This is a genomic window from Enterococcus caccae ATCC BAA-1240 (assembly GCF_000407145.1).
In the GTDB taxonomy this organism is placed as follows: Bacteria; Bacillota; Bacilli; order Lactobacillales; family Enterococcaceae; genus Enterococcus_L; species Enterococcus_L caccae.
On sequence record NZ_KE136474.1, the window covers coordinates 403,701 to 461,371 of the forward strand.

General features: G+C 36.1%; 45 protein-coding genes (1 of these 45 only partly in view). 17 read left to right on the top strand and 28 right to left on the bottom strand.

The features are described from left to right. Both I580_RS12345 and I580_RS12350 read right to left on the bottom strand, forming a co-directional pair. A protein-coding gene (locus tag I580_RS12345; protein ID WP_010770296.1) for a DegV family protein crosses the window boundary here: on the bottom strand, positions 1-195 show its start. It extends 672 nt beyond the left edge of the window; the window shows 195 of its 867 coding nt (coding positions 1-195); the start codon lies at positions 193-195; its stop codon lies off the left edge, out of view. Between the two features lie 157 nt (positions 196-352). Continuing rightward, positions 353-1,645 carry an adenylosuccinate synthase gene (locus I580_RS12350; RefSeq protein WP_010770295.1) on the bottom strand — a complete coding sequence of 431 codons (1,293 nt, stop codon included), beginning with the start codon at positions 1,643-1,645 and terminating at the stop codon, positions 353-355. Between the two features lie 308 nt (positions 1,646-1,953). Here I580_RS12350 and I580_RS12355 point away from each other — a divergent pair, with 308 nt between their 5' ends. Beyond that, the gene (locus I580_RS12355) at positions 1,954-2,436 is read left to right on the top strand and encodes an AmiS/UreI family transporter (protein WP_010770294.1); all 483 of its coding nucleotides are present in this window, start codon (positions 1,954-1,956) and stop codon (positions 2,434-2,436) included. A 61-nt stretch (positions 2,437-2,497) separates the two neighbouring features. Here I580_RS12355 and dnaB read toward each other — a convergent pair whose 3' ends face one another. The 6 genes from dnaB to rpsF form a co-directional block, all read right to left on the bottom strand. Then, complete coding sequence (gene dnaB / locus I580_RS12360; protein WP_010770293.1) at positions 2,498-3,871, bottom strand: replicative DNA helicase; 1,374 nt, start codon at positions 3,869-3,871, stop codon at positions 2,498-2,500. Positions 3,872-4,012: 141 nt separating this feature from the next. Next, the gene (gene rplI / locus I580_RS12365) at positions 4,013-4,465 is read right to left on the bottom strand and encodes a 50S ribosomal protein L9 (protein ID WP_010770292.1); all 453 of its coding nucleotides are present in this window, start codon (positions 4,463-4,465) and stop codon (positions 4,013-4,015) included. A 36-nt stretch (positions 4,466-4,501) separates the two neighbouring features. After that, positions 4,502-6,478, bottom strand: a complete 1,977-nt coding sequence (locus tag I580_RS12370) for a DHH family phosphoesterase (protein ID WP_010770291.1) — start codon at positions 6,476-6,478, stop codon at positions 4,502-4,504. 167 nt (positions 6,479-6,645) lie between these two features. Then, complete coding sequence (rpsR, locus tag I580_RS12375; protein WP_010762117.1) at positions 6,646-6,885, bottom strand: 30S ribosomal protein S18; 240 nt, start codon at positions 6,883-6,885, stop codon at positions 6,646-6,648. A gap of 25 nt (positions 6,886-6,910) precedes the next feature. After that, complete coding sequence (ssb, locus tag I580_RS12380) at positions 6,911-7,462, bottom strand: single-stranded DNA-binding protein (RefSeq protein WP_010770290.1); 552 nt, start codon at positions 7,460-7,462, stop codon at positions 6,911-6,913. 47 nt (positions 7,463-7,509) lie between these two features. Then, positions 7,510-7,812: a 30S ribosomal protein S6 gene (rpsF, locus tag I580_RS12385; RefSeq protein ID WP_010762119.1), complete on the bottom strand. Its 303-nt coding sequence runs from the start codon at positions 7,810-7,812 to the stop codon at positions 7,510-7,512. A gap of 307 nt (positions 7,813-8,119) precedes the next feature. Here rpsF and I580_RS12390 point away from each other — a divergent pair, with 307 nt between their 5' ends. Next, positions 8,120-9,649 carry an AMP-binding protein gene (locus I580_RS12390; protein WP_010770289.1) on the top strand — a complete coding sequence of 510 codons (1,530 nt, stop codon included), beginning with the start codon at positions 8,120-8,122 and terminating at the stop codon, positions 9,647-9,649. A 52-nt stretch (positions 9,650-9,701) separates the two neighbouring features. Here the strand turns inward: I580_RS12390 and menC are convergent, their stop codons facing one another. From menC to menB, 6 genes are read right to left on the bottom strand one after another with little or no spacing between them, the layout of a single operon-like run. Then, positions 9,702-10,811 carry an o-succinylbenzoate synthase gene (gene menC / locus I580_RS12395; protein WP_010770288.1) on the bottom strand — a complete coding sequence of 370 codons (1,110 nt, stop codon included), beginning with the start codon at positions 10,809-10,811 and terminating at the stop codon, positions 9,702-9,704. A gap of 21 nt (positions 10,812-10,832) precedes the next feature. Continuing rightward, entirely contained in the window at positions 10,833-11,663 is an 831-nt protein-coding gene (gene menH, locus I580_RS12400) for a 2-succinyl-6-hydroxy-2,4-cyclohexadiene-1-carboxylate synthase (RefSeq protein ID WP_010770287.1), read from the bottom strand. Next, positions 11,660-13,384 carry a 2-succinyl-5-enolpyruvyl-6-hydroxy-3-cyclohexene-1-carboxylic-acid synthase gene (gene menD, locus I580_RS12405; RefSeq protein ID WP_010770286.1) on the bottom strand — a complete coding sequence of 575 codons (1,725 nt, stop codon included), beginning with the start codon at positions 13,382-13,384 and terminating at the stop codon, positions 11,660-11,662. The genes menH and menD overlap by 4 nt, the downstream gene beginning before the upstream one ends. Next, positions 13,368-14,750, bottom strand: a complete 1,383-nt coding sequence (locus I580_RS12410) for an isochorismate synthase (RefSeq protein WP_010770285.1) — start codon at positions 14,748-14,750, stop codon at positions 13,368-13,370. Before I580_RS12410 ends, menD begins: the two co-directional genes overlap by 17 nt. After that, entirely contained in the window at positions 14,747-16,216 is a 1,470-nt protein-coding gene (locus I580_RS12415) for an o-succinylbenzoate--CoA ligase (RefSeq protein WP_010770284.1), read from the bottom strand. Before I580_RS12415 ends, I580_RS12410 begins: the two co-directional genes overlap by 4 nt. A gap of 18 nt (positions 16,217-16,234) precedes the next feature. After that, the gene (menB, locus tag I580_RS12420; RefSeq protein WP_010770283.1) at positions 16,235-17,050 is read right to left on the bottom strand and encodes a 1,4-dihydroxy-2-naphthoyl-CoA synthase; all 816 of its coding nucleotides are present in this window, start codon (positions 17,048-17,050) and stop codon (positions 16,235-16,237) included. Positions 17,051-17,985: 935 nt separating this feature from the next. On the opposite strand from menB, the gene I580_RS12425 reads away from it, so the two are divergent. After that, positions 17,986-18,240 (top strand): hypothetical protein, encoded by a 255-nt coding sequence (locus I580_RS12425; RefSeq protein WP_143141671.1) that lies wholly within the window; start codon positions 17,986-17,988, stop codon positions 18,238-18,240. A 158-nt stretch (positions 18,241-18,398) separates the two neighbouring features. Here the strand turns inward: I580_RS12425 and I580_RS12430 are convergent, their stop codons facing one another. Continuing rightward, a complete protein-coding gene (locus tag I580_RS12430; RefSeq protein ID WP_010770282.1) occupies positions 18,399-19,331 on the bottom strand; it encodes an alpha/beta hydrolase in 933 nt (310 codons plus the stop codon). Between the two features lie 145 nt (positions 19,332-19,476). Between I580_RS12430 and I580_RS12435 the strand changes: the two genes are divergently transcribed. After that, a complete protein-coding gene (locus tag I580_RS12435; RefSeq protein WP_010770281.1) occupies positions 19,477-20,022 on the top strand; it encodes a TetR/AcrR family transcriptional regulator in 546 nt (181 codons plus the stop codon). Between the two features lie 43 nt (positions 20,023-20,065). Here the strand turns inward: I580_RS12435 and I580_RS12440 are convergent, their stop codons facing one another. Then, positions 20,066-21,583 carry a zinc ABC transporter substrate-binding protein AdcA gene (locus I580_RS12440; RefSeq protein WP_010770280.1) on the bottom strand — a complete coding sequence of 506 codons (1,518 nt, stop codon included), beginning with the start codon at positions 21,581-21,583 and terminating at the stop codon, positions 20,066-20,068. 287 nt (positions 21,584-21,870) lie between these two features. Beyond that, entirely contained in the window at positions 21,871-22,254 is a 384-nt protein-coding gene (locus I580_RS12445; protein ID WP_010770279.1) for a YccF domain-containing protein, read from the bottom strand. 195 nt (positions 22,255-22,449) lie between these two features. Here I580_RS12445 and I580_RS17470 point away from each other — a divergent pair, with 195 nt between their 5' ends. The 3 genes from I580_RS17470 (at position 22,450) to I580_RS12455 (ending at position 23,681) form a co-directional block, all read left to right on the top strand. Then, entirely contained in the window at positions 22,450-22,683 is a 234-nt protein-coding gene (locus I580_RS17470; protein WP_071865825.1) for an SDR family oxidoreductase, read from the top strand. Between the two features lie 119 nt (positions 22,684-22,802). Then, positions 22,803-23,237, top strand: a complete 435-nt coding sequence (locus I580_RS16990; protein WP_010770278.1) for a hypothetical protein — start codon at positions 22,803-22,805, stop codon at positions 23,235-23,237. 36 nt (positions 23,238-23,273) lie between these two features. Continuing rightward, positions 23,274-23,681, top strand: a complete 408-nt coding sequence (locus tag I580_RS12455; protein ID WP_010770277.1) for a PaaI family thioesterase — start codon at positions 23,274-23,276, stop codon at positions 23,679-23,681. A 263-nt stretch (positions 23,682-23,944) separates the two neighbouring features. Here I580_RS12455 and I580_RS12460 read toward each other — a convergent pair whose 3' ends face one another. The 5 genes from I580_RS12460 to yaaA form a co-directional block, all read right to left on the bottom strand. Next, a complete protein-coding gene (locus I580_RS12460) occupies positions 23,945-24,376 on the bottom strand; it encodes a hypothetical protein (RefSeq protein WP_010770276.1) in 432 nt (143 codons plus the stop codon). 146 nt (positions 24,377-24,522) lie between these two features. Continuing rightward, positions 24,523-27,042, bottom strand: a complete 2,520-nt coding sequence (gyrA, locus tag I580_RS12465) for a DNA gyrase subunit A (RefSeq protein ID WP_010770275.1) — start codon at positions 27,040-27,042, stop codon at positions 24,523-24,525. A gap of 19 nt (positions 27,043-27,061) precedes the next feature. Next, on the bottom strand, positions 27,062-29,011 hold the full coding sequence (gene gyrB, locus I580_RS12470) for a DNA topoisomerase (ATP-hydrolyzing) subunit B (protein ID WP_010770274.1): 1,950 nt from the start codon (positions 29,009-29,011) through the stop codon (positions 27,062-27,064). Further along, positions 29,008-30,135: a DNA replication/repair protein RecF gene (recF, locus tag I580_RS12475; RefSeq protein ID WP_010770273.1), complete on the bottom strand. Its 1,128-nt coding sequence runs from the start codon at positions 30,133-30,135 to the stop codon at positions 29,008-29,010. Before recF ends, gyrB begins: the two co-directional genes overlap by 4 nt. Continuing rightward, a complete protein-coding gene (gene yaaA, locus I580_RS12480; protein ID WP_010770272.1) occupies positions 30,122-30,364 on the bottom strand; it encodes a S4 domain-containing protein YaaA in 243 nt (80 codons plus the stop codon). Before yaaA ends, recF begins: the two co-directional genes overlap by 14 nt. Positions 30,365-30,704: 340 nt before the next feature. Between yaaA and I580_RS12485 the strand changes: the two genes are divergently transcribed. Beyond that, positions 30,705-31,013: a PadR family transcriptional regulator gene (locus I580_RS12485; protein WP_010770271.1), complete on the top strand. Its 309-nt coding sequence runs from the start codon at positions 30,705-30,707 to the stop codon at positions 31,011-31,013. Positions 31,014-31,022: 9 nt separating this feature from the next. Continuing rightward, complete coding sequence (locus I580_RS12490) at positions 31,023-31,625, top strand: DUF2812 domain-containing protein (RefSeq protein ID WP_010770270.1); 603 nt, start codon at positions 31,023-31,025, stop codon at positions 31,623-31,625. A gap of 88 nt (positions 31,626-31,713) precedes the next feature. Here I580_RS12490 and dnaN read toward each other — a convergent pair whose 3' ends face one another. Further along, the gene (gene dnaN / locus I580_RS12495; protein WP_010770269.1) at positions 31,714-32,844 is read right to left on the bottom strand and encodes a DNA polymerase III subunit beta; all 1,131 of its coding nucleotides are present in this window, start codon (positions 32,842-32,844) and stop codon (positions 31,714-31,716) included. 199 nt (positions 32,845-33,043) lie between these two features. Beyond that, positions 33,044-34,387, bottom strand: coding sequence for a chromosomal replication initiator protein DnaA (gene dnaA / locus I580_RS12500; protein WP_010770268.1), 1,344 nt, complete (start codon positions 34,385-34,387; stop codon positions 33,044-33,046). A gap of 817 nt (positions 34,388-35,204) precedes the next feature. Here dnaA and rpmH point away from each other — a divergent pair. The 4 genes from rpmH to jag all read left to right on the top strand — a co-directional run bounded on the left by rpmH (position 35,205) and on the right by jag (position 38,362). Beyond that, a complete protein-coding gene (rpmH, locus tag I580_RS12505; protein WP_010762140.1) occupies positions 35,205-35,339 on the top strand; it encodes a 50S ribosomal protein L34 in 135 nt (44 codons plus the stop codon). Between the two features lie 1,058 nt (positions 35,340-36,397). Then, entirely contained in the window at positions 36,398-36,736 is a 339-nt protein-coding gene (rnpA, locus tag I580_RS12510) for a ribonuclease P protein component (protein ID WP_010770267.1), read from the top strand. Positions 36,737-36,751: 15 nt separating this feature from the next. After that, positions 36,752-37,579 carry a YidC/Oxa1 family membrane protein insertase gene (locus tag I580_RS12515; protein WP_010770266.1) on the top strand — a complete coding sequence of 276 codons (828 nt, stop codon included), beginning with the start codon at positions 36,752-36,754 and terminating at the stop codon, positions 37,577-37,579. A 15-nt stretch (positions 37,580-37,594) separates the two neighbouring features. Then, the gene (jag, locus tag I580_RS12520) at positions 37,595-38,362 is read left to right on the top strand and encodes an RNA-binding cell elongation regulator Jag/EloR (protein WP_010770265.1); all 768 of its coding nucleotides are present in this window, start codon (positions 37,595-37,597) and stop codon (positions 38,360-38,362) included. A 642-nt stretch (positions 38,363-39,004) separates the two neighbouring features. Here the strand turns inward: jag and I580_RS12525 are convergent. Beyond that, a complete protein-coding gene (locus tag I580_RS12525) occupies positions 39,005-39,346 on the bottom strand; it encodes a hypothetical protein (RefSeq protein WP_010770264.1) in 342 nt (113 codons plus the stop codon). Positions 39,347-39,673: 327 nt separating this feature from the next. On the opposite strand from I580_RS12525, the gene mnmE reads away from it, so the two are divergent. The 4 genes from mnmE to I580_RS12545 all read left to right on the top strand — a co-directional run bounded on the left by mnmE (position 39,674) and on the right by I580_RS12545 (position 44,466). After that, positions 39,674-41,071 (top strand): tRNA uridine-5-carboxymethylaminomethyl(34) synthesis GTPase MnmE, encoded by a 1,398-nt coding sequence (mnmE, locus tag I580_RS12530; RefSeq protein ID WP_010770263.1) that lies wholly within the window; start codon positions 39,674-39,676, stop codon positions 41,069-41,071. Positions 41,072-41,084: 13 nt separating this feature from the next. Continuing rightward, entirely contained in the window at positions 41,085-42,983 is a 1,899-nt protein-coding gene (mnmG, locus tag I580_RS12535; protein WP_010770262.1) for a tRNA uridine-5-carboxymethylaminomethyl(34) synthesis enzyme MnmG, read from the top strand. 315 nt (positions 42,984-43,298) lie between these two features. Then, positions 43,299-43,643: a hypothetical protein gene (locus I580_RS12540; RefSeq protein WP_010770261.1), complete on the top strand. Its 345-nt coding sequence runs from the start codon at positions 43,299-43,301 to the stop codon at positions 43,641-43,643. Between the two features lie 64 nt (positions 43,644-43,707). After that, the gene (locus tag I580_RS12545; protein WP_010770260.1) at positions 43,708-44,466 is read left to right on the top strand and encodes a peptidoglycan amidohydrolase family protein; all 759 of its coding nucleotides are present in this window, start codon (positions 43,708-43,710) and stop codon (positions 44,464-44,466) included. 1,018 nt (positions 44,467-45,484) lie between these two features. Here the strand turns inward: I580_RS12545 and I580_RS12550 are convergent. The 3 genes from I580_RS12550 to I580_RS12560 form a co-directional block, all read right to left on the bottom strand. Continuing rightward, positions 45,485-49,771, bottom strand: a complete 4,287-nt coding sequence (locus tag I580_RS12550; RefSeq protein ID WP_010770259.1) for an LPXTG cell wall anchor domain-containing protein — start codon at positions 49,769-49,771, stop codon at positions 45,485-45,487. A 532-nt stretch (positions 49,772-50,303) separates the two neighbouring features. Beyond that, positions 50,304-51,797: an immunoglobulin-like domain-containing protein gene (locus I580_RS12555; RefSeq protein WP_010770258.1), complete on the bottom strand. Its 1,494-nt coding sequence runs from the start codon at positions 51,795-51,797 to the stop codon at positions 50,304-50,306. A 514-nt stretch (positions 51,798-52,311) separates the two neighbouring features. After that, positions 52,312-56,493 carry a coiled-coil domain-containing protein gene (locus I580_RS12560; protein ID WP_245558621.1) on the bottom strand — a complete coding sequence of 1,394 codons (4,182 nt, stop codon included), beginning with the start codon at positions 56,491-56,493 and terminating at the stop codon, positions 52,312-52,314. Positions 56,494-57,671: the final 1,178 nt, after the last annotated feature.

Below are 57,671 nucleotides of genomic sequence, written 5' to 3' on the forward strand. Positions count from 1 at the left end.
TACTTGAGAAGTCGTTGGCATACCACCAGTTTTTATTTCTTTTAAAAACCAGTCATAATCAAAAGTTTTCCCTAAATCATCGACTAATTCTTCTCCATTTAATTGAATCGTCATACTAATAAAATCAACATCGTTTGCTTCTAAATATGTATATGGTAAATCACAACAAGAATCTGTCATTAATTTAAACGTCATTTTAAATCTCCCCTAACTATTGTTCCATTTTAACACATAATCAATGGATACTCATGCTTTATTAGACGAACGTGCTATCAAAAAAGAACGAATAATAGAAAAAAATGAATAAAAAAACGAGAGACAGTTTTTGGTTGTCTCTCGTTTTTTCTATACTTTAAATTTGTGCCCAAACGCTTTCTAATACATTTGTTTGATTACGGTCTGGACCGACTGAAAACGTTGAAATACGCACACCTACTAATTCTGAAATACGGTGTACATAATTTCTTGCATTCGCTGGTAAATCAGCTAATGTTTTGCATCCAGTAATGTCTTCTGACCAACCTGGTAATTCTTCATAAACTGGTTTACAACGGCTCAATTCCTTCAAGCTAGCTGGGTAATGGTAAATTAATTCACCATCTAACTCATAGGCTGTACAGATTTTTACTGTGTCTAAACCACTTAAAACATCAATTGAATTCAATGATAAATTCGTGATTCCAGAGACACGTTTAGAGTGACGCATCACAACCGTATCAAACCAACCCACCCGACGTGGACGACCTGTTGTTGTACCATATTCTTTCCCAACTCTACGAATTGTTTCTCCTGTTTCATCAAACAATTCTGTAGGGAATGGTCCGTCACCAACACGTGATGTGTACGCTTTACAAACACCCACGACTTTATTGATCTTAGAAGGACCAACACCGCTTCCGATCGTAACGCCTCCAGCAACTGGATTTGATGATGTTACAAATGGATAGGTTCCTTGGTCGATATCTAACATAACACCTTGTGCGCCTTCAAATAATACACGTTTACCAGCATCTAATGCATCATTTAAAATAACAGAAGTGTCTGTTACGTATTGTTTGATTTGTTGACCATATTCATAATATTCTTCGAAAATATCTTCAAATGCAATTGGTTCACTATCGAACATTTTGACAAATTGACGATTTTTTTCTTCTAAATTGATTTTTAAACGTTCTTCAAAGATTTCTTTATCTAATAAATCTGCTACACGAATCCCTACACGAGCTGCTTTATCCATGTATGCTGGACCGATCCCTTTGATTGTTGTACCGATTTTATTGTCGCCCTTAGCATCTTCTTGTAATTGATCCAATTGGATGTGATACGGTAAAATCACGTGAGCACGGTCAGAAATACGTAAGTTATCTGTCGTTACATTATTTTCTTTTAAATAAGCCAGTTCTTTTACTAGTGATTTCGGATTGACTACGACACCATTTCCGATCACACTGATTTTTTCTTTATAAAAGATACCTGAAGGAATCAAGTGTAGTTTATAAGTAACACCATCAAATTTAATGGTATGACCTGCATTATCTCCGCCTTGATAACGTGCGATGACCTCAGCATTCTCACTTAAAAAATCCGTGATCTTTCCTTTTCCTTCATCGCCCCACTGCGTTCCGACTACTACAACTGATGACATTCGAACACCTCGTTCTAAATTATTTTGTCCTGATTCATTGTACCAGTAAAGCAGAACGCTTTCAAGGAAAAATCGAATATTATCATTTAAAAAAAATAAAAGAAAGGCAAAACACGAACATTTATTTATATATGAAAAAACAATGAATAAAAAGGCGAAGGTTGATTATGCGTTCTATACATGGAAATCACTTGATCTTATTTTTTGGAACTCATTTTATTCCAAAATAACGAATTTTAGATTACTTTTTATAAGAAACTAGCGTAAAATATAATACGCAATTCATTTTAAATAGGAGGGTTTTTATTTTGTTAGGTGTTGTATTATTATTTGTTGGTATCACATTGATTAGTAACGGCTATTGCGGGCTGGCTGGAGTAGATGGTAAATCTGCTGCATTTATAAACTTTTTTACAGGAAGCGTAACATTTATAGTTAATACAACTTTTCTATTGCGGGGAGATTATTTTTCTGCTGGTACTGGTTTTTTATTTGCTTGTACGAATCTATTGATGGGGGTTATCTATCTTTTTGATTTAGATTGGCGAGCATATGGTATTTTTGGTTTATTCGTCGCTGTGAATGCGATCCCTTGCTCCTATCTAGCTTATGCTAGTGGTGATTGGCGTTTTGCCATTATTTGGATACTTTGGGGTATTCTATGGTTTTCTGGATTTTTACAAAATGTTTTAGCACTTCCAATTGGAAAATTCGTTTTTTATTTAGCAATTTTCGAAGGGATTGTGACTGCCTGGATTCCAGGATTTTTGATGATAGCAGAATTATGGTAGTGTAAAAAAACAGCTCTAGACCAGCATAAATATTGGTTTAGAGCTGTTTTTTATTTAATTTTTAAAAATCATCTGGCCTTTGGGATAAGGACGCGAACTTATTAAATTCTTTAATAAATAACAATTCAACAGTCCCTCGGGCCCCACTTCTATTTTTCTCAATAATTACTTCAATTACGTTGTCGATTTCTGGCTCTTCACGATCACCATCTTCTCCGTCTTCACCACGATCATAATAATCATCACGATATAAGAAGGCAACGATATCGGCATCTTGCTCGATCGATCCAGATTCACGAATATCACTTAATACAGGACGTTTATCCTGACGCTGTTCTACACCACGAGATAATTGAGAGAGTGCAATAACAGGAACTTTTAATTCCTTTGCTAATTTCTTCAATTGACGGGAAATTTCAGATACTTCTTGTTGACGACTTTCACGACCAGTTCCTTCAATCAGTTGCAAGTAATCAATTAAAATCAACCCAAGATTACCGCGTTCTTGCGCTAGTTTACGACACTTCGCTCGGATTTCGGTAATTTTGATCCCCGGCGTGTCATCAATATAGATTTGAGCTCTAGACAGGCTACCCATTGCAATGATTAGGTTTTGCCACTCTTCTTCTGATAGTTGACCAGTCCGTAAGTGCCCCGCTTCGATCGAACCTTCCGCACAAAGCATTCGGTTAACTAATGATTCCGCCCCCATTTCCAAACTGAAAATAGCAACAGAGCGATCTGTTTTGGTACCGATATTTTGAGCGATATTCAAAGCAAAGGCTGTTTTCCCAACGGCTGGACGGGCGGCTAGAATGATCAATTCTTCTGCTTGCAGTCCAGCGGTCATTTTATCTAAAGCTGGATAGCCAGTTGGTAATCCAGTGATTTCTTCATCATTTTGATACAGTTGATCAATGTTTGCAATCGACGTATTCAAGACATCTGCAATTGACAGGAATCCGCTTCGGTTTCTTTTTTCTGAAACTTCTAAGATGCTACGTTCTGCATCATCTAGTATTGTTTCAACATCTTCACCTTGTTCAAATCCTTTGGTAACGATCTCTGTAGCAGTTTGAATCAAATTGCGAAGCAATGATTTTTGTTCGACGATTTTTGCATAGTAAACAATATTGGCAGCCGTTGGCACAGCTAATGCTAAATCTGATAAATAGCTTAAACCGCCTACGTCTTCTAATAGGTTTTCCTGTTCCAAACGATCTTTGATCGTAATCACATCAATCGCTTCATTTCGATCGTTCAAGGTAAGCATAGTCTGAAAAATCAATTGATGATTACGGCGATAAAAATCCTTTGGTTCTATGTATTCTAAAGCATCGATAATAACCTCAGCATCTAAAAAAACTGACCCTAAAACGGCCTGCTCTGCTTCCATACTTTGGGGCGGTACTCGATCTTGCCATACTTCATTCATTTTTTTCTCTCCTACTAGCTAAAATTGCGCTTTTCAGTCTTTCTATTTTAACAAGAAACAAGCGAAATGTACAATGACATTATCGTATCATTTCAGATTGAAGATAAGCAAAAAACAGAGGATATCCTCTGTTTTCGCCCTTTATTCTTCTACAACATGTACTTTGATTGTTGCAGTTACTTCGTGATGTAATTTCACTGGAACTTTCGTAAAACCTAATGCACGGATTGGTTGGGATAGTTCTAGCTTACGTTTATCTAATTTGACCTTATATTGCTTGTTTAAGGCCTCTGCGATTTGTTTTGAAGGAATAGACCCAAAGAGACGTCCATCCTCTCCAGCCTTCGCTTTAAGCTCTACAACCGTGTCTTCTTTTTCTAGAAATTCTTGCATTTTTTTAGCTTCTGCTAAAACTTCAGCTTCGTGTTTATCTTGTGCTTTCTTTTGTCCAGCTAAAGCACTGATGCTACCTTTATTTGCTTCTTGAGCGTAGCCATTTTTTATTAGGAAATTTTGTGCATATCCTGTTGGTACTTCTTTTATTTCGCCTTTTTTGCCTTTCCCTTTAACATCTTGTAAAAAAATAACTTTCATACTAGTATTCCTCCTTGTTTTAACAGCATCATAAGATTATGGCGCTGGATCATACATTATATCTATATTTTGCTGAATCACTTTCAGTAGCTGTTCTTTTACCTCAGCAACTGTTACATTCGTTAATTGTACCGCAGCATTCGTAAAATGACCACCTCCGCCTAAATTTTCCATAATTAGTTGGACATTTATTGATCCGTTACTGCGTGCACTGATCCCAATTTGTTTATCTGTTCGTTTCGTTATCACAAAAGCTGCATTGATACCGACCATTGACAATAATGTATCTGCTGTTTTCGCTGCAGTTACACTATCATATTCTTTCTCTTCGCTACCTGTTACGATAACTGTGTCAGGTGTAACATACTCACTTTGGGCAATCAAACTGTTCATCTCCAAATAGCTGGTTAAATCTGAGCTTAATAAATATTGTACTAAAGATGAATCTGCACCACAAGTTCTTAAATAACTAGCCACATCAAAAGTCCGTGCCGTTGTTCGAACACTAAAACTCTTTGTATCGACTACGATTCCAGCTAGCAATAATGTCGCTTCAAGTTTATCTAAACTTCTTTGAGCGTTACTTTGATATTCGATCAATTCAGTCACTAACTCTGAAGCAGATGAAGCGGACGATTCAATATAAGCGAGTAATGGTTTAGCTGGAAACTCGTCACCACGGCGATGATGATCAATAATTACGACTTTATCAAATTGTTCATACAACTCTTGTGAAATTGAAAGAGATGGCTTATGGTAATCAACCATGATCAATAAACTGCTGTCCGTTTTTCGTTTCATTGCTTCTTTTGGCGTAATGATTTGCTTTGCAAGATCAGGATACTTTTCTAGTTCGATCATCACCCGTTCAACATCAGGAATACTTTCATTTTGTTCCAAAACGACCCAAGCTTCCTTGTTATGGAATTTGGCTAATCTTGCCATACCAAATGCCGAACCAATCGCATCCATATCTGGAAAACGGTGTCCCATGATATAAACATCTGAAGACTCTGTTAGAATCCCTTGAATTGCTGTACTCATTGCACGAGAACGAACACGTGTTCTCTTTGCGACTGAAGCTGTTCTACCCCCATAAAAAATGGGTTTAGCGTTATCTTTTGCTTCTTTGACTACTACTTGATCTCCACCTCTGACTAAGGCTGTATCTAAGTTTGTTTGGGCAGTATTCCCCGTTTGACTTAGTGTTTCACCACCATAAGAAATCCCCATACTTAATGTTATTGGTATATCTCTTGTACTTGATTCTTTTCTGATCTTATCTAAAATTTGAAATTTTGTATCCATCATTTTTTTTATATCTTCCAATTGCGCAATGAAGAAATAACGTTCTGCGTTTAGTCTTTTATAAAAAACTTGGTACTCATCCATCCAATCAGAAACCATCGTGGTAATAAAACTATTTAAGTAGGAAATTTCCTTCTCATCCATACTATCTGTGATATCGTCATAGTTATCAACTGAAACAATACCAATCGCTGTCTGCATTTCCAATTTTTCTCGATACAAGTTACTCTCTTCTGTAATATCTCTAAAAGTAATCGTATTTTGACTTGTATCAATATTAAAACGATAAACGTGCTCTCCAACTTTAAATATATCCTTACCTTTTTCAGCTCGTGATACATATGTTTGTATTAATTCTGAACTAATCAGCGTTTGACCGTCTTTATGAAAAATATCTTCTGCAAACGGATTTAACCACTTCGCTTCTTTTGTCTCAGAATCATAATTTATGATTCCCACAGATACTTCGTTAAAAGCATAATCCAACGACTTTTCTGCAATCGTACTAGCTTCTCTGATTTTTTCTGTATTTGATATCTCAATTTTTTTTATTAAGTAAAAAATTCGATTTATTAGTATAAGATTGAGTATCAAAAATCCAGCAATCATCATGTATTTATTAGATAGGAAGAAAAGTAATATTACTTCTAATAAAAAGAGAACGAATACAGAAGCTAAAATCCGTTTCATTCCATTTTTTTTCATTCTAAAGACTCCTCCATTGTTCTACAGATAAGGCTATTTTAGCATAAAAAAAAGATTTCTGCGAATTGCTAAATGTTTCACGTGAAACATTTCAAAACAATGTTTAGCATTGGAAATATAAAAAGAGATCAAAGAAACTAATCTTTGATCTCTAAATAAATTCTATATTATTGCTCTTCACCAACAAATGGTAATAAGCCCATGATACGTGCGCGTTTGATTGCAATTGTTAATTTACGTTGATTTTTAGCACCTGTACCTGTTACACGACGTGGCAAAATTTTTCCACGTTCAGAAATGAATTTTTTTAATAATTCAATATCTTTATAATCAATATATTCAATATGGTTTGCAGCGATATAATCGACTTTACGACGTTTACGTCCGCCTCTTCTTTGTTGTGCCATTCTTATTCCCTCCTATCAAATTCGTTTAGAATGGTAAATCATCATCTGAAATGTCAATAGTTGAACCTGTTCCACCAAATGGATCAGAGTCCCTATCGAAATCAGGCATACCGTTATTGTTAGACTGAGAGGATGATTGATTAAAATTGTTTTGTCCTGAAAAATTATTATTCTGTGGTTGGAAACTATTTCCTCCACCAGCATTATAGCTAGGTGTTGAATCTGATCCTTCTGATGTTTGTCTTTGTTCTGAAGCAGAACGAGACTCTAACAATTGGAAATTCTCACATACAACTTCAGTCACATAAACACGTTGACCTTGTTGATTTTCGTAATTTCTAGTTTGAATACGACCAGTTACGCCTAATAATGTACCTTTACGCGCATAGTTTGCCATAGTTTCGGCAGGTTTACGCCAAATCACACAGTTAATAAAATCTGCTTCACGATTTCCATTTGCATTCGTAAAGTTACGGTTTACTGCTAAAGTAAATGTCGCAACCGCTGAACCACTAGATGTATATCGTAAATCTGGATCTTTTGTTAGTCTTCCAACTAATACAACGTTGTTAATCATTTAAACATCTCCTTTCGTCAATCCAATGTTTCACGTGAAACATTTGGTTATGCTTCTTCCTTGATAATCATGTGACGGATAATATCGTCATTGATTTTAGCAAGACGATCAAATTCATTGATTGCTCCTGCTGTTGATGGAGAAGATACTTTAACGATATGATAGATGCCTTCACGGAATCCGTTCATTTCATATGCTAAGCGGCGTTTTTCCCAATCTTTTGATTCGATAACTTCAGCTCCGTTATCTTTTAAGATTGTGTCGAAACGTTCTACTAAAGCAGTTTTTGCTTCTTCATCAATGTTCGGACGAATAATGTACATAACTTCATAATTCGTAACTTGACTCATTGATTTTCACCTCCCTATGGACTTTAGGCTCTTAGTTTGCTAAGAGCAAGGAGAGTTATCTAAAATTAAATAGACTACTCACAATTTTTCATTATACAGCTAAAAGCTGATAAAATCAAGTATTCTTCACAATTTTTGATCATTTTTTTTAAACAATTATTTTCTCTCAGCCTTACTTTTAATATACGCAGAAATCAGTTTTTTTACTTTTTTTGCTTATGATTCAGGTTATTTATTTTTCATGGTATACTATCCTTGTTCGAAATTACACAAATAATTAGAAGTTGCTTGAAAGGATGCTGTTACATTGAATCAATTGTTAGAATACCAACCGCTCAACTTGTACACGAATTATCTTGAGGCTGCGCGTAATACCCCTGAAACTGCCATTATTCATGATGAACCTTTACCAGCTTTCCCAGAACTTGGAACGCATTATACCTATCAATTAAGTCACGACGCCATTTTAACCCGTGCCTATCAATTGGCTAGTTTAGGAGTAAAAGCTGAAGATAAAATCATTATTTTTAAAAGCTCAAAATTCGATACGTATTTGTTAGCCGTTGCCGCTTCTTATTTAGGTGCTGTTCCAGCGATGATTTCATATCATTTTCCGGCTGAAACGATTGAAGTTTTTGTGGATCGCCTAGAAAATCCATTTATCATATTTGATGATGAAACAGCAGAAAAAATAGAGAAAGTAACAAATAGTTCACAAGAAAAGCAAATTTCTGTTGCAAAACTTTTACAAGCACCTGCGAATGAAGTTGCTCAAGTAGAACTACCAAAAGATATGATTGCCTATATGACACACACCTCTGGAACAACTGGGATTCCAAAACTGATTTGCCATTCTGCTAACTCTATGGGGTGGCGTACAAAATGGCAAAAAACAATTTTTACAAAAATCGCAGAAAAAAAACTTGTTGGGTTTCATATTTCTCCGGTTCATTCTCGCTTTAATATTGGGATTTCTTCTTTAATGACAATGGGGTTTCCAATGATGCCATTATCGATATCAAATAGTGATTCTGTTGCCCAAATGCTTTTACAACACGAACCAATCGCTCTTGAAACTCATCCAAACAACTTCGTCCAATGGACCTCGTTAGCCAAAAAAATGCCCGAAGCTTTCGCAAGTGTTCGCTACTATCATTCTACTTTTGATGCTATCAATAATGCTACAATGGCAAGTTTCTTACAGGCTTCAGAAAAAAATGAGCCCATTTTTCTTCAAGTTTATGGTCAAAGTGAATGTGGTCCGATGATCTTAAAAGCTCATACTTTAGAATCGCTTAAAACATCTGATGCACGCGATATGGGAGTAGGCCTGGAAGGTTTGACCGAAGCACGTATCGCAGATAAAGAAGGCAATGTTCTACCTGATTTGACTGATGGACACATCCAATTTTTATCTAAAGGACGTGCACTGACATACTATAAAGAAGATGATCGCTTCCAAGCCACTGTTTTTGGCCCTTGGTGGGACAGTGGTGATTATGGCTTTATGGATGCAAACGGCCATTTGTTCTTAAAAGATCGTCAAGTCGATTTGATTGATAAAATTGATAGCAATTTAGCCGTCGAAGACCATTTGTTGGATGCTCTTGATTTCCTTCAAGAAGTAATCATTGTTAGAGCGAAAGATAACTCTCCTCAACCGATTTTAGCAGTTGATCCAAAACTAGGAATGGATTGGGATGCTTGGTGGGAACAAGTTACTGATTTGCCTCATTTAAACAAACCAATTATTATGGATTGGAATGACATTCCTCGTACAGCTACAATGAAAGTCCAACGATTACAAATCGAGAAAGCTTTAAAAGAAGCCGAATAATCTAGAATAAAAAGAAGCGCAGACTAACATGACCATTAGTTTACGCTTCTTTTTATTTTATCCATAAAGTGTCAAAAGCACCATATTTCAATAACTTTTCTTGAGCTAAAGAGACACCGATCCCCACTCCGTCTGGCACAATGATTTCTCCATTTTGAATCTCGAAAGGTTCTGTAATGATATCTTCGTGATAATAACGGTCAGAAGCAGAAATATCACCTGGGAAAGTGAAAATTTTTTGAGAAGCAAACTGTAAATTCAAGGCCCTACCTACACCAGATTCAAACATTCCGCCTAACCAGACCAGTAATTCCCTTTCTTTACAGAAATCAACTATCTTCATGGCTTCTGTGATGCCACCTACTCTAGGAATCTTCAAATTAATACTCCGACAACTTCCCAAAGAAAATGCTAGCTCACAATCTTTAAGCGTCCGAATATTTTCATCCAGACAAATGTCTGTTTTCAACTCTTTTTGTAATTGTGCATGGTCTAAAAAATCATTCGCTGCAAAGGGTTGTTCAATCATAGCTAAATTATACGCATCTAATTGGACCAAGTGAGGAATATCCGTAATGGTATACGCCGAGTTAGCATCCACCATAAGAGGTATATCAGGAAATTTATTCCGGATCACGTCTATTGGTTCTAGATCATAGCCTGGACGTATCTTCAATTTGATGCGTTGATATCCTAACGCTATATACTGAGTAATTTGATTCAATAATTTAGTTAAATCAGTCTGTATACCCACACTGATGCCAACAGGAATCTGTACCCTAGTGTCATAAAAATATGTTTTTAAGCTCTTTCTATTACGTTTAGCAAATAAGTCCCAAATCGCTGTTTCAAGGCTAGATTTAGCCATTTGATTGCCTTTTACTTCATCAAAAAGAGCCGATACTTCTTCAGGGTGTTGAATATTTGTATTTTTCAATAAAGGAATTAAATGTTTTTCAATAATTACCCGAGCTGTATCAATGGTTTCTTCTATGTAATCTGGCTGTTCAAATGGAACTAGTTCACCCATACCTTGGTTACCCAGTTCATCGGTCAACACTAAAATATCAAAAGCTTTTTCTGTTAAACGACCGTAACTTGTTTCAAAAGGAATCCTTAAAGGAAGTCGAACACGATAACGATCAATACGGTGAATTTTCAACTCCAGTTCCTCCTCCAAGTATCATCTTTTTTCCAAATAACTTGATACAAATGCTACAACAAGTTGCTCAAATGTCTCTGGTTTTTCTATATGGACACAATGGCCTGCATTACTAACTACTTCAATAGAAACATTTGGTTGTTGTTCTGTCATTTTCTTAGCAATTTGTTGAAATTTGAGATCCAATTCTCCAACTATCAATAACGTAGATGCTTGAATCTTGTCTAGCTCTTGCCAAAAATCTGGTTGAACCCCTGTCCCCATATACCACAAGCTACACGCTAAGCCAAAACTTTGTTGTGATAGCCGCTCTTTGCGAAGTATCTTTTGGACTTTTAATGGTAGTTTTTTTTGACTCTCAAAAAGTGGTAAATTTTCCCATCTTTCAACGAAAGCTTCAATAGGATGATTCATAATAAAAGTAGCTAAATGCTCATCAGAGTATTTACGCATCATTCGCTCTGATTCCTTTTCTAAGCCAGGCGAACCACTTTCTAAGATCAATTGTTGAACCTTTTGAGGAAATAAACAGGCAAAGCCTAAAGCCGCTCTAGCACCCATTGAATAGCCTAATAAAGAAAATACCAAAATCCCCAGCTGTTCAGTCAATAGTGCAATATCTTGGCACAAACATGTCATCTGATAGCGATACGGATGAACATAACAATCTGTTTTTCCATGACCGATCAAATCAATCGCTAAAATATTGAAATCACTTTCCTTTTGAAAAACAGGTTTAAATGTCTGACTAGTACCTGTAAACCCATGAAAACAAACCAATGTTGGTCGGTTTACTTCATAGTCTGAAAACCACTCATAATAATATTTCACACCATTTATTGTTGTATTCATTTATTTTTACCAAACTTTTCTTTTAATCCTGCAACTACTTTTTCGTATAACTGGACATTTTCCTGACGATCACCAACCACTTCAATGATTTGAAATTCTGGCTGTCTCTGAGTTGTTTCCAACAATGTCCCTAATTGTTCTAAACTTTCAGCTTTTACGTATTTTGCATCATATAACTGAGCAACTAAAGAAAAGTCTATATCGATCGGTGTTCCAAAAATTGGTTCAAAATCTGTCTCATCTAACTGACGTTGTGATAAAAAAGAGAAAATACCACCGCCATTATTGTTCAGCAATACAATCGTTAAGGGCAAGTCATAACGTTTTGCAACTAGTAACCCGTTCATATCATGATACATCGCCAAATCACCGATCAATAAAACATTTTGCCGATCCGGATTGATGGCACACATGCCTAAGGCTGTTGATACAATGCCATCGATACCATTGATTCCGCGATTACCAAATAACTGATAATGGTTCGTTTCCGTTGTAGAAAAACGATCTAAAAAACGAATCGCATTACTATTTGAAACAAACAACTGCCCATGTTTCGCCATTTTTTTATGAACAAGAAGACTAGCAGAAGTTTCGTTCAGTACTTTCATCTCACTAAGTTCATTCAGTTGTTGTTCTGTTATTTCCTGCCATGTAATCCATTGCTGGCTCCAGGAATCTAGGGTTTTTATTGCAACTTTATCTATAATTGACTGAGCAAAAGATTGTTCTTCTACTTGAATAGCGACCTGAGCTTGTTTTAATTGATCTTGCCATTCGCCTGTTTCATCAACAAAGTAGATAGCAGTTCTTTCATCAAGAGACTGTAACCAGAACATCGTGTTCTTGGAAATCGGTAACATGCCAAAACGAACGATTACTTCTGGCTGTTGCAGCATCTCAACTTCTTGGATAAACAGATCAGCATAACTCATGATCAAAGGACTCTCTTTGCCACATGCAGTAACATTTGCCAGTGGATCACTAATGATTGGCCAGTTTAAGGTTTCAGCTAATTTAATAAATACTTCTGCTTCTGTTGGTGTATGGCTCCCACCTATAACTAAAACACCTCTCCGTCCTTGCCAAGCATCAACACACTTGATCAAGTGTTCTTCTGACAGTTGTTTTTTACCAGCTAAAACTTCAGTTGTTTTTTCAGTGATCAATGATTGATTTAAGTCTGGTAATAATGGCTCTCGCAACGGAAAGTTCAAATGAATAGGACCGCTGGGAACTTGACAGGCAGTATCTGTAGCACGCATTCCTTGCCAATAAGCATAATCCAGCATCGTTTTAGTTCCTTCTGGAATCGCCATCTCTATGAATTCTTTAACATGATTTTGGAACAAATAAAATTGATCCATAGCTTGTGGAGCACCCACTTGCCGTAATTCATGTGGTCGATCAGTAGTCAAAATAACCAATGGAATATGACTAGCGTATGCTTCACAAATTGCTGGATAGTAATTTGCTGCAGCCGTTCCTGATGTACACAATAAAACAACCGGCTTACTACTCGCTTTACTCAACCCCAAGGCAAAAAAAGCTGCTGAACGTTCATCCACTTCAATAAACGTCTCTATTTTCTCTTGTCGATGCAGTAATAATGCAAGTGGTGTGGAGCGAGAACCTGGACTTATCACAGCTTGTTCTACCCCACTGCTGATCATTCCTTCAACAAAGGTTTGTAAATAATTCGTCATATCACTTTGATTTGTCATGATCTTCCCCACCTATTCCTCTTAACATCGGTTGAAACTTGATTTTTGTCTCGATTCTCTCTTGTTCTGCTTGAGAATCTTTAACGATCCCACAACCAGCATATAAGTAGCCTATATTGCCAGAAAATACTGCTGAACGAATCCCAACTGCAAATTCCCCTACGTCTTCTTTAATCGCAATCCAACCAATCGGTGCACCATATAATCCTCGGTCTAGCTGTTCATGCTCTTTTAGCCAAGCCAAAGCTAAGTCCTTTGGTTCTCCACCTAATGCTGGTGTTGGATGAAGTTGCTGGATGCCTTTTAAGAAACGATACTCTTTTTGTCGTTGTCCTTCAATTGGTAAGTATAAATGCTGAATATCCCGATTCTTTAATAATTGTGGCGTTTCAGCCTGAATTGAAGTCCCTGTCATTTGTTCTAATTCCTTGATGATTCTATCGACAACGATTTTGTGCTCCTGCTTATTTTTTAAATCATTTAGCAAGTAGTTCCCTAATGATTCGTCTTCCATCACTGTTGTTCCACGTGAAACAGATCCAGCAATACTTGCAGTCGAAAATGTCTTTGTAGAAGCCTTCAATAAGCGTTCTGGCGTAGCACCGATAAAGATTTGTTCATCTGATTCAAGAACAAAAAAGTACGTATTCGTCTGTTGTTGTTGAAGATGTTGTAAGATGATGTCTGCTTGGAATGGTTGCTCACTCTTGACTTTCATTCGTCTAGCTAAAACAACTTTTTCTAACGGACCCACTTCGCGCAATTTTGCTACTGTATCATCCACTACCGCCATCCATTCAGATACAGCGATTTCTTCTGCTGTTATTTGTGTACTCTCTTTCTTGTCTGTTAGATCCGTTTTCAATAAGTTGGCATATTCTTCTGTGAGTTTTAACCATTTTTGCTGTAATATTTCTTTATTTTCCGCACTAAAATTCATCGAAAGATATTGTTTTCCTTCGGCTTCAGTCAGTAGAAATGTTGGCAAATAAAACAGCCCTTGCTCCATACGTCCCCAATCGTTTTGTTCAGTTTGTTTGCTATCAAAAGCAAAACCTCCAAACAAAATAGCACCTGTTCCTGTAACAGAAGTATTTTGATAAATTTTATCTTTTTCTTCTGAAATAAATGCATCAACCTGTTCAAAAGATGCTTGATCATAAACTAATTCTCTTTCTTTACCGAGACCAACCAATGTAAAATTTTTTTCCGGTGTTTGCCAATAAAAACGCTCGCCTTTAAATTTTTTTTGTCCCTTCTCAAATGAAGTACGCAAAGAATCTGGATTTTCATTTATTTCTTTGACCCAGCTAAATTGTCGATAGCCATTTTCAAAGGCTTGCGTTAATTCTTTAGGAATGCTCATTTGCTTAAAAAAGCCTCCCTTTCTATTGTTGTTAAGCGGTGTTTCGCTAATTTCCCACTAGCTGTTTTTGGTAGAGAGTGGCATAAATAAATTCGTTTGGGTAGTTTGTATTTTGCTAAATATTGTTTAGCAAAGGAGTTGATTGTCTCAGTTGTGATCGTTGGTGTACCAACAATATACGCGACTGGAACCGCGCCCCATTTTTCATCTGGCTCACCCACAACTGCAACTTCTATTACTCCAGGAAATTCTAGTAAAACGTGCTCGATTTCTGTGGGATAGATATTTTCCCCACCTGAAATAATCAACTCACTTAAACGGCTGACTAAATAAAGATACCCATCTTCATCTAGATATCCCATATCCCCTGTTTTAAACCAACCATCTGCCGTCCATTTTACCGTTTGCCATTGTTCACCATTTAAATAGTGACGAATGACATTTTTCCCTTTTAGTAGGATCTCACCCACGTGATTAGACTCTAGTTGTTTCTCGTTACTATCAACGATTTTGATTGCCATTCCCATCAACGGTTTACCTGCGGAACCGATTTTTTTTGCAGCATCTTCAAACCTTAAAGCCACTACTTGTGAACAAGTTTCCGTCATTCCATATGATTGAATCACAGGAATACCATAGCATTCACATGTTTTTAATGCTTTAGGCGAAATGGGTCCACCGCCAAGCAACATTGCTTTAAAGTTTGAGCTGTAACCTGTTTCAGGATAGTTTTCCAATAATTCTTGTAACATGATTGCTACAACGGAAATAACGGTTCCTTTATTTTTTGCTAGATCATCCGTTACAGTTTTTGCATCAAATTTACTATATAAACGAAAACTACATCCCAATACCAATTGACGTATGATGATCGACAGCCCACTAATATGAAATAATGGAACTGGACACAGCCAACAATCTTCTTCCGTAATCTCCATGTTTTCTTGTGTCGCTAAAGCACTAGCTAGATGATTACTAAAACATTGTAGGACGCCTTTAGGATTTCCTGTCGTACCAGATGTGTACATTATCGAAGCTGTTGTTTCAAGTTGATAGACAGACGTTATTTCATCCACTAATGAGTCATTTATTTCAGATTGTATCATTTCAATTAACGTAAAAGATTCCAATTCAGTCAGAAATGACATGCTTTCAGTAGCAAGCACTATCTGATTTACTTCGGCATCGGCTAATTGATAACGAAGTTCTTGTAGGCTTAATTGTGTATTTAACAAAACCAGCTCTTTCCCTAATTCCCATAAAGCAAGTATTGAAAAATACATTTCTTTTGAATTACGACTAAATAGAGCAATTCGTTTTTCTTCACTAGGAATCTTCCTAGAAAATGCCGTTACCCAACACCTGACTTCATGCCCAACTTCAGCAAATGACCACACTTCATCTTGCCAGTAAAAAGCAGGACGATCTGGTCTTTCATTTACTTGTTTTTGCAGCCAACTACTCATGTTATTCACCCTTTTATTTTATGGAAATTTAGGGAATTGGTCGAAATCAGGATCACGTTTTTCTTTAAATGAATCGCGTCCTTCTTTGGCTTCATCCATTGTGTAATAAAGCAGTGTTGCATCTCCTGCTAATTGTTGAATTCCAGCAAGTCCGTCTGTATCAGCGTTTAGAGAAGCTTTGATCATGCGTAAAGCAAGTGGACTTTTCTTCAACATTTCTTCGGCCCATTCCATCGTTACATCTTCAACTTCAGCTAAAGGCACGACAGTATTGATCCACCCCATATCCAACGCTTCTTCAGCTGAATATTGTTTACATAAGAACCACACTTCTTTGGCTTTTTTATGACCAACTACACGAGCTAAATAACCAGAACCATAGCCACCATCAAAGCTTCCTACATTTGGCCCAGTCTGACCAAATTTAGCATTGTCTGCTGCAATCGTTAAATCACAAACAAGTTGAAGGACATTTCCCCCACCGATCGAATACCCTTTGACCATTGCAATAACAGGTTTTGGAATCACTCGAATCAAACGCTGTAAGTCTAATACATTCAAACGAGGAACACTATCTTCTCCTACATAACCACCGTGACCACGAACTTTTTGATCTCCACCAGAACAAAAGGCTTTGTCTCCTGCACCTGTCAAAATAATGACACCTACATCTTGTTTATCACGGCTGATGTTAAACGCATCGATCATTTCCATGACCGTTTTTGGGGTAAAGGCATTATGCACTTGAGGTCGATTGATAGTGATTTTTGCCACTTTACCTTCTTGTTCAAATAAAATTTCATCGTATTCTTTGATCGTTGTCCAGTTTCTCATGAGGAAACCTCCTTATAATTTTAAAAGCGGAACAAGCTGCTTAGCTCTGACAGAAAAATAGGAAATTAAGACTAAGGTGCTTTTTGCCTTATTCATAATTTATCTTTTTTCCGAAGAGCTAGCTTGTACAGCTAGATGACAGAAAAGCGGAACAAGCCCGTTTAGTCTCGACTGAAAAATAGGGAAATATGATTGTGACACTCTTTGTCACTGGCAGATTTCATCTTTTTTCCGAGAGACTGGCTTGTACAGCTAGATGACAGAAAAGCGGAACAAGCTCGTTTAGTCTCGACTGAAAAATAGGGAAATATGATTGTGACGTTCTTTGTCACAGACAGATTTCATCTTTTTTCCGAGAGACTGGCTTGTACAGCTAGATGACAGAAAAGCGGAACAAGCTCGTTTAGTCTCGACTGAAAAATAGGGAAATATGATTGTGACGTTCTTTGTCACAGACAGATTTCATCTTTTTTCCGAGAGACTGGCTTGTACAGCTAGATGACAGAAAAGCGGAACAAGCTCGTTTAGTCTCGACTGAAAAATAGGGAAATATGATTGTGACACTCTTTGTCACTGGCAGATTTCATCTTTTTTCCGAGAGACTGGCTTGTACAGCTAGATGACAGAAAAGCGGAACAAGCTCGTTTAGTCTCGACTGAAAAATAGGGAAATATGATTGTGACGTTCTTTGTCACAGACAGATTTCATCTTTTTTCCGAGAGACTGGCTTGTGCAGCTAGATGACAGAAAAGCGGAACAAGCCCGTTTAGTCTCGACTGAAAAATAGGGAAATATGATTGTGACGTTCTTTGTCACAGACAGATTTCATCTTTTTTCCAAGAGACTGGCTTGTACAGCTAGATTAGTTTTCAATGCCTCTATTATACACAAATATGAAGATTTTAGAATGATAGACGGTTTAGAGAGTGGCGAAATTGAACTTAGAAAAAGGAACATCCCACGAGCCCCCAGTCGTAAGACGTTCCTTAACATTTATCACCATGGTCAATGATGGAATCTGGATTCCTAACTTTATTATTTGTGAATTTAAAACTTTTAATGAATCTTCTGATATCGATGCTATTACTTTATGGAATTTACAGTACTTTCGTTTATGGTTACTTTTTTCTTCAGAAAAACTGTCTGATACAACAATGAAGTTACATCAGACAGTTTTATTTTACAGATAGATACTTCCCTTAGCTATAAACAATCTTTCAAATCATATCACAATATATTACATACAGTTCTCTTCTAAGTTCATGTCGTAAAGTGCTTAGCTTAAACGTATTTCATCAAAAAAAGGAATAAAGCGAGTTCTTGATTACTTGGATTACTCCTCTCTAAATTAAAGATTCTCCCGATAAAAAGCCTCTAACCTCTCCACTGCCAAACCAACTGGTTCTTCCTGATCATACAAATCATAATGACTAGCACCTTCGATCACATACAAATCCTTCTTCTCAGAAGCTGCACGAGCAAACAACTCGTGTCCATCTCGATTCGAGCCAAATGCACCTTGTACACTACCAACAATAATTTGCAGTGGTTGTGTCAGTAATTCTTCTACAAGATGAAACGCATCAAACCCAATTACTGAACCAAAACTAGTATATCTCACTTTATTTGGAGAACAAGGATGTTGGCCACGAGGTGTCGTATAATAGTCCACTGCTTCAATTATATCAATATCTGTGATTCCAGCAGCTTCTCTTTCTTCTTGATTCTTAGGAATCCAATTCGCAATCAAAGGATTTTCGCCTCTTGCTTCCACAGTCCGTTGTTGCCCAATCGCTTCTAATGCCTTGATTACGCCAACTGTATCGCCATGACTTTCACGATTGACACGACCAATATTTGCACCTACAACAGTTCCAACTGCTTTGATCCGACGTTCGGTCATTGCTGCGTTGACTGCGTAACCTCCACCAGCACAAACACCTAAAACACCAATCCGATCGACATCCACATAATCAATTGTTGTTAAATAATCAACTGCACAGCGAATATCTTCGACTCTTGCTGCTGGTTCTTCAATAAAACGCGGTTCTCCTTCACTTTCTCCTTGATAAGAAGCATCAAAAACCAGCGTGACATAGCCTAATGCTGCTAGTTTTTCAGCATAAATACCAGCAGTTTGGTTTTTACAACTACTGCCAGGATGGACACACACAATAGCAGGATATTTCTTGCTTGTATCTAATCCATCAGGGATATTTAAAATACCCGCGACCTTTAATCCTTTTGCATCAAATTTTACCGTTTGTTTTTCTACATTCATCATAATACCACCTTTATTTTTCTCTTGAGAGAATTATTACACTCTAGTATAATAAAATGCAGAAAAATACTTTTCAATAACCAAAAAAAGAAAAATGAGACTTACTACACACTTGTTCAAAAATGTGTAGTCTAGGAGAAAGAATATGAGTAAAATCGATCGAAGAATTCTAAAATCAAAACAAGCGATTCGGACAGCCTTTGTAAACTTATTAATGGAACGTGGCTTTGACGAAATAACAATAAAAGACATTGCTGAACAAGCAGATATTGCTAGAAAAACCTTTTACCTGCACTATCTAGATAAATATGATCTTTTAGAACAACTTGTCGATGAGCACTTATCTGAGTTACGGATAATTTGTGATCAAAAACAAGAAAAAGAATTGGTAGAAGGAACAATTATCTGGTTTAACTATTTTGATGCACGTAAAGATTTTTTTCAAGCGCTGTTTAAAAGTAACAGTACACTTTCATTTCGAAAAAAGTTACTAGATTTTACGATGGGAGAACTAAAGAAAAAAATCTACCCACTATCTGATAGCAACAGAACGATCGATCAAGAAATTCTCTTAAAATTTTTGGGAATTGCTGTGATGGGGATCATTGAATCCTTTGTTCTAGAAGAGATCAATGGCGATACAGCACTTGTAGCTAAACAAGTCGGAAAACTTGTTCAAAGAAATATATAATCAAAAATAAAAATGGGACAATCATTAACGATTTATATTAGTATCAATGTGCCAGCATCTCTTGTGCAATATCAAATCCAGTCATACCAACAGGATAGTACGTAGGCCAATTATCCATTTCTTCCAATAATTTTTGCTGACTTTCATCCCCAAAATAAATATGAAAATGTGCTGCTTTTGAAGGGGCGATTCCATGATCTGAAAATTGAACATATTTATACGGCGTATCTTCTGTGGTTTCAAATAAATAGCGAACTCCACGATTGCCTGCTTTATAAGTTAAGATTTCTTTTCCTACGTATTTATATTTCGACGAGTACTCTTTATCCCCTACTATAAAAGTCATGGTATCCTTACTGATATCAATTCGATCTACGTCTGTTTGATATCCTTTCTGATAATAGTCTTTGTATTCTTCTGCCGTCATTTTTTTCGTTCGTTTTTCTTTATAATCAAATACTTGGTCAAACATGCCCTCTTCTAAATAAGGAAACACTGATTGCCACTCACCAGTATAATCAGAAAGATTACGATCTTTAACCTCTTTATCATCAAAATAACCATTTGAAACCGTCTTGTTTACAGTAGCTTCAGTTAATTCTTTTTTAGGCGTAACTTCTGTTGATTTTATCAGTGCTTCTAAATTCTCTTGCATCACACTAATATACGTTTTGCCTGCTTTCATATCCTCATTTGTAAGACCTTCTAACGGATTTAATACAAGTAATTCAACACCTGTCTCGTTTGCTAAGGTTTTCGCTACTCGGTCATTTGCATTTTCTTCAAAATAGATATAGTTGATTCCTGTTTCTTCAACTAATTTTTTCAGTTCTGCAATCCGTGAAGGTTGCGGTTCTTGATCGGGAGAAATTCCTGCAATGGGTATTTGTTTTAAATTATAATCCAAAGCTAGGTATGAAAAAGCTGTATGTTGGGTAATAAAATTCTTTTGTTTGGCATTCGTCAACTTTTCCTCATATAGTGCATTAAGATTCGTTAATTGTTCGATATAATCTGCCGCATTTTTAGTAAATGTCGTTTTTTGCTCTGGGAAATGTTTACTCAATTCATCTCTGATTGTTTCAACTTCTTTGATTGCTCGAAATGGACTTAACCATACATGAGGATCATAGTCATGAGAATGCCCGTCATTGTTTTCCTCTGCTGAATGATCGTGATCGTCACTCCCAGGTAAAAGAATCATCCCTCCACTTGCCTTGATACTCGTCACATTCTTTAATGATTTTTCCATCTTAGGCACCCAAGTTTCCATGTATTCACTATTATAAACAAAGGCATCTGCATCTTGTAATTTGGCAATGTCCTTTGCAGAAGGCTCATAATCATGTGCTTCTGTTCCTGCTGGAACCATTAACGTTACCTCACCAACGTCACCAACGATATTTCTAGTAAATTCATACATCGGATAAAAAGAAGTGACAATCGTTAATTGTTTTTGACCTTTCTTCTCTTTTGTCTCCGCTTTTGGGTTGGTACAAGCTGTTAAAATAATTCCTAGTAAAAATAGCCCTACGATAATAAGTCGTAACTTCTTTTTCATTTCTGATCTCCTCAATCGTTTTATTTATGATCCAGTGTCTCTTAGAGAATTGCTAATGTGAAAAACACATTATTGTATAAGAGCTAATTGTTCATCAGATCGCTCCTTTCCGATTCGCATCCGATAAAACGTAATGATTACGTTTTAACCACATGAGAATATAACAACTTTTTTTATCGTTGTCAAGAGACGAAAAGAAACTAAGAAAGTATACAGCCAAAATAAAGAGCGTAGGACAATAGTCAGAAAAAATCTGATTATTATCCCACACTCTCTATTTTCTATTCTTATTCCATATAAATACTGTTCGTAGGAACGACTTGTGCACCAAACGGCATCAGTGCCAATTTAGCCAATTTAAACGACTGCATCCCAAATGGTATTCCGATGACCGTTACACATAAAATAATTCCGCTGACACAATGTCCTACTGCCAACCAAAATCCACTGAAAACCAACCAAAGGATATTCACTAAAAACGAGGTCGTACTCGTGCTATACACAACTCTTTTTCCAAATGGCCAAAAGCTCAACCCTGCAAGCTTAAAACATTGCAATCCAATCGGAATTCCAACGATCGTAATACACCACAGAATTCCTGCTAAAAGCCAAGTCAATCCACCAAAAAAACCACCAAAAATAAACCAAATAATATTTCCTAGACAACCCATCTCTAAATCCTCTACTTTCTGCTTAAACTTATAAAAGTAGATTATACTATAAAAGATAAACAAATACTTTACTTATTGCATAAATTTTCTCCTTCAAACAAAATTATCTGTTTTTTTTGAAAAGCCTACTGGTAATTACTGATAAAACAGCATTATTGAATAATAAAATTTAATAAAAATCATGAACAACAGGAGATGTTTGATGGTATTAAATGTCAAAGCGTCTTTTTTGTTACCCAAGAATCTTCCTCACACTTGAATGATGGAGGACGAATCATCAATCTTTCCTCTTTTGTGACATGTTCCGCTTCCCCAAATGTTTTTACTTATAGCATATCAAAAGGTGCAATCGATACATTTACTTTCCTATTTGCTACACAGTTAGGTCCTTGCAATATTAGAGTCAATGCTGTATTAATACCGAAATAAATCCTGACACTTTATAAACTTCACAGGGACGAAAATATGCTGCTAGTTTATCTGTTTTCAACCGAACCGATGGGGAGAACCAGAAGATGTAGCTGATATTGTGGCCTTTCTAGCATCTGATGATAGACGATGGGTTTGGTCAGTTGATTGATGAAAGTGTCGAATCTAACTTATTAAAAAATCTGAAACTTTTTTCTTTCACTTATAACATGTATAATCATCAGTATGGATTTGTCTATCAAAGTACACCGATGCTTGGAAAAAGAGCACTTCCAGATGGAAACGTTCTAGGCATGTTCAAACAAAATAAATTAGTAACGAAGCTAAACCACGCACTCGAAAAGAAAAATAGCCACTGGCTCGCCGTTTTAGACGATTCTATCGCAGATATCGGCCTTATTGCTCCAGAAGCAGATGCCATTATTTATGTGCCAGAACTGCAAAAGCAGTTTGACTTAAAAGATTACCCAAAAGAAAAAGCATTCTACTTTGCTTCTTTAAAGTATCATGAGTTGAATCTAGATAAAGTGATCGCTTTTCTAAATTCGATCTAGCAATAATTTTTTTGGAGAAGGAGAGGTTTGATTTCTATGCATTTATTAGACTATTTGAACATTGAAACTACTGAGCTATCAAAATCAAAAGTTGTGTTAACAATGAAAATAGAAGATTTTCACAAACAGCCTTATGGGATTTTACATGGAGGAATGAACGGGATTTTAATTGAAACAGCTTGTAGTTTAGGCGCCAATGAACAGTTGGACAAGAGTTCCTATGCAGTTGGTATTGATCTTCAAATCAATCATCTCAAAGGGGTTCCTAATGGGATTTTAACAACAGTAGCAACACCAGACCGTATTGGTCAATCAATTCAAGTTTGGGAAGGGAAAATTTTTAATGAGATTGGCGAAATGATTGCCGTTGGTCGCTGTACTTTGGTAAGCCGAAAAATAAAAAATAACGAGGGTGCTTCTACTCCCCCTTTTAGTAAACAGTAGGGTGTAAACCATTACTTTTGTCTTACACCCGCTTTTACTCTTAAAAAAATTACCTTTACTAATACTAGTTTATGCTCTTCTTTCAATGTGGCTAAACGTCATTTCACGTTTTTATCTTCTCATTTTGAGCTGCCATATTTTATTGCTCCTAATTTGGTTGATACGCTTTTTAGGATGGATTCAAAAATAAATAACTAGATGCTCTTATCAGAGATCAACTTGCCACAAGTCATACTTTTCTTCAAAATAATATTGACCTTCAGCTAGATGATTTCTCCTGTGATAACTTTTAGATTCATTAACAACGTGGACATTACTTCTAATTGCCGTTGATCCACTTCTGAATATTTTTGATTCATTATTTTTTCTCTTTCTTTTTTTACAAGTAAATACATTAAATTTAATTCTTCCGATGTCAAATTGGATAAATAAACATGGTTTGGTTCAGAGTAGGCAAATGCCTCGATTTCAAACGTTTCTGGATTTCTTTTTAAACTCGTTCTGATTTGAAAACCATTTGAAAAAGTGATCATTTCAACATATAGATACTCTGAAAAAGTAATCGGTCTTCGTTCATAAATAGTTGTTGTTCCTCCAAATATTTCTAATATATTTTCAAGAAAGTTTGATAATGCCGTACCAATATTTAATTGTTTTGAAAAAGTTTTAGATAGTAATAATTTCTCTTGTGTCATATTATTTACCTCTCACTTCTTATTACCCTTTATTATAATCATATTTTTTTCAAAACAAAACAAAAACGATATTATATTTTTTTGCAATATACAGATTTAAAATAAAAAAGAACACTTCAGCACTCTGCCGAAATGTTCTTTTTTATTTATTCTTCTGTTTTATCTGCTTCTGGTGCTTCAATTTCAGTCTCTGTAACGACATCCACACCTTCAACTTCTTCAATAACTTCTTCTGGCTCAGGCTCTACAACTGCCATCGTCACCACTTTTGCATCTTCTTCCATTCTCATCAAACGAACACCCAAGGTTGCGCGTCCTGTTTGAGATACAGAATCTACGTTGAAACGGATAATGACACCTTTATTGGTGATCACTAAAATATCTTCATCACCACGAACTGTCGTAAGTCCTGCTAATGGACCATTTTTCGCTGTAATGTTCGCAGTCTTGATTCCTTTACCACCACGGCCCTTCACAGGGTACTCAGAGGCTTTTGTTCGCTTACCGTAACCATTTTCCGTCAACACCAGTACTTCCGTGTCAGCGTCCAGTAAAGAGGCTCCTACGACGTAATCATCTTCTCTTAGACGAATACCACGCACACCTGATGCTGTACGACCCATATCACGTACTGCCGTTTCAGCAAATGTCACAGAATAACCATTGTGCGTTCCGATAATCATGTTTTGTTCGCCATTTGTTAAGACAACATTGACTAGCTCATCATCTTCTTTTAGACCGATTGCAATCAAACCATTACTTCTAATATTAGAGAATGCTTTAACAGCGGTACGTTTAACGGTACCTTTACGCGTCGTGAAGAATAGATAATGTCCATCTTCTGCTTGTCCTTCAACAGCAATGATCGCTTGGATTTTCTCACTAGAGTCAATCCCTAACATGTTGATCACAGGGATTCCTTTAGCTGTCCTGCCGTATTCAGGAATTTCATATCCTTTGGCACGGTAAACTTTCCCGTTATTTGTAAAGAATAGTAACGTATCATGAGTTGAACAAGAAACAAGATTTTTCACGAAGTCATCATCATGAACGCCCATTCCCTGCACACCACGACCACCACGGCGTTGTGCTCTAAATTCGCTATTTGCTACGCGTTTGATGTACCCATTATTTGTTAGTGTAATAACAACTTCTGCTTCTTCGATCAAGTCTTCATCTTCTAGACTTAAAACTTCACCAACTAATAATTCAGTACGACGAGCATCGCCATATTTGTCACGAATATCACCTAATTCCGTTTTAATGATCTCAATAACACGTTCTGGACGAGCTAAGATATCATTTAAATCAGCAATAAATTTCAATAACTCTTGGTATTCGTTCTCAATTTTATCTCGTTCCAAACCAGTTAAACGACGAAGACGCATGTCTAAAATCGCTTGAGCTTGACGATCTGAAAATTCAAAACGTTCGATCAATGAAGATTTCGCTTCATCATCTGAGTTCGAACCACGGATGATTGCAATGATCTCATCGATGTGGTCTAAAGCAATCCGTAACCCTTCTAAAATATGAGCACGAGCTTCAGCTTTTTTCTTATCGAATTCAGTACGACGCGTAATAACTTCTTTTTGATGTTCCACATAATTTTCAAGAATTTCTTTTAAACTTAAAATTTTTGGAACGCCTTTTTCAATCGCTAACATATTAAAACCAAAAGAAGTTTGCAAAGCTGTCATTTTATATAAATTATTCAAAATAACAGAAGCACTCACATCACGACGAACATCAATTACAATCCGCATCCCCTCACGAGAAGATTCATCACGTAAATCCGTGATTCCTTCAATCCGTTTTTCACGGTGCAATTCTGAAATTCGTTCGATCAATTTCGCTTTGTTGACCATGTATGGTAATTCAGAAACTAAGATACGTTCTTTTCCATTTGGCATTTCTGTGATATCTACTTTCGCACGAACAGTGATCGATCCACGTCCTGTTTCATAAGCCCGACGAATACCAGATTTACCCATGACCAAACCACCTGTTGGAAAGTCAGGACCAGGTAATACTTCCATCAATTCATTCGTTGTAACATCAGGATTTTCCATCAGCAAGCTAGTTGCTTCAATCACTTCCGCCAAGTTATGCGGTGGAATATTTGTTGCCATCCCAACAGCGATTCCTGTTGTTCCATTGACTAACAGGTTAGGGAAACGTGCGGGTAAAACATCTGGTTCTTGTTCTGAATCATCATAGTTCCCGTGAAAATCGACAGTATTTTTATTAATATCACGTAGCATTTCCAAAGCAATCTTACTCATTCTCGCTTCGGTATAACGCATTGCAGCTGCTCCATCACCATCGACAGAACCGAAGTTTCCGTGTCCATCAACTAGCATGCTACGGTAGCTAAATGGTTGCGCCATACGAACCATTGCTTCATAAATTGACGAGTCTCCATGTGGGTGATACTTACCCATTACGTCCCCAACGACACGGGCTGATTTCTTATGTGGTTTGTCAGGTGTTACACCTAGTTCATTCATCCCATATAAAATACGACGATGAACTGGTTTTAACCCATCACGAACATCTGGCAACGCACGCGCCACAATAACGCTCATCGCATAATCAATGAAGGATTCTTTCATTTCACTGGTCAGATTAACGTCTTGAATGTTCTCTTTCATTTCTTCACTCATGAATTTGTCTCCTTCTTCATTAGATATCTAGATTTTTCACGTAATGGGCATTTTCTTCAATAAATGCTCGGCGTGGTTCAACTCGGTCACCCATCAACATTTCAAAAATTTGATCGGCTTCAATCGCATCATCAACACTGACACGTGACATCAAGCGTCTTTCAGGATCCATAGTTGTTTCCCATAATTGATGGTCGTCCATTTCCCCAAGACCTTTATAACGCTGAACGCTTGGTTTAGGGCTAGCTGGTAGAGAAGCTAGGATTTGAGCTAATTCTTCTTCAGCATTTTTTCCTGGTTGAACATATGTGATATTTTTTCCTTGTTTGACCCCATATAACGGTGGTTGAGCGATATAAACATAGCCAGCTTCAACAACTGGGCGCATGAAACGATAGAACAATGTCAATAACAGCGTACGAATATGTGCACCATCGACATCGGCATCGGTCATGATCACTAGTTTGTGGTAACGCGCTTTTGATACATCAAAATCTGCACCAAAGCCTGTTCCCATTGCTGTAAATAGCGAACGGATCTCTTCATTCGCTAAAATTTTATCCATGCTGGCTTTTTCAACGTTTAGGATTTTCCCACGAATCGGTAAAATCGCTTGGAATTCACGGCTACGGCCTTGTTTTGCTGAACCGCCGGCAGAATCTCCTTCGACGATGAAGATTTCGCATTTTTCAGGATCTTTACTTGAACAATCGGCTAATTTACCTGGTAAATTACTAATTTCAAGCGCGCCTTTACGACGAGTCACTTCACGCGCTCTTTTAGCAGCCATACGAGCTTTTGAAGCAAGTAGACCTTTTTCTACGATTTGTTTCCCAACAGTTGGGTTTTCCATCAAGAATTTATTGAAATACTCAGAGAATAAACGGTCTGTAACCGTACGAACTTCTGAGTTTCCTAGTTTTGTTTTGGTTTGTCCTTCAAATTGAGGTTCTGGATGTTTGATCGAAATAACCGCAGTCAACCCTTCACGAACATCTTCCCCAGTTAAGTTATCGTCATTTTCTTTCATGATCTTTTGTTTGCGAGCATAATCATTGATCACACGTGTTAATGACGTTTTAAACCCTGATTCATGGGTTCCACCTTCATACGTATGAATATTGTTAGCAAAACTTAACAGATTTGAATGATAGCCGTCTGTATATTGCATAGACACTTCGACTGTAATATCTTGTTGTTCCCCTTCAATAAAAATGGGTTCTGGGAATAAGACATCTTTATTGGCATTTAGATGCTCAACATAGCTCTTGATCCCACCTTCATAGTGGAATTCTTTTAAAACGGGTGTTTCTTCACGTTTATCTTCAATAGAAATTTTTAATCCTCTATTCAAGAAAGCTAATTCTCTAACACGAGTTGCTAATTTATCAAAGTTAAAAATCGTCGTTTCTGTAAAAATTTCTGGGTCTGGCACAAAATGGACCGTCGTTCCATGACGATCTGTGTCTTCGATCACTTTCAAGTCATTGACGACAGCACCACGTTGAAATTCTTGATAGTACACTTTGCCATCTTTGTAAACTTTTACATCAAGCGTTGTTGACAAAGCATTAACAACTGAGGAACCTACCCCATGAAGCCCACCAGAAACTTTATATCCGCCACCGCCAAATTTCCCTCCAGCATGAAGTACAGTAAAGACTGTCTCTACCGCTGGACGTCCAGTTTTTGCTTGGATATCGACCGGAATACCTCGACCGTCATCGATAACAGTAATACTGTCATCTGGTTCAATAATTACTTGGATACTTGACGCAAATCCAGCTAAAGCTTCATCGATGGAATTATCCACGATCTCCCAAACTAAGTGGTGTAACCCTTCTGAACTCGTCGATCCTATGTACATACCAGGACGCTTACGAACTGCTTCAAGACCTTCTAATACCTGAATCTGACTGGCATCATATTCTTGGGCACGTTCTTTCATGTTTTTTTCTTCTTCTGTCATATAGATGCTTCCCTCTCTATCTCTCCCTGATGAACATGAAATATGTCTGGTTCAACAGTTAATTTATTGTTTAAATGATCCAAACTAGTTGTTGTTAAAAAAGTTTGGACCTTTCCTTCAATCGTTTCTAGCAGGTGTAATTGTCGTTCATTATCTAATTCACTCATGACGTCATCCAATAACAAAACAGGATATTCGCCTGTTTCTGAATACATTAAATCAATTTCCGCAAGCTTTACACTAAGAGCTGTGGTTCTTTGTTGTCCCTGTGAACCGTATGTCTGGACATTTTGTCCGTTTACATTAAAAATTAGGTCATCTCGGTGAGGTCCTAAAAAGGTATTCGCCTTAAATAATTCTCGTTTTCGGCTGTCAAGAAGGCTCTGTAGCAGTTGCTTTTGGATCTCTTCTAGTGAAATATGTTCTTTGTCTAATGGGATACTTGAAAAATAATCGATCGCTAATTCTTCTTTTTCATGGCTGATTTTCTTGTGCAGTAAGTTCGCCCAGTGCTCTAATTTTTGAATAAATTCGAGACGAGCAAACAAAACCTTACCGCCAAATTCTGCCAATTGTTCTGTCAAAATATCTAGATAAACAAGATCTGACTGTTTTTTTTCTGCTAATTGTTTTAAATATTGATTCCGCTGTTTCAAGACAGACTGATATTGAACCAGATCGTATAGATAAATTGGATTGACTTGACCTAATTCCATATCGATAAACTTACGACGTAATTGCGGTGAGCCTTTAACTAGCGATAAATCTTCTGGTGCAAATAAAATGACGTTCAGCTGACCGATATATGAACTTAAACGTTTTTGTTCAATATGATTGACCTTGGTCTTGCGACCTTTGTTGGAAATCATGATTTCCAACGGTACCGTTCCTGTCTTCTTTTCAATCACTCCGCTGATTCTTGCTGAATCAGAATCCCAATGAACCAATTCTTTCTCGTTACTGGTTCTGTGACTACGGGTCATCGCTAAAACATAAATACTTTCTAAAAGATTAGTCTTACCTTGTGCATTTTCTCCTAGAAAAATATTTAAGGTTTTAGGGAAATCTAAGCTCAGCCCATCATAATTACGATAATGCTGTACCTCGATTTCATTCAGTCTCATCGACTGCCTCGCCTTTTTTGACCATAAAAAAAGTACCTTCTTCAGGTATCTCGAGCATCATACCAGCATATAATTTTCTGCCGCGGCGATTCTCTAACTCCCCGTCTACGAAAACACTATTTTCAGCTAAGTACCACTTGGCAGCACCGCCACTGCTGATTACGTCAACTTCTTTTAAGACTTGACCAAGTGTCATGTAGTCAGTTTCTAAAACAATCGTCTTTTTCAAAATGCATCCCTCTTTTTTGTTTTCACTTTTACTCTTATATTATACTCTTTTTTATGTCAAAAAACAAATTTATCCTTCTAATTTTGTTTCTAAGCAATTTTGAATCTAATCGACAAAAAATATTCTGAGGATTAAAAAAGGCTTAAAATGCATTTTAAGGATAAATTTGTAAGTTGGGTCTCTCGAAATTTTTTTTCAGCAATTTTCATTTTGTTTATCATAAATAATAGTTATATGCGAAAATCATCTGAATAAAGAATTGACTTATACCGTTCGACGATATACAATGCAACTATACAGTTTAACTGTATAAAAATAACGATATAAAGGTGTATGATAAATGGATATTAAGAAAATCTTGCCTCTAACTGAAACAACTTTTTATATTATGCTATCACTGATTGAACCTTCACATGGATATGCCATCATGCAAAAAGTCGAAGAAATAAGCAATGGTCGAGTACGTATTGCGGCAGGCACAATGTATGGTGCAACAGAAAATTTATTAAAACAAAAGTTGATTTGTGAGGTCCCAGGAGAAGATAAACGGCGGCGGGTATATCAATTAACAAATACTGGTAAAGATGTTTTAAAACTTGAAGTCAAACGACTAAAAGAATTAGTAGCACTTGCTGATCAATTATTATAGGAGGACCAGATGAAAAAATTCAAATTATTTATTGATATAAAAAATGAAGAACACTACTTAAATGAAATGGCAAACAAAGGCTGGACACTAGTAAAATATAATGCATGGGGAATCTATACATTTGAAAAGACAGCCTCAAAAGTTCTGAATTATAGAATTGATTATCAACTATTCAAAAAGAAGGCTGATTATATGGCTTATCTGACCTTATTTGAAGATAGTGGTTGGCAGCATATCAGCGGCACTAAACATAGTGGGTTTCAATTTTTTTTACCCTTGAATAGTGAAAATCAAGAGCTAGATATATTTTCAGATACTTCATCAAGTAATGAACGCTATAAGCGTTTATATAATCAAGCGATGTTATGGATGGGACTAATGATTGTATACTTTTTTATCGTTCAGCCTTCTTTTGAAAATATTTCTTCTTGGTATTTAACCCCAAGTCTTTGGGAATATACTGGCCTACAACTATTTGGAATGATTCTTGTACAAACATTCTTTTTGTTACTACAGATAATGCCACTGATGTTTTTTATGTTTGGCGCTATATACTATACGATGATGGGAACCAAAGCAAAAAAACTGATCAAGAAATATGAGAATGGATAATTATTCTTATTCAGATCTTAACCCCCAAAAAAAAGAGAGTGTGAAAAACTGAATTTCAGTTTTTCACACTCTCTTTTTTCTAAATTTATTAATTTGTACGAACAGGTGTAATCAATTGAATAAAGTCTAAATCGGTTTCTGTCGGTTCTAATGTAAATGGACGGATTGCAGAAATAAACTTAACGGTAATACTCATATCGCCAAAAGCACGCAATGCATCTTTCATATAATCTGGATTGAAAGAAATTTCTAATGGGTCACCAGTTACTTTTTCATAATTTAGCGGTTCTTCCACTTTACCGATCTCTGGAGAGTTTCCGTAAAGAACAACAGAATCAGAAGCAATGGCTAAACGAACGATATTATTGCGGCCTTCATGTGACAATAAAGAGGCGCGATCGATAGCTGATAATAATTCTGGTACATAAAAATCAATTTCTGTATTAAAGCTTGTCGGAATCAAACGATTTGTATCAGGATAATTTCCTTCTAACAAACGAGAATAGAAATACATATTTTGAGTTTTGAACAGTACTTGGTTTTCCATGATACTGATTTCGACCATTTCTTCTTCATTTGTAAATGAACGAGAAAGTTCAGTCAAACTTTTTCCTGGAATGACAATATTGAAGTTTTCAGCTGCTTGTTCAATGGGAATGATTCGTTGGCTCAAACGATGTGAATCTGTCGCAACAGCTAATAATTTTTGATCTTCTAATATAAAGTGAACACCCGTCAAAATTGGACGACTTTCATGAAGAGAAACAGCAAATCCTGTTTCATTGATAATTTTTGTTAACAGGTGAACAGGCAATTGAATTTGATTTTTAGCATCAATAACTGGAAGGTGTGGATAATTATCTGCATCCAAGCCATTAACAGTAAAGTCAGCTTTTCCTGAAGTAATCGCTACTTGATTATTTTCTAGTACTTCAAGTGTGAACATTTCTTCAGGTAATTTACGAATGATTTCACCAAAGAAGCGAGCTTGTAAAACAATACTTCCTGTAGATTCAATTGTCATTTGAGCTTTTTCATCTTCTTTACTTAGAAAACTTTCAATAGAGATATCTGCATTACTACCTGTTAAGGATAAACCTTCATCCGTTAAAACAATTTTTACACCTGTTAAAATAGGGATAGTTGTTTTAGAAGAAATGGCTCTTTGAACGGTTTGTAATTCTTGTAAGAATGTATTTCTTTTTACAGTTAATTTCATAATGATAGAACTCCTTTTTAATTGATTTTAAAAGCATTAATTTTGCTAAGACAGTTTTGTATTTATATATAAATAAATAATAAAAGTAGTAGGGCTTGTTAATTCTGTGGAAAAGTCTAGAAACGAAATGAAATAGGAGTTTTCCACCTGTGTATAACTTGTGGAAAACTTTTTCCTTTTTCTCTTTTTTATCCACAGGTCAGGAATTAAGCAAGTTTTTGATTTCTCCAACTTCTTTTTGAATTGTCGGATCTTTTTCCATTAATTGCTGAATTTTTTCGTGAGCATGGATGACCGTGGTATGATCCTTTCCGCCGAACTCTGCCCCGATTTTTGGTAGAGAGTTATCTGTCATCTCTCTAGAAAGATACATCGAGATCTGTCTAGGAACAACAATGGATTTTACGCGTTTTTTGCCTTTTAAATCTTTTAATTGGATATGGTAATACTTTGCCACTTCTTCTTGGATTTGTAAAATGGATAAATGATGTTGACTGCCGACCGATTTTAAGGATTTCAAAGCATCTGCAGCAAGACTGGTTGTTATGTCTTCACCATTAATCGTAGCAAAAGCTTGAACGCGCACTAATGCACCCTCTAATTCGCGGATATTAGAATCAATCTGTCCTGCGATATAGCTTAGCGTATCATCAGGAATTTCAAGTCGTTCTGCATCCGCTTTTTTCCGCAAAATAGCAATTCGTGTTTCCAAATCTGGTGGCGTGATGTCGACAGACAGCCCCCAGGCAAAGCGAGAAACCAAACGCTCAGGCAATTTTGGAATATCGTTTGGCGGTCGATCACTTGTTAATACGATCTGTTTATTTTCATTATACAAATCATTAAACGTATGGAAAAATTCTTCTAATGTTGCTTCTTTTTCAGCTAAAAATTGAATATCATCGACTAATAGCAAATCAACATTTCGGTATTCTTTTCGGAACTGTTCTGAATTTTTGGTTTGGATAGAATTGATAAATTCATTTGTAAATGTTTCGCTGCTGACGTATTTTACTTTAGCATCTGGTCGATTTTGCAGCATTTGATGACCGATTGCATGCATCAAATGGGTTTTTCCTAGACCAACACCACCATAAAAGAATAATGGATTGTAAATAGAACCAGGATCTTCGGCTACAACTAATGCTGCAGCATGCGCCATTTGATTTCCTTTTCCAATAACGAATGTGTCAAAAGAATACTTTGGATTCAATAAAGCTTTCTTCCCATGCTCTGCAATTTTTTCTTGTGTCACAGGGGCCTTTTTTTCTTCTTGAACCGGCATCGTTTCTTTCTCACCAGTAACAACAAAATGAGGCATTACTTCAGCACCAGTCAATTTAAAGCCAGTTTCAACGATTTTTGCGGCTAAATTCTTTTCCCAATAGTCTTTATGAACAGCAGAAGGAACCTCTAACCATAATTGGTTATTTTCCAACTTTAGCGGTTGTGTTGTTTTTATCCAAGCATCAAAACTAGGTGCAGACAAAACAGATTGGTAAGTATCTTCCAGATCTCTCCAGAAACTTTCCATATCGGGCATATGGTGACCTCCTTAATATAAACGCGGAACAAGCAGCTTACCTCTGACAGAAAATAATAGGAAACGATGACGAAGGGGCTGTTTGCCTCATTCCTAGTTTATCTTCTTTCCAAAGAGTTGGCTCGTGCAGCTAGATAGATATAAAAGCATAGTGGGCTTGTTTAGTCCGTGAAGCTAGAAATTATACGTAGATCCCGCGCTGAAAAGCGCAACGAATTTGTCTAACTTAAGCAGAAATATACTTTATGGTTATTGGCACTCAGAATTTTTCTGTTTTCGGAGAAACAAGTTTATGTACCGTCGATGTAAAAATAAATTTTTCTATATAAAATAGCAGAACAACGATAAATAGATAAGCAAATAGAATTTTAGCATTTTTTTGCAACTTTTTCCACAGGCAAATTGTGAATTGTGGAAAAAAAATTCACAGAGGGTTATAAACTTATCCACAAAGCGAAAAAAAACGGTGGATTCCTTCGTCTTATTTTATTTATCCACAACAGATTCTGTAAAACAAAAGTCTATAGAATAAGCTTTTTCAAAAGTTATGCACAATTTTAAAATCGAATGTGCATAACTTTTTAACAGCCTGTTTTTTTGTGTAAAAGTATACTGAAAACTAAAAATGAAATCTCCCCACAAAAAAAACTATCCACAACTTATCCCTAACTTTTTCTGTTTTGTGGATAACTTATTTAGTGAAGAGTAAAAATTAATTCCCGAAAATTTATTGACAAAAGGACCTAATACTAGTTATACTATCAAAGTATGTCTATGTATTGATGGATAGTTACAATTTCAGGAGGTGGAACAAGAGATGAAAAGAACGTATCAACCAAACAAACGTAAACGTCAAAAAGTTCACGGTTTCCGTAAACGTATGAGCACAAAAAATGGTCGTAACGTATTAGCGAGCAGACGTCGTAAAGGCAGAAAAGTTATTTCAGCATAATCTATGTTGACTTTAAATAACGAATCAAGTTCAAACTAAGAACCCTTTATTATCTTCACAATGTATGTGCGGGGATAATAAAGGGTTCTTTTGTTGTGAATCACTACGACTGGCTTTGCCAGAGTAGATGATAAACAATACTTGGCGAACGAAGTGAGAGAAGTTACAGTACTAGTGAATCACGCCACGTCGTTTTGATTTCATCAATTTCTAATTGCTAAAGAACTGAAGGTTGAAGGAATACGATTATCTTTGCCAGAGTAGATGATAAACAATACTTGGCGAACGAAGTGAGAGAAGTTACAGTACTAGTGAATCACGCCACATCGTTTTGATTTCATCAATCTCTAATTGCTAAAGAACTGAAGGCTGAAGGAATACGATTATCTTTGCCAGAGTAGATGATAAACAATACTTGGCGAACGAAGTGAGAGAAGTTACAGTACTAGTGAATCACGCCACGTCGTTTTGATTTCATCAATTTCTAATTGCTAAAGAACTGAAGGCTGAAGGAATACGATTATCTTTGCCAGAGTAGATGATGAACAATACTTGGCGAACGAAGTGAGAGAAGTTACCCTACTAGTGAATCGCGCCACGTCGTTTTGATTTCATCGATCTCTAATTGCTAAAAAACTGAAGATAGAAGGAATACGGTTAGCTTCGCCAGAGTAAATGGTTCACACTACTTAGCAAACGAAGTGAGAGAAGTTACCCTACTAGTAGACCACCTAGATTACCAAAAAAACTAAAGCTAAAAAAGTATTACAGTAGTAATGAAAAGTATAAGGATTCACTTGTGAAAAAAATTGCGCATTCTACATGACTCCATTTTGTTTAGAATTCACCATTTTCTAAATATTGATCAACCCCAAAAAATCTCGCGATCCCATAAAATAAAGTGAAAAAAAACCAAAAAAATGATAATATATGAAATTAGAGTCATTATTGCCAAAATCTCTGGATATTTTCCCTTAATTTTGAAAAAAAATATCCGAAATATGCTATTATTATAGAGTGAGCAAAAAAGAAAGATAGAAAGAAACAAAGGGATGCCGATGAAAAAATCCTATAGAGTAAAAAAAGAAAGTGAATTTCAAGCAGTTTTTCAACACAAACAGTCTTGTGCCAATCGCAGATTTGTTGTTTACGTATTGGAAAAACCAGAACAAAAGCATTTTCGGGTTGGAATTTCCGTTGGAAAAAAAATTGGAAATGCGGTTGTCAGAAATGCTGTTAAGCGTAAAATCCGAACGTCGGTTTATCAATTAAAAGAATCGATCGATCCAACATGTGATTTTATTATTATCGCAAGACCTGGTGTTGACAAGTTAACATCTGAAGAAATTCATCGCAATTTGATCCATGTGCTAAAACTTGCAAAAATTTTGAACTAAGAGAGGAACAGTTTTGTGAAGAAGTATAAACGCTTATTATTGATGGCAGGCCTAGTTACACTTGTTTTTGTATTGTCTGCCTGTGGAACCGCCCCGATTAACGAGAGCAGTACAGGAATTTGGGACCGCTATATCGTCTATTATTTCGCTGAGGCAATCAAATTTTTATCCATTTCAGCAAATACTGGTATTGGGATCATCCTATTTACATTAGTGATTCGGATCATTTTATTACCATTGATGCATTTCCAAACAAAAAGCATGCGCAAAACGCAAGAGTTACAACCCAAATTAAAAGCGTTACAGAAGCAATATTCATCAAAAGATCCAGAAACACAACGCTTATTCCGTGAAGAACAACAAAAATTATACGCTGAAAATAATGTAAACCCTTATGCAGGTTGTTTACCATTGTTGATCCAAATGCCGATCATGATGGCGCTGTATCAATCGATTTCACGTGTACCAGAATTGAAACAGGGAAGTTTCTTGTGGTTGAACCTAGGTCAACCCGATCCGTATCTGATTTTACCAATTCTAGCAGCAGTCTTTACATTTGCTAGCACGTATCTCACTAGTATGAGTCAGATCGAATCAAATGCTTCATTAAAAACCATGAATTTTGTAATGCCCGTTATGATTTTTGTCATGGGGATGAGTTTAGCTAGTGGATTATCACTTTACTGGGTAGTCTCTAACGCGTTCCAAGTGGGTCAAACATTATTGATCAACAATCCATTTAAAATCCGTAAAGAACGTGCTGAAGCGGAGCGACAAGCGAAAGAGCGCGAACGTGCATTGAAGAAAGCAATGAATCCTAAGAAAAAAAATAAGAAAAAATAAAAGGAGGTTTTCCAGATGCCGGTTTATGAGGGAAACACAATTGAAGAAGCAACAACTAAAGGGTTGCTTGCACTGAATTTGTCAAAAGAAGAAGTAGAGATCAACGTGATTGCAGAGGCTAAAAAAGGGTTCTTGGGCTTGGGTAAAAAATTAGCTCAAGTATCGATCGAGCCAACTGTCAGCGAACAAATCGCTGAAGCAGTTGCCGAAACAGTTGAAGATATCATTGTGACAGATGAGGAAGTAAAAACAGAAACAGCTGTTGAAGAATTGTTGACTACTAAGTCTGAATCCTCTGAATCAAAAGTCTTGGAGAACTTAGCAGATGAAGAAGCAATCACTGAATTAGCTATGTATTTAACCAATATTTCAAAGGAGTTAAATGCACCAGCTTTAGTTCGTTTAGAGCGTAAGGATGGCTTGTTGGTTTTCCATCTAGATACAGATAAACAAGGAATCCTGATCGGTAAACATGGCAAAGTTTTAAATGCAATGCAATATTTAGCTCAAGTTTTTGTTCATCGTGTGGCAGAAAATAAATTATCTGTTGTGGTAAATGTTGGTGATTATCGTGAAAAACGCCAAGCAATTTTACAACGTCTAGCAGAAAGAACAGCAGAAAAGGTTAAGCAAACTGGTCGTCCTGTTTTTCTAGAACCAATGCCGGCATTTGAAAGAAAACAAATTCACTTTACTTTGAGTAAAGATGACCATATAAAAACACATTCAGAAGGCGACGAACCGTATCGTTATCTGGTTGTCGAACCAGTAAAAAAATATTAATAAACAAGCAAAAAAGTCCTCCTTAAAAAACTCATTTTTAAGGAGGACTTTTTATTTGTATCGGATAATTTCGCTAAAAAAATTCATTGACAAACACTGTTAAACAAAGTATATTTTAAACGAAATCATTCTTATCAACGTACAAAATACGATGATAAAGTAGTTGGAGCATTCGTGCTTCTTCCAGCCTGGTTCTTTTAGGATCAGGTTTTTTACGTGGACTAACCTATCTATACATGATAAAAGTCATGTGATCGTAAGAAAAATGAAACTTAACGAAAATAATTTTTTTGGGCATAAGGCATAATAAGGATAGCAACTAACAGGGATAAACGATAATGATTGATCACAGTAATAGAATCAAAAAAGTAGAATTGTAAAACATAAAAAAATGGCTGGGACATAACTCTACGAGTTACATCCCAGCTACAAGGAATCAGAATAAGCGGTAGAGCTAAAGCAAGTACTACGTTTCACTCCAATCACATTGTTGTACATCATGAAGAACGAAGTGATTTGATGCAACACATTACAAGGTGGCTGAAAGCCACCTTGCTTCCTTTATTTTCTAAATACTAAAGCACTAAGAGTTGAAGGCTTCGAAAATAAACACTTCCGTCTCAATCTTTTTTACAAATAAAATCAGCCAATAGTTGTCTGAGTAAACTGAACCACAGTGCCATAAGCAAATATTTCTACGACCCATTTCCCTTGATATTCCACGTACTTTTCTTCAAAGTGGCAATTGATCACTGCATCCGCTTCATATTCAAACGCAATTACTTTTAATTGGCGGTAAACACCACTGAATACATCATTTGGATTGACATTTGGTGAAAATAAGTCTGTTTCAATTCGATCTGTTGCAAAAACGATATCACGAACGATATATTTTTTGCTGACATTTCCTGTAGATAATGTAATGCCATTTAAACGATTTTCTAATTCTTGCTCATTCAGCTCATCTTTTTTTGCTCGATTCATTTTAAGAACCCCCTTGCTTTATTAAATTTATTTTAAAGACAATCTGAAAGAAATGCAAAGTTAACGAATGCTTTTAGCAAACAAATAATGTTGCGAAAAATAGGAAAATATGCTATTCTATGTCAAGAAAATAATAGGAATTGATGCAGTGAAAGTGCTAGATCCAACCTGAAAAAATAGGGGTGGAGTGGGCGCTTTTTTTGTAGCCAAAAATTGTTTTATACATAGTAAAAATAAGGATGTCACGCTTGAAATCCAAGAAAACCATGGGAAAAGTAGTCATTTTTAAATAAGTTTTTTTAAAACCTCAATGAAAGGAAGTTAAGCATGCAACAAATAACGTTAGAATTTGATACGATCGCCGCAATTTCAACGCCTCCAGGTGAAGGAGCAATCAGTATTGTCCGACTAAGTGGTGAGCAAGCAATCACCATTGCAGATAAGGTTTATCGTTCAGGTAGCAAACAATTGTTAGAGGTACCAACTCATACGATCCATTATGGTCATATCTTTGATCCGAAAGATGACAGTTTGCTAGATGAAGTGATGGTCTCCGTCATGAAAGCACCAAAAACATTTACCAGAGAAGATGTTGTTGAAATCAACTGTCACGGCGGAATTGTCGTTGTTAATCAATTATTACAACTATTGTTAAGAGAAGGCGCACGTTTGGCTGAACCTGGTGAATTTACAAAAAGAGCCTTTTTAAATGGACGAATGGATTTGTCCCAAGCAGAAGCTGTGATGGATTTGATTCGAGCGAAAACAGATCGAGCAATGCATGTTGCTTTGGATCAATTGGATGGAAATCTATCTTCTTTGATTCGTTCGTTAAGACAGGAAATTTTAGAGACATTAGCGCAAGTTGAAGTCAATATTGATTATCCTGAATATGATGATGTAGAAGAATTGACAACAAAATTATTACTGGAAAAAGCAGGATTCGTTAAAGCGCAGATCGAAGGCTTATTGACAACAGCGAAGCAAGGAAAAATTTTGCGTGAAGGTCTAAGCACAGCAATCATTGGACGTCCAAATGTTGGAAAGTCGAGCTTATTGAATCATTTGCTTCGTGAAGAAAAAGCGATTGTCACAGATATTGCTGGAACTACTCGTGATGTGATCGAAGAGTACGTCAATGTTCGTGGTGTACCACTAAAATTGATCGATACAGCAGGTATCCGAGAAACAGAAGATATCGTGGAGCGGATTGGCGTAGAACGTAGCCGTAAAGCATTAGCTGAATCTGATTTGATTCTACTGGTTCTTAACCAGAATGAGCCGCTAAGTGAGGAAGATCGTCAATTATTAACTGCTACAGAAGGCTTAAAACGTGTCATTTTGTTAAATAAAATGGATTTACCTTCTCAACTAGATCGAGATAAATTAAAGCAACTTGTGAAAGAAGAAGAGATTTTACCAGTATCCGTTTTATCCAATACAGGGTTGGAACAATTAGAATTAAAAATCGCTGATTTATTTTTCGGCGGCCAAACGGGGGAAAAAGATGCCACATACGTATCCAACACCCGCCATATCGCATTATTAGATCAAGCAGCGATAGCGCTGGATGAAGTGATCAGAGGAATCGAAGCTGGAATGCCAGTCGACCTCGTTCAAATGGATATGACCCGCTGTTGGGACTTTTTAGGTGAAATCGTCGGGGACAGTGTCCAAGATGAACTGATCACCCAATTATTCAGTCAATTTTGTTTAGGGAAATAGAAAGGAAGAGTCGATGAATCAATTTAAAGCAGAATCTTATGATGTAATCGTAGTCGGAGCAGGCCATGCAGGATCAGAGGCCGCTTTAGCATCCGCTCGTATGGGCAGCAAAACACTGCTATTAACCATTAATTTAGATATGGTGGCCTTTATGCCATGTAACCCATCTGTGGGAGGTCCAGCTAAAGGCGTCGTGGTTCGAGAAATCGATGCACTAGGTGGCGAAATGGGTCACAATATAGACAAAACATACATCCAAATGCGGATGCTAAACACAGGAAAAGGTCCGGCCGTTCGCGCCTTGCGCGCCCAAGCGGACAAACACGCCTACGCGACTGAAATGAAACACACGATCGAACGCACTGACAATTTATCATTACGTCAAGGAATCGTGGAACGCTTGATCGTTGAAGAGGGTATTTGTAAAGGTGTTATCACAACCACAGGGGCACAATATCATAGTAAAGCAGTAATCATTACAGCTGGAACAGCACTTCGTGGTGAAATCATCATCGGTGAATTGAAATATTCTTCAGGACCGAACAATTCATTACCATCCATTGGTTTAGCAGATCATCTGAAAGAATTAGGACTTGAAATGGATCGCTTCAAAACAGGAACACCACCTCGCGTGAAATCTAGCACGATCGATTATTCTGTCACAGAAGAACAACCTGGTGATGAACAACCCAATCATTTTAGTTTCAGCACACCAGACGATGCGTATAATTTAGACCAACGTTCATGCTGGCTGACTTATACGAATGAAGGAACCCATGAAATTATTCAAGAGAATCTACACCGCGCACCAATGTTTACAGGAATCGTAGAAGGAGTAGGTGCACGTTATTGTCCTTCAATCGAAGATAAAATCGTTCGTTTTTCTGACAAACCTCGCCATCAATTATTCTTAGAGCCAGAGGGGTTGAACACGGAAGAAGTTTACGTTCAAGGGCTTTCTACTTCCTTACCAGAAGATGTCCAAACAGATATTCTACATTCAATTGCAGGGTTGGAAAAAGCAGAGATGATGCGAACAGGCTATGCGATCGAGTACGATGTTGTCGTACCGCATCAATTGCGCCCAACGTTAGAAACAAAAGTGATCGATGGTTTATTTACAGCGGGACAAACAAACGGTACCAGTGGTTATGAAGAAGCAGCAGGTCAAGGTCTGATTGCTGGGATCAATGCAGCGCTAAAAGTTCAAGATAAAGAACCGTTTGTTATGAAACGTAGCGATGGTTATATCGGGGTAATGATCGATGATCTAGTCACAAAAGGCACGAATGAACCTTATCGTTTACTGACATCAAGAGCAGAATATCGTTTGATTTTACGTCATGATAATGCTGATTTACGTTTAACAGAACAAGGATATGACATAGGTTTAGTTAAAGAAAACCAATATGCAGCCTATCTTGAAAAGAAAAAAGCAGTCGAAGCGGAGATTGCTCGATTGAATTCAGTTAGAGTGAAGCCTACAACGGATGTACAAGCGTTTTTAGAGGCGAAAGGTTCAGTTCCATTGAAAGATGGGGTTTTGGCTGGAGACTTCTTAAAACGCCCAGAAATGAGCTATCATGAAGTGATACAGTTTATCCCAGCGTCTGAGGTAGAATTGGATGATAAAGTCATTGAGCAAGTTGAAATTCAACTAAAATATGAAGGCTATATCAAAAAAGCTTTAGAAAAAGTTGAGAAATTAAAACGTATGGAAGCGAAACGAATTCCAGAAAACATCGATTACGCTGCAATCAATGGGCTAGCAACAGAAGCAAAACAAAAATTGCAAAAAATTCAGCCAGAAACGATTGCGCAAGCAAGTCGAATCAGTGGTGTGAACCCAGCAGATGTTTCGATTTTGATGGTTTATATTGAACAAGGAAGGATCGCAAAGATACAGTCTTAAAATCAGTTATTTTAACTAATTTTTCCTGTTCAATTTAATGATCGAATGTACTAAGCTTAAAGTAAGTTGAAAACTAAGCTAAATAACAGATAGAAGGAGGGAGCTCATAACGAAGCTGCCTCCTTTTTTAGTTTGTTTCATGTGAAACATTCGCGAACGTGCACTATATACCAATAAATGTAAGAGAGTTTCGGGAGACTTTTAACAGTAAATTAAAAGTCCTTATACATAAAAACAGAGTAAGATTGAAACATACAGAAAACATGCATAGATAGCTATGCATCAATGTCACACAAAACAAAGGAGTAAAGACCCATGCGTACAATCAAAACAGTTGATGATTTCTGGCAAGTAATCGATGAAATAAGAATAAAAAAAGAACTAAACTGGTCAGATTTAGTTGGAGGAAAAGCAAAATTAGCTGCCAGTCACCACTGGAATCCTCCATTGACTTATATTCTACAAATGCAAAAGGAATTAGATGTAGATATTATCAATACACTTGTTTATGAATTAGTGGAGTCAGAGCAGTTAATCAATAAAGATCCTGAAACGCCTGAAAAGATGAAACTGATTTACCAATGGATTCAATCTGACAATTGGATGGAAGATGAACAGATTCTTCAAAATGTTCAAGAAATTGCAAGAACAATTTTATGATAAAAAATTTGCTAGCTTTATGAGCCAACAAGCTCATACGATTTTAAAATAAGGAGTGAAAAAAATGACAAATATAGAAAAAATGATTAAATGGATGACAGACCGAAAAGGAAAAGTCACATACTCGATGAATGCAAGGCTAGGGCCTAACAGTTATGACTGTTCTAGCGCTGTTTATTTCGCTTTGATCAGTGGTGGTTTTTTTAAGAGTAGTGCGATGGGCAATACAGATACGCTTTTCACGCATTTAGAAAATTCAGGTTGGAGCAAGGTACCAGCAAATGGAAGTGGGAATTATCCAGCTAAAAAAGGAGATATTTTTATCTGGGGAAATCGTGGAGCATCAGGAGGAGCTGCTGGTCATACAGGAATGTTTATAGATGATCAAGACAACATTATTCACTGTAATTACGGTTATAATGGTATCACAATCAATGATCATGATACGATTTGGGGGATTAATGGTTGTCCTGCTATTACGATTTATCGTTACGGAAAAAACATAGATCCTCAACCCAAACCACAGTCTACTAAGCCAAAACCAACACCAGGAGGACAACAGACAGGTCTGGTAGCAATGATTGGTACCTTTTATCCAGACAGAAAACTAGCGGTTAGCCGAGATACTAATCCAGATGATACGGCCAGTCCAGCACTTGATTATTATTTACCTGGTATGAAAATCCATTATGATCACTACATTCACAGTAATGGCTATGTTTGGATCAGTTATATCAGTCATGGAGGTGCACGCCGTTATGTTGCAGTAGGACAAGATGATGATCGAACAGATACGACGTGGGGAAAAGGATTCTTTAATTAATATATGTAATCACTTATGTAGCAGTACCACAACCAAATACTTTACATTTGGATTATGCACTGAGTATGATGAAAGGTGGCTTGATGATATATTGTGAGGAAGCAATTCTTGAATGGTTTGGCTCAAGAATACTTGGAGGTTCTTTCCGATACATAACGTAAAAGTAGTAGTAAAAACAATCAACAGTTGATAGCGTATAGAAAGTGAAAAGAAAATCAGAGTTTCACCAAACAATTGTAATAAAGAAGCCAAATTTTCAACACAAAAAAGTCATAATTTCGGGTTATTATATATTCATACCAAACAAACAACCCTAACAAAACACTTTTTCATTTTTTAACTCCTTTTCCCACTCTTCCCCAAAGAGTGGGTATTTTGTTGCGAATCACTGCGATTGGCTATGACAGAGCAGATGATGAGCAATACTTGGCGAACGCAGTGAGAGAAGTGTCCATACTTGTGAATCCCACCATTTTTATGCTTACATCAAACACTAAAAATAGAAAGGCTATGACAGGCTGAGCTAGAGCAGATGATGAGCAATACTTGGCGAACGCAGTGAGAGAAGTGTCCATACTTGTGAATCCCACCATTTCGTTATGCTTACATCAAGCACTAAGAATAGAAAGACTATGACAGGCTGAGCTAGAGCAGATGATGAGCAATACTTGGCGAACGTAGTGTGAGAAGTGTCTATACTTGTGAATCCCACCATTTCGTTACGCTTACATCAAGCACTAAAAATAGAAAGACTATGATAGGCTGAGCTAGAGCAGATGGTAAACAATGCGGGGGAGTAGTTTTATAACTAATGAATTACCAAAAGCCGAAGCTTAAAAATAATAGAAGTAAAAATCAATACAATCAGCCAGATCGATTATTCATCATTGGAATTGTAAGCCAAACAGAGTAAGAAATGAGCGAATGGAGAAACACTTCTCAAAACAAGCTACCCCTCAAAATTTTTTGAAGGGTAGCTTGTTTTTGTAATAATTTGTTGTAATATGGGCATCGAATTTTATTTACTATCTTTTCCTTTTCTTCTCTTCCAGAAAAGTAGAGATCCAGCCGCAGTGGCCATAAAGGCGCCTATTCCTTGTCCCAATAAAGAAGTTTCTGTACCAGTATTTGGTAATTTTCTTTCAGAACGAGTATTTGGTAGTGTTTTATTTAAAGGATCAGAGGCCGTGTTAAGCTTAACGCTTGTAGCTACAGTGCTCTCTTGAGTTTCTTCCTTCTTCTTAGGCGCCACTAATGATTCGGGCGCTTTGGCTATATTTGTTGCGGCAGGAGCTTCCAGTTCATTAGGTTTAGTCGGTGCAGTAAACTCAATTGGTTGTTTTACAGGTGGAGTTACTGGAGCAACTAATTCTGGTGCTGTAACTTCTGGAATAATTGGTGCTTCGGCGATCGGTGCTTCTTCTAATTCTTTAGGTTGTTCTAAAGGAGCTACATTAGTCACGCCGTCTAAATCATTTAACTCAACAGGAGCGCCAGGTTGAATGCTTCCTTCAGCTTCTTCACTATTTAATTCGACATCAGTGACATTTTCAGAAGTTTCTAATTCTGTAATTGAATCAATAGGAGTAGATGCACGCTCTTCTGTTAATGTTGGTAGATTAATGCCCGTGATTTCTTCAATTATTTTTGTAGAAGCGGCAGCTGGCGCTAATGCAGAGTTAGTTGGTTCGGTTACATTATCTACATTTTTAGGCACATTGAGCACTGTTGGCTTTATAGGATCTTTAGGTAGATCAGGTACTGTTGGGATAACTGGTGGATTAATTTTTTTTAGGTGTAAAAAATTAATTTTTTCGAATTTTCCGAGATTAAATTTTGGAATGATGACCTTCTCAACGGTAGTCTGTCCACTAATGCTTCCTTGATATTGTAATGAACTTGAAAAAAGAGTCTCACGTACCCAGTCATAAGCTGACATATCATCTTCAATCTCATATAAAGTTAATATTGATATATTAAAATTTTGAGCGTCTACTAGTCCTTTCTGAGCCATAGGAGCTGTTCCAGTAATATAGTCTGTTTTTCTTGAAAATGCAACATTATTCCCTGTGGCTTTATTAAACTTGTTGATCTCATCTTCTAATTTTACTTTTTCAGCTTCCCAGTCAGAAGCTACCTCTAATAGATATGCAACATATTGCTTGACTTTTTCAACGGCTGAATTCCCCTTGGATGTATAGTCAGCTACAAATTGTTCCCATTGTTCTGTCCCATAAATTGTTTTTAGTTGCTCATCTGTATAGCCTATATGGGTAAAATCTTTTGTATATAAAGCATTAATTGTTGGTTTCCATATATTCTCAAAATCATTATTGGGATCGCCAATATTGTTAGGCTTCCAACCATTTGTATACTTCTCAAAAGCAATAAGGTAATCAGAATAAGCTTGATAATACATTTGATATGCTTCAGCATTATCAATATCTTTTTTCATTATTTTTTCAGCTTCAGCAATAAAATTTGTCAAGTCAGTTTGAAAATCTTTTGGTCCGTAAATAAGGGTTTCTACAGTTTCTGGTTTAATAGAACTAGCATTGTAAGTATCATTTTTGTCTTGGTAATCCATAATGACAGTCCATGATTCATTTAGAGCGTTAGTTAAAGCTTCTTTAGCACTATCATATTCTGCTTGCCACACTGCTAAGTCAGCTGGGATATTTTCAAGATTTTCTTGTGTAATTTTGTCAGCTGGAAAGTCAGCAAGAACATTCCCCATACTGGTAATCGCATCATTGATTTCGTCTTTAGCAATAACAGCTTTCTCGTAAGCCGCAAGAGCGTCTTCATATGGTTTTGTGGCTGTAATGAAACTTTCTTTTGCAAGATCATACTTAGTTTTTAGATTTGTAAATAGTTTAAGCGCCTTGTCATAGTCATGGTTAAGGGTTTCTAATTTTCTTGCAGCAATTTGATAGTCAGCGTCAGCTACTTTCCATGCATCATTCGCAGCAGCGTATGCTTTATCAACACCTTCGTATTTTGTATAAAGTTCTTTAAAAGAGGTCGTTAAGTCTGCGTACTCTTTTGAAACAGTAGCAAACTCTTTTTCATGAACTTTTTGTTCATCGGTAACTTCACCCAGATTAGTCAAAGTTACCTTATAGATTTTTAGAGTTTCTTCATATTTAATTTTTAGATCAAGGTAGTCAGTAGCTAAAGCAGTATATTCTTTTTCGCGAAGTTCAAAAGTTTCTTTCGCTGTGGCAATTGCGTGTGCGGCTGTTGTATAAGCTGTTTCGGCGATAGCATATTCTGCATTTAAATTAGCAAATTGGCTCGTGACTTTATCATAATTTACTTTTGTCTCAGTATACTGTGTTTTTAAAGCGGTGTATTGTTTTGTCGTTGTTTCTAGTGTTTCGCCTAACTTAGTAAAAGATGTTTCAGCTGTAGCTAGATCGGATTTTAGCTGTGCTAATTCCTCTGTTAATGTTTGATATTTTGGCAAAAGATAGTCATATTTGGCACGTGCTGTTTCGTATTTTTGATTGACAATTTCATATGTTTTGTTGGCCTCGGTGTATTTCGCTTCGATAACACCAAAAGCTTCTGATCCGATTATAAATTTCTCAGACACAGCATTGTAAGATTCTTTTAACTGGTCATACTGAACGTTTACTTTGGTAGACTCTGCGATTGTTGCTTGGTAAGCAGTTTCTGTTTCAGCATAGACATTCATTGCTTGTGCGTAATCAATACTGAGTGTGTGGTAGTCTTGTTCTAATTTTTGATAGTCAACATTCGCTTGTTCACATTGTGCCACAAGTGTCTCATATTTTTGCTTGATAGATTGATAGGAAGTGGCAATTTGTTGGTAATCAACTGTTGCAGTTTCATATGCGGTTTTAACTTCCTCAAACTTCGTAGTGAGTAGATTTGACTGTTCTTTTACTTGTTGATATTCCTTACTTACTTCGTTATAGCGAGTATTATTTTCATTATAGGCTGCTAAAGCTGTTGAATATTCTACTGTACCTTCTTCATACTGTTTTAGAATCGCTTCTGCAGCTGCTCTTTTTTCATTATAATTATTCAAAGCAGTTTCATACGCGGTAAGTTTAGTATTATATTCAGCTTTTTGTTGATCGTAGGTCGTTTTAGTTGTTTCATATGCTTTGGTTTGTTGATCAAAGGCTGTTTTTTTGGTTTCGTAGGTTGTACGTTCAAGTTCATATTGAGTTGCTGATTCTTTTAATTGACTAGACAAAGTCTCGTAGTCTTTTTTGGCTTTTTCGTACGCCTGTTTTGTAGTATTATAATTTTCTTTGATCTTTTTATACTCAGATAGCTTCTGTTCATAGTCACTGATTGATATCGCTAAATCAGATAGACGTTTTTCATAAGCTACTTTATCCGTCATATAATTTGTTTTAGCTTCATTAAATTCGTTTAACAGTCTATTATATTCTTCGAGCGCTTTATCATAATCTGATTTCACTTCGGTATAGGTTGTTTTGGCTGTTTCAAGTTCTGTTTTTAAGGTGTTGTATGACGTTATTGCCAGATTGAATTCTGTTGCTTTTATATCGTACGCTGTTTTTTTAGTATTATAGTTGTTAAGTAGCGTTTCATAAGAAAGTTTTTGTGAATTATAGTCTGTTAGTTGAGTAGTGTACTTACTTTTGGCTTTGTTGTATGCTGTTTGAACTGTTCTATAAGCTGTTGCAGCATCTTCGTAAATTTTTCGGTTTGTTTCATACTTGGTTCTTAAGTTTTCATAGAGTGCTCTTTTTTTCTCAGCCTCTTTGTTCAATGTTTCGTAGTTAGCTTGAGCATTTAAATATTTTGTTTGCATATCGAGAAACGTTGATTCTGCATCTTGATACAGAGCTTGTTTTGCTTCATAAGCTACCTTGGCTTCATTATAAGTTTCAATATGTGCTTCGTAGTTGGACTTATTTGTTTCATATGTAGCTTTATGTGCGTTATAAGTCTTCGTCGCTTCTTCAAAAATCGTTAACTGTGTTTGGTAGGTTTTTTTTAGTTCATCTAAAGTTGTTTTAAGTGTATCAGCTGCTTCATACGTCTTATCAGCCACACTTTTAGAGGTATTGTAGTTTTCTAATGCAGTATCGTACGCTTTTTTTGTATCATCGTATTCTTTTTTAGCGGTTGTATATTCTTCTAATATACTCTTATAATCTTTTTCCAACGTTGGTTGAGCTGATTGGTTTCTCTGCTCCAATGTTGTAGCTAAAGCGTGTACAGGGCCACCAGCTGCAATTAGAACTACGCTTGAAAATAACAAAAATTTAAACGAACTTTTTTTCAATGAGTCATTCATTAAAACACACGTACCTTCCTTTTTATAATAATATCAATATAGTAAACATATAGAACCTTTAAGGAGTTTATAATTTAACAAATGTAATTATACAGTATTTATAAGTAATATATTTATCATATTTTTATGAAAGAGTATAATTTTTTGATAATTATGTGATTTATATAAAAATACAATACATATATTAAAAATCCTGTATTTGTAAAAAAGAACAAGGTTTATGGGGGATAATCAAGTGAATCCCTTAGAAATTTTTGTGCAGTTTTTATATGATCATTAGGTATGGTTGTTTATTTATATTGAATTTTCTGAATAATACACGGAACAAAAAAGTTTTTTTATAACAAATTTATTTTTATATTTAGATAAAAATAAGATGAAAAAGAGTTAGAGGACTTGGTTAGTGAGGGAGTTATATTATAAAAATATGAAAAATTTTTTTGAACATAAAAAATCTGAGTCCCAATAAAGTGAACTCAGATTTTTTATGTTTTACCATGTCAACGACTAAGATCAAGAGTCTATTCTGGATTTAATAACTTACAGAGTAATTTGTTTTTTTATAGCCAAAAATCTGTTTATTTGGATTACCAGTCTGTGTTAAGTTGTTTATATCTTTTTCTGCATAGACAATAGGTTTATAGTTAGTAGCATTTGAGTTGGAACTACCAAATGCAATGACCGACAAGTCGTGTGTTTTTTGTTCTGGTGTTTTTAACCAAGCGCTTAAGAAGGTTTCACCGAAGGCACTTCTAATTTGGAAGTCATACTGAAAAGAAAGTTTTAATCCTTTGTATTCAGTACCATTAAAAATACGATTTTCAAGGTCACTAACAACAACTTTGCTAGGATCGAGATCATTTATTGAAATAATTGGATCAAGTCCCATTGTAAAGGAAGCAATTTCCATATCTTTTTGATAATAGAAATAAAATTCTGGTTTTAACCATTTGGCAGTTGGGATTGTTTGAGTTCCCATATCATATTCATTTTCAAAGCCGTAATTTCTGAACGATGTTTGAAATCCAACATTCCCACCTGGGGCTGCAGACAAACCATCCGAATATTGGCCGATGAACGGTCGTGATTGACCACTTTCGTTGATAACTACATTAAATCGTCCAATTTCTACTCCATCTGAATTTAAAACAGCAACGGCCGCTTTATCATTAATACTTGTAATCGCTCGAGCAACCAAGCTGAAAGAACCATCTGCTTTAATAGCAGTCGTTTGTTGGCGTTTGTTATTGACATATAAACGAACCTGACTTGCTCCAGCACCACTAACCGTACCAGTGACATTCCGTTCGCCTAGTGAGAAATCATTTAAATGCATTGAAAGCTTAATTGGATTGACTGCTACTTTTGCTTTTTGAACTAATTCACCATCAGCATCAAACCCTAGGACTTCAACATAATCCCGAAGAAATTTGATTTCTCCGTTTGTATCTAACGAAAATAAGCTTGTATATGGCACTTCCTTTTCGTCGATGATAGTAGCATTTACAGCAAGTTTCACATCAGTGATTTCCCAATCTGCAGTACCAGTGACTACAGAGTCTTTCCGTAAGGTAAACTCATCAGGTGCCAAAATCCATTCACTTGGTTGAAGAAAGACTTTAGATTCACCAACAACCACTTTGTTCTCTCTGTCCAAACCAACGACCTTTACCGTATCTGTCAATGACTGGATACTGTTGTTAATATCTAACTCAAAAAAGTAATTGTCCTCGTTTGGAACATCTTCAATGACTTCTGCGGTCGTTACCAAAACATCATTTACCCAAAGTTGGACCCAGTAAATGTTGGAGTCTCTTTTTACCTCACCAGATACAAATAAGCTCTTTTTCCCACCAACGCCAACAGGATCAGTAATAATGTGTTTACTATGATTTTTGAAAGCAGATTCAGGAACAATAGAGGATGCTTCAGCATTAATAATACCTATTCCAGTGATTTCAGGAAGAACAATTCCTCCAAAACCTAAGCCTAGAATAGCACTTGCGGTAATAATAAGTTTTTTCATATTTTTTCTCCTTTAAATTTATTTGACACCTCATTATAAACTATTTCAATCTTAAAGTGAATATAAATTTATTTTTAGTGTTTAATATATTTTAGTGGATAGTTATATTAATGCACAACATAAGTTGTGCTAAAACTTCGGATTTTAGCCAAACAATCACAACAAAGAAACCAATCTTTTAACACAGAATAGTCATAATTTCAAGATATTATAGATTCATACCAAACAACCCTAACAAAACACTTTTTCATTTTTTAACTCCTTTTCCCGCTCTTTCCCCGAAGAGCGGGTTATTTGTTGTTCATTGCGCCTATGCCACTTCGTTACGAGTTCATCACTCTCTACAAACTAAAATACTGAAAATGAACTTTGTCTAAGAAGTAAATCGTTCACAATAGAAAAACACTGAGAATCAACCCTTCAACATTGAAGTGATTGTTTCTCAGTGCCTTTTGTCATTTTAGTGACTAAATTCTTTTGACTAAAATTATAATGCTGACTAGAAAATAAGAATCTATTTGCTATGTTTTCCTTTTTTTCTCTTCCAGAAAAGAAGAGATCCGGCTGCTCCTACCACAAAAGTGCCCATTCTTTGTCCTATTGGAGATGTTTCAGTTCCTGTATTTGGCAGCCTTCTTCCAGAACGAGTATTCGGAAGTTTAGGTTTTGAAGGATCAGCGACTATATTAGTTTTAGGGAAAATAGTGTCCTCTTGCTTTTTCTTAGGAACTGCTAACGCTTTAGGATCTTCAGATTGGTTTACTGCCACAGGAGCTTCTAATAAGTTAGGTTGTGTTGGTGTTGTGATTTCAATTGGATGTTCTACTGGCGCTTGTACAGGATCTACTAATTCTGGTGCCGTAATTTCTGGAATAACTGGTTTTTCAACTTCGGGCGCGGCTTCTAATTCTTTCGGTTTTTCCAGTGGAGCTACGTTAGTAACATCTTCTAAATCATTTAACTCAACAGGAGCGTCAGGTTGAATACTTCCTTCAGCTTCTCCGCTATCTAATTCTACATCTGTAACATCTTCTGAAGTGCCTAATTCTATAATTGAATCAGGATGAGTAGATGCGTGATCTTGAGTTAATGTTGGTAGATCGATGCCAGTGATATCTGTAATTACTTTTGTTGAAGGGACAGAAGGTGTAATTGCTAGATTCAGTGGCTCCGACACAGTAGCTACTGTTTTAGGGAGGTTGATTTCCCCAGGTTCCAAAGGCGCTTCGGGCATATCAGGCACTGTTGGAATTACAGGAGCTGTGAGTTCAAGTATTTTCAAAGTACCTGTGGAAATTGTTAACTTTTTAGGGTCAAATTTTGGAACTGTTACTTCTGAGGGTTTTGACTGACCGCTAATGCGCCAACTCATTGCAGAACCGATTCCTTGCCCCCCTAACCATCCAAGAACAGTTTCTCCAGAGTCTGCATCATAAGGATCGTTTTGAAGAGCAGAGAGACTGTTACTGTAAACACGATCAGCTTCGTCAGCTACTCCGGCAGCTCCTAATGAAAGTCTGTTGCTAGTAGTTGGTTTTTTAATAGTTTCTCCTGTTATTCCTTCAAAATCATCTATAGCAGCTAGCATATCATCATGTGCTTTTGTCCATTTATCAGATACACTTATTATATGTTTTGCATATGTTTTTAGCTGTTTAACAGCATCTGCTCCTTGATTTTCGTAGGCTGAAACGATTTCATCCCATTCAGTTGTAGTATTCATCGAATCTAAATCATCATCAGAATAACCTAGCTCACTAAAATCAACATTGGCTACCGCATTTACAATAGATAACCATTTTTTTTGCTGGTTCTTAGGATCTCCTACATTTCCAGGTTGCCAACCAGTCAAATATTCTTGAAATTCCTTTTTATAATCAACGTTGGCTTTGATGACGGTGTTAAAAGCATTGACGTTAGCAACAGTTTGTTTCATCATTTTTTCTGCATCAGCAATATATGTTATCAATACTTCTTTAAAATTTGCTGGATCATAAACCAGTCCTAATCTATCATCTAAGTTTATGGGAGCAATTGAGCTTTGATTGTAAGCATCACTTTTTGCTTGATAATCATCAATGGACAACCATGATTCATTTAATGCCTTATCTAGTGCTTGTTTAGCTACATCATACGTACTTTGCCATGTTGCTAAGTCAGTTGGAATATTCTCAAGATTTGCTTCTGTGATTTTATCAGAAGGAAAATCTTTAAATACTTGATTCATATTCGTAACTGCAGCATTAATTTGTTTTTCAGCACTGGCTGCTTTCTCATATGCAGCAAGCGCATCTTCATAAGGTTTAGCGGCGGTACTAAAACTTTCATTAGCAAGATTATGCTTGGTTTGTAGACTGTTAAAGAGTTCAAGAGCAGTAGCATAGTCATCTTTGAGAGTTTTTAGTTTTCCGTTGGCTATTTGATAGGCATCATCGGCTAATTTCCATGCATCATTCGCAGCTGTGTAGGCTGTATCAACGTCATCATATTCAGATTTAAGCGTTGTAAAGGATTCTGTTAAGCTCTTATATCCTTGTGAAATTGTATTGAACTCACTTTCATGTGCTTTTTGTTCAGTTGTAACTTCATCTAATATGACCAAAGTCGTGTTATAGGTTTTCAGTGTCTCTTCGTATTTCGTTTTAAGACTAACATAGTAAGTAGCTAAATCAGTATATTCTTGTTCACGTAACTCAAAAGTTTCTTTTGCTTTTGAAATTGCTTCTGCTGCGACTTTGTAAGCTATTTTAGCAGTAGTATACTCCACTCCTAAATCAGAAAATTGCTTTTTAACCGATTCGTAATCAGCCATAGTTTCAGTATAGTGTGTTTTTAAATCTGTATATTGTTTTTGAGTTGTTTCTACATTTTTTTCTAAATCTGTAAAAGATGTTTCTACTTTTGAAAGGTCAGTCTTTAATTGTGCTAGTTCATTTTTTAGCGTTTGATATTCTGGGAAAAGACGATCATACTCGGTGCGAGCTAGTTCGTATTTTATTGTAACAGCTTCATATGTTTTGCTTGCCTCAATATATGAAGCTTCTGTCGCGTCAAAAACTTTTGATTCGCTTGTAAATGTATCAGAGATAGTATCATAGGCTGATTTCACTTGAGCAAATTGAGTTTTTACTTCCTCAGACTCTTTAAGTGTAGCTTTGTAAGCTGATTCTGTTTCAGTGTAGACACCCATTACGTGAGTATAGCTAGTACTGATGGTTTGATACTCCTGTTCTAATTGTTGATAAGCACTTTCTGCTTGATTAGATTGTGTCATAAGAGAATCGTATTTTTGTTTGATAGACTGGTAAGAGACAGCAAGTGCTTGAAATTCATTTGTTGCAGACTCATAACCTGTTTTGACCTCTTTGAATTTAGCAGTTAGTAAATCTGCGTGTTCTTTTACTTGTTGGTATTCTTTGTTCACTTCGTTGTAACGATTATTGTTTTCAGTGTATGCTGCTAGTGCTGTTGAATATTCCACGGTACCTTCTTCATATTGTTTCAGGATTGCTTCTGCTGCTTTTCGTTTTTCATTATAAATAGTTAAGTCTGTATCGTAAGTAGCAAGTTTTGCATCATATTCAGATTTTTGTTGATCGTAAGCTGTTTTAGCTGTTTCATATGTTTTGGTTTTTTGATCAAACGCTGTCTTTTCTGCTTCATAGGTTAGCCGTTCTGTTTCGTATTGGCTTGCTAATTCTTTTAATTGATAGGATAGAGTAACATAAGTAGTCTTTGCTTCGTCATAAGCTTGTTTCGTTGTTTGATACTCCTCTTTGATTTTATTGTACTCAGCAAGTTTACTTTTGTAATTGCTTATAGAGTTGTTCAATTCTGACAGACGTTTTTCATAAGTTGCTTTATCGGTTAGGTAGTTTTCTTTAGCTTTGTTATATTCAGTTCGTCGTGCGTTGTATTCTTTCAGGGTTTGATCATATTCTATTTTGACATTAGAGTAGTCATTTTTAGCTGTCTCAAGTTCTGTTTTTAGTTTACTGTATGATGTAGAGGCTAGATTAAATTCTTTCGCTTTAGAATCATAAGCTATTTTTTTAGTAGTATACGTGTTAAATAACCTCTCATAAGATAGTTTTTGTGAGTTATAGTTCTTCAATTGGGTATTATAAGCCTCTTTAGCCTTATTATAGGCAGTTTGAACCGTTATATAAGCTGTCGCAGCCTCATTGTAAATTTTCTGTTTGTTTTCATATGCGATACGTAGAGCTTCGTAGTCTGTTCTTTTTTTATGCGCATCTTCGTTTAATTCTTCATATTTTGTTCGAGCATCTTGATACTCATTTTGCATAGTAGTAAATGTTGATTTGGATTGTTGATAAAGCTTTTTTTCGGTTTCGTAAGCATTTTTGGCTGTATTATAATGTTCAATATGTGCTTCATAATTAGACTTGTTTGTTTCATATGTAGCCCTGCTTACTTCATAATTCTCAGTAGCCTCTTCGAATTTCGTTAACTGTGTTTGGTAGTTTTCTTTTAATTCATCTAAAGCTGTCTTTAGTTCATTTGCAGTTTTGTAGGTTTTATCTGCGTTGCTTTTCGATGTATTGTAATCTTGTAATACAATCTCGTAACGTTCTTTTGTTTTCTTATACTCATCTTTTGCCGTAATATATTCTTGTAATACAGTCTTATAGTCTTTTTCCAAGGCTGTTTGAGATTGGGGTATCTGTTCACGCATTGCGGCCAACCCTTGTATGGAAGTGCTTGCTGCTATGACAAGCGTACTCGAATACAACAAAAATTTAAACGAACCTTTTTTCCATGAATCATTCACTAAAGCACACATACCTTCCTTTTTTAATAATGTTCTTGTGATAAAATCTAAAAGTAGTTTATATTTATACAAATGTCATTATACAACAAGTAAAAGTAATTTATTTATCATATTTTTCTACATTGTTCTAATTTTTTGATAATTAATTGAAAAAGAGATGTTTTTTTTATAAAGTATATTTAAAATAGAAATTCGTTTATAAAAATAAATAGTGATTAATGTGTGTATATAAAAATCATACAATTATCAACCAGTTATTTCTTTGGTTTATGTAAATTATTTAAGGTGATATTTGACAGTGAACCAGGGTAAGATGCTCTTGCTGTAGCTTTATTTGTTTAGTATGAAAAGAGATAAATGGTAGTTCAAATAGAAGTTGTACCTTCTTTATTTGTATCAAGTTTGTTTTTTATTCAAATTTTCTTCTAACAATCCTATTAAAGAAACCAAAATTACAACACAAAATAGTCACAAATTCAGGTTAGTATATATTCATATTAGAAAAACAACCCTAACAAAACACTTTTTCATTTTTTAACTCCTTTTCCCACTCTTCCCCAAAGAGTGGGTCTTTTTTTTACCATCAAAGAAGCTTGGATTCTTACTACCTCAAAAATAAAAAATTGATGTTCATTTTTCGAAAGAATTTTTTTTGAATCAGTAATACACTAAAGAGACAAAGTGAAGGGATCGATGACTAAGGGACAAAAATAAAATAGCTCAATTTAGAAACGTGTACAAAAGAGACAAATCGCTTGTACTATTAAATATCTGGGATATGGCAAGCGCAAAGGCATTGATTAAGAAAGAACCAATTTGATTCCGACGAGCAGTTACGTAATGTCTGATTATTATGGTTACCAAGATGAATAGGTGCTAAACCAAACAATCATTCGAATTAAAGTCTATGAAAAAACAAGGATCGCTGGTATTTTTATACTAGGTTTAAAAAATAAAGCGTATATCGAGAAATACCGCAGATGAAACGACGTTACCGATTAGTATCATACTAGATGATAGAGAAGATTCAATTGTAGAATATCTAAATGCAGAAGTTTCAAGAGTCACCTTTGGTTCTTCAA

Excerpts from the sequence above, each read along its gene's own strand:
- mnmG (WP_010770262.1), top strand. The coding sequence starts at position 41,085 with ATGAATCAATTTAAAGCAGAATCTTATGATGTAATCGTAGTCGGAGCA.
- mnmE (WP_010770263.1), top strand. The coding sequence starts at position 39,674 with ATGCAACAAATAACGTTAGAATTTGATACGATCGCCGCAATTTCAACG.
- I580_RS12460 (WP_010770276.1), bottom strand. The coding sequence starts at position 24,376 with ATGACACAAGAGAAATTATTACTATCTAAAACTTTTTCAAAACAATTA.
- I580_RS12455 (WP_010770277.1), top strand. The coding sequence starts at position 23,274 with ATGCATTTATTAGACTATTTGAACATTGAAACTACTGAGCTATCAAAA.
- I580_RS17470 (WP_071865825.1), top strand. The coding sequence starts at position 22,450 with ATGTTTGATGGTATTAAATGTCAAAGCGTCTTTTTTGTTACCCAAGAA.
- I580_RS12485 (WP_010770271.1), top strand. The coding sequence starts at position 30,705 with ATGGATATTAAGAAAATCTTGCCTCTAACTGAAACAACTTTTTATATT.
- I580_RS12560 (WP_245558621.1), bottom strand. The coding sequence starts at position 56,493 with ATGCGTGAACAGATACCCCAATCTCAAACAGCCTTGGAAAAAGACTAT.
- I580_RS12555 (WP_010770258.1), bottom strand. The coding sequence starts at position 51,797 with ATGAAAAAACTTATTATTACCGCAAGTGCTATTCTAGGCTTAGGTTTT.
- menH (WP_010770287.1), bottom strand. The coding sequence starts at position 11,663 with ATGAATACAACAATAAATGGTGTGAAATATTATTATGAGTGGTTTTCA.
- recF (WP_010770273.1), bottom strand. The coding sequence starts at position 30,135 with ATGAGACTGAATGAAATCGAGGTACAGCATTATCGTAATTATGATGGG.
- rplI (WP_010770292.1), bottom strand. The coding sequence starts at position 4,465 with ATGAAAGTTATTTTTTTACAAGATGTTAAAGGGAAAGGCAAAAAAGGC.
- gyrA (WP_010770275.1), bottom strand. The coding sequence starts at position 27,042 with ATGAGTGAAGAAATGAAAGAGAACATTCAAGACGTTAATCTGACCAGT.
- I580_RS12490 (WP_010770270.1), top strand. The coding sequence starts at position 31,023 with ATGAAAAAATTCAAATTATTTATTGATATAAAAAATGAAGAACACTAC.
- I580_RS12430 (WP_010770282.1), bottom strand. The coding sequence starts at position 19,331 with ATGAATGTAGAAAAACAAACGGTAAAATTTGATGCAAAAGGATTAAAG.
- dnaB (WP_010770293.1), bottom strand. The coding sequence starts at position 3,871 with ATGAATGAAGTATGGCAAGATCGAGTACCGCCCCAAAGTATGGAAGCA.
- gyrB (WP_010770274.1), bottom strand. The coding sequence starts at position 29,011 with ATGACAGAAGAAGAAAAAAACATGAAAGAACGTGCCCAAGAATATGAT.
- menD (WP_010770286.1), bottom strand. The coding sequence starts at position 13,384 with ATGACAAATCAAAGTGATATGACGAATTATTTACAAACCTTTGTTGAA.
- I580_RS12350 (WP_010770295.1), bottom strand. The coding sequence starts at position 1,645 with ATGTCATCAGTTGTAGTAGTCGGAACGCAGTGGGGCGATGAAGGAAAA.
- I580_RS12410 (WP_010770285.1), bottom strand. The coding sequence starts at position 14,750 with ATGAGCATTCCTAAAGAATTAACGCAAGCCTTTGAAAATGGCTATCGA.
- rpsR (WP_010762117.1), bottom strand. The coding sequence starts at position 6,885 with ATGGCACAACAAAGAAGAGGCGGACGTAAACGTCGTAAAGTCGATTAT.
- jag (WP_010770265.1), top strand. The coding sequence starts at position 37,595 with ATGCCGGTTTATGAGGGAAACACAATTGAAGAAGCAACAACTAAAGGG.
- I580_RS12445 (WP_010770279.1), bottom strand. The coding sequence starts at position 22,254 with ATGGGTTGTCTAGGAAATATTATTTGGTTTATTTTTGGTGGTTTTTTT.
- menB (WP_010770283.1), bottom strand. The coding sequence starts at position 17,050 with ATGAGAAACTGGACAACGATCAAAGAATACGATGAAATTTTATTTGAA.
- ssb (WP_010770290.1), bottom strand. The coding sequence starts at position 7,462 with ATGATTAACAACGTTGTATTAGTTGGAAGACTAACAAAAGATCCAGAT.
- I580_RS12370 (WP_010770291.1), bottom strand. The coding sequence starts at position 6,478 with ATGAAAAAAAATGGAATGAAACGGATTTTAGCTTCTGTATTCGTTCTC.
- dnaA (WP_010770268.1), bottom strand. The coding sequence starts at position 34,387 with ATGCCCGATATGGAAAGTTTCTGGAGAGATCTGGAAGATACTTACCAA.
- I580_RS16990 (WP_010770278.1), top strand. The coding sequence starts at position 22,803 with ATGATAGACGATGGGTTTGGTCAGTTGATTGATGAAAGTGTCGAATCT.
- rnpA (WP_010770267.1), top strand. The coding sequence starts at position 36,398 with ATGAAAAAATCCTATAGAGTAAAAAAAGAAAGTGAATTTCAAGCAGTT.
- I580_RS12415 (WP_010770284.1), bottom strand. The coding sequence starts at position 16,216 with ATGAGTAGTTGGCTGCAAAAACAAGTAAATGAAAGACCAGATCGTCCT.
- I580_RS12435 (WP_010770281.1), top strand. The coding sequence starts at position 19,477 with ATGAGTAAAATCGATCGAAGAATTCTAAAATCAAAACAAGCGATTCGG.
- I580_RS12550 (WP_010770259.1), bottom strand. The coding sequence starts at position 49,771 with ATGAATGACTCATTGAAAAAAAGTTCGTTTAAATTTTTGTTATTTTCA.
- rpmH (WP_010762140.1), top strand. The coding sequence starts at position 35,205 with ATGAAAAGAACGTATCAACCAAACAAACGTAAACGTCAAAAAGTTCAC.
- I580_RS12545 (WP_010770260.1), top strand. The coding sequence starts at position 43,708 with ATGACAAATATAGAAAAAATGATTAAATGGATGACAGACCGAAAAGGA.
- dnaN (WP_010770269.1), bottom strand. The coding sequence starts at position 32,844 with ATGAAATTAACTGTAAAAAGAAATACATTCTTACAAGAATTACAAACC.
- rpsF (WP_010762119.1), bottom strand. The coding sequence starts at position 7,812 with ATGAGTCAAGTTACGAATTATGAAGTTATGTACATTATTCGTCCGAAC.
- I580_RS12540 (WP_010770261.1), top strand. The coding sequence starts at position 43,299 with ATGCGTACAATCAAAACAGTTGATGATTTCTGGCAAGTAATCGATGAA.
- I580_RS12525 (WP_010770264.1), bottom strand. The coding sequence starts at position 39,346 with ATGAATCGAGCAAAAAAAGATGAGCTGAATGAGCAAGAATTAGAAAAT.
- I580_RS12440 (WP_010770280.1), bottom strand. The coding sequence starts at position 21,583 with ATGAAAAAGAAGTTACGACTTATTATCGTAGGGCTATTTTTACTAGGA.